Source organism: Streptomyces sp. UG1 (assembly GCF_049974585.1).
Lineage (GTDB): Bacteria > Actinomycetota > Actinomycetes > Streptomycetales > Streptomycetaceae > Streptomyces.
In genome coordinates this window covers 1-55101 of record NZ_JBNGGG010000056.1, presented here as the reverse complement: position 1 = coordinate 55101, position 55101 = coordinate 1, and the positions used below count along the sequence as shown (strand labels likewise).

Here is a 55101-nt window from a genome sequence, read left to right as displayed (position 1 = left end):
AGCATCGCCGCAGTACGCGCGTCAGTTCCCCGGGGTGTCGCGCACGCACCGCGTCGAGCGCCTCGGCGAGCGTGGCCGCGTCGTACGGCTCCTCGGCGATCCCGGCGGCGGCCTTCGCGGCGGCCCAGTAGCGCACCGTGACCTTTGCCATCTGGTTCCTCAATCGGTTGACGGCGGTGAGCATCGACCAGGCTAGCCCGCCCGGCCGGCCGCCCAGTCCCCGATCCTGGCCAGCAGCTCGTCGGCGGCCGCGTGCTCGGCGTGTCCCATGCCGGGCTCCAGCCAGAGTTCGCCGTGGTCACCGGCCGCGGCGGCCAGCATGCGGGGGTGGTCGAGGGGGAAGTAGCCGTCCAGCTCGCCGTGCACGATCAGCAGCGGGGTCGGCGCGATGTGCGCGGCCGCCTCGGCGGGGGACATCGGCACCGGGTCCCAGCCGCGGTGCTGGATCCGGGTACGGAACCCGTAGCGGCCCACCAGGCGCCCCTCGGGCCGGGTCACCAGCCAGTGCAGCCGGCGCATCCGGGGCGTGCCCCGGTAGTACCAGCGCGCGGGAGCGCTGACCGACACCACCGCGTCCGTGTGCGCCCCGTCGCGCCCGCGGCCCCCGACCTCCTCGCCGCCCACGCCCCGCGCGCCGTAGACCGCCGCGTGCCGCAACACCACCGAGCCGCCCATGGAGAAGCCGACGGTCGCCACGCGCGCGTGGCCGAGTTCGCGGGCCCAGCGCACCGCGGCGGCCAGATCGAGCACCTCACGGTCCCCGACCGTCGACCGTCCGCCCGACGCCCCGTGCCCGCGGAAGGAGAAGGTGACGACGGCGCCGTGCCGGGTGAGGGCGTCCGCCACGCGCCGCACATGCGGCTTGTCCACGTCGCCGGTGAAGCCGTGGGCGACCACGAACGCCAGGTCACCGGCGGATGGACGGGAGGCGTCGTATACGACCGCACCCGGGTCGTATACGGAATCGATCGCCACCCCGTCGTCGGTGGTCAGAATCGTCCGCAAAGGTGTACGTCTGGTCGTCTCAGAGTTCGGACGAACCGTCGATCGTGCCACATGACCTGCCGTACCAGCGCCCATGTCGGCTATTCTGCTGGACAGAGGACTCGGGCAGCGTAGCCCCCGGGTCCTTTTGTGCTTTCGGAAGCGTTGTATACGAAGCGGGAAACTCCAGGTGACCGCGGGTGTACGGGCCCCGGGATCGCAGAGCAGATGACGTACCGCCCACGTCCTCGCAGGGACCGAGGAGGAACCAGACGTATGAGTTCGCTGCTGCTCCTGACCAATGCCCTCCAGCCGTCGACGGAGGTGCTCCCGGCTCTCGGCCTGCTGCTGCACAACGTGCGCGTGGCTCCGGCGGAGGGACCGGCCCTCGTCGACACCCCGGGCGCCGATGTCATCCTCATCGACGGCCGGCGCGATCTGCCCCAGGTGCGCAGCCTGTGTCAGCTTCTGCGGTCGACCGGACCCGGCTGCCCGCTCGTCCTCGTCGTGACCGAGGGCGGCCTCGCCGCCGTCACCGCCGACTGGGGCATCGACGACGTGCTGCTGGACACCGCGGGCCCGGCCGAGGTCGAGGCGCGACTGCGGCTCGCCATGGGCCGCCAGCAGATCGTCAACGACGACTCCCCCATGGAGATCCGCAACGGCGACCTGTCGGTCGACGAGGCGACCTACTCCGCCAAGCTCAAGGGGCGGGTCCTCGACCTCACCTTCAAGGAGTTCGAGCTCCTCAAGTACCTCGCGCAGCACCCGGGCCGCGTCTTCACGCGCGCGCAGTTGTTGCAGGAGGTCTGGGGCTACGACTACTTCGGCGGCACCCGAACGGTCGACGTGCACGTACGGCGGCTGCGTGCGAAGTTGGGACCCGAGCACGAGTCGCTGATCGGGACCGTCCGGAACGTCGGTTATCGATTCGTTACGCCGGAGAAGGCGGACCGGTCCGCCGACGAGGCGAAGGCCAAGTCCGGCCAGGCAAAGCCGGAGGATACGGACGAGGTGACCGCCCCGGAGGGCGCCGAGGTCCGGGCCGAGGCATAGAAGACGCGCAGAAAGGCACGGCGGGCGCCCGCGCGGGGCGCCGCCGCCGTTGCTTTCGCACAGCGAAGCGACAGCCGGAGCACAGGGAAGCTCCTTCACGCCCTGCCCAGAGTGGGTCCATCCGCGTAGACTCCGCGCGTGGCCAAGGTGACTCGCGATGACGTCGCGCGACTGGCAGGGACATCCACTGCAGTCGTCAGTTACGTCATCAACAACGGACCCCGGCCGGTCGCCCCGGCCACGCGCGAGCGTGTTCTCGCCGCGATCAAGGAACTGGGCTACCGCCCCGACCGGGTCGCCCAGGCGATGGCGTCCCGGCGCACGGATCTCATAGGCCTGATCGTCCCGGACGCGCGCCAGCCCTTCTTCGGGGAGATGGCGCACGCGGTCGAGTGGGCCGCCGCCGAGCGCGGCAAGATGGTTCTCGTCGGCAACTCCGACTACGTCGGCGAGCGCGAGGTCCACTATCTGCGGGCGTTCCTCGGGATGCGCGTCTCGGGGCTCATCCTCGTCTCGCACGCGCTGAACGACCTGGCCGCCGCCGAGATCGAGGCCTGGGACGCCCGGGTGGTGCTGCTGCACGAGCGGCCGGAGGCCATAGACGACGTCGCCGTCGTGACGGACGACCTGGGGGGCGCCCAGCTCGTCGTACGCCACCTCCTGGAGCACGGCTACGAGTACGTCGCCTGTGTGGGCGGCATCGCGGAGACCCCGACGGTCGGCGACCCGGTCTCCGACCACGTCGAGGGCTGGCGGCGCGCGATGGCCGAGGCCGGGATCCCGACCGAGGGGCGGCTGTTCGAGGCGCCGTACAACCGCTACGACGCGTACCACGTCGCGCTCGACATCCTCTCCGGCCCGAACCGGCCGCCCGCGATCTTCTGCTCCACCGACGACCAGGCCATCGGCGTGCTGCGGGCGGCCCGCGAACTGCGGATCGATGTGCCGACGGAGCTGGCCGTCGCCGGGTTCGACGACATCAAGGAGGCGGCGCTGGCGGATCCGCCGCTGACGACGATCGCCTCCGACCGCTCGGCCATGGCCCGGGCCGCGGTGGACCTGGTGCTCGACGACGGGCTGCGGGTCGCCGGGTCGCGGCGGGAGCGGTTGAAGGTGTTTCCGTCGCGGCTGGTGGCGCGGCGGTCGTGCGGGTGCGCGTAGGCGTGGTCGCGTAGCTTCCTGGCGCTCGGTCAGTGGTGGTGGCCGTGTCGGCCGAGGGTCTGCACGGGCGTCGCGCCGGGGCGGGTCCACTGGGGTACCGGGCGGCTGGTCGGGCCCCAGGTCGCGTTGCCGTCCGCGTCCGTGCGCCAGGACCAGCAGGGGCTGCCGCCCTTGGGCCGGCCCTCGGGGTTGTCCTCCCAGGCCTCGCCGCGGCCGTGGGGCGTCATGTCGAGCAGGCCGAGGGATCCGTTGACCCGCTCGTTGCCGCGGCCCGTCGTGGCGTAGGTGAGGAAGACGCGGTCGCCGTCGCGCAGGTAGCAGGTGAGGTAGCCCATGTCGCCGCCGGCCGGGCCGTCCACGCCGCGCACCGAGTACCAGGGCTGGGTGTAGCCCATGAACTCGACGTAGGCGGCCACCTCCTCCCAGCGGCCCGTGGTCAGGACGGCGAAGGACACTCCGCGGGCGTTGAGGTAGACGGCGTCCTTCAGGTGCCAGGCGGTGGTGGTGCAGCCCTCGCACTGTCCCTGGTGCGGCGCGCCGTCGTACCACATGTGCTTGTAGACCACGAGCTCGTCGCGGCCCTGGAACAGGTCGAGGAACGGCACCGGGCCGTCGGGTCCGACGACCTCGACCGTCCCGTCGAACTCCACCATCGGCAGCCGGCGGCGGGCCGCGGCGATGGCGTCGCCCTCGCGGGTGTGCGCCTTCTCGCGGACCAGCAGCTCGTCGCGGGCGGCCTGCCAGGTGGCGAGGTCGACGACGGGCGGGCGGCCGGGCGGCGGGGTGGTCGTCATGGGGTCCTCCGTGCTGTCCGGTGTGGCTGTCTCAGAGGAGACTCGCGACGCTGCCGGAACTCATCGGCACTCATCGGCGGGCCGCTTCATGAAGCCTTTCTGAGAAGGCCGGGCGTGCCGCCAGAACCGTCCTTACATCGGGCATACGACCTTCTGCCGGGCTTCTCAGTCAGCACTCAGGAAGCTCTCATGGACGGACGACAAGCTCATTTCCATGACCGAGAGCTTCCGCCGCAGCGGCGATCACCAGGACCCGTACCAGGGCGCCCAGCAGCACGCTTCCTCGCCCGTCAACCCCGAGTGGCCGCCCCCGCCGGCGCACGAGCCCATCGCGCAGCCGCGCAGGGCCAAGCGGCCCCGAGGCCCCGTCGCGCTCCTCGCCGCGGTGGCGATCGTCGCCGCGGCGGTCGGCGGCGGCACGGCGTACGGCATCCAGGAGCTGACCGGCGACGACACCGTCGCCGCGACCAGCTCCACCAGCACCAACGTCGTCCCCTCCAGCCAGAAGGGCACGGTCTCCGGGGTCGCCAAGGCGGTCAGCCCGAGCATCGTCGAGATCAACGCCCAGTCCAACGCCGGTTCCTCCACCGGCTCCGGCGTGATCATCACCAGCGACGGCGAGATCATCACCAACAACCACGTCGTCTCCGGCGCCTCCCAGGTCAAGGTCACGACCAGCGACGGCAAGACGTACACCGCCGACGTCGTCGGCACCGACAGCGGCAAGGACCTCGCGCTGATCAAGCTCCAGAACGCCTCTGGGCTGACGGCGGCCACCCTCGGCGACTCCGACGGCGTGCAGGTCGGCGACGAGGTCGTGGCGATCGGCTCCCCCGAGGGCCTGACCGGCACGGTCACCAGCGGCATCGTGTCCGCGCTCGACCGTGACGTCACCGTCTCGACGGACGAGGGCCGGCAGCAACAGCAGCCGGGGGGCGGATGGCCGTTCGAGTTCGGCGGTCAGCAGTTCAACGGCGACACCGGGTCGTCCACGACGACGTACAAGGCGATCCAGACCGACGCCTCCCTGAACCCCGGCAACTCCGGCGGCGCGCTGATCGACATGAACGGCAACATCATCGGCATCAACTCGGCGATGTACTCGGCCGCCGGCTCGAGCTCGTCCGACGCTGGCAGCGTGGGCCTCGGCTTCGCGATCCCGATCAACACCGTCAAGTCCGACCTGGCGAAGCTGCGGTCGGGCGAGCAGAACTGAAGGAGTACGACGTGATCACGAAGGTCGAGCACACTGCCGTCGGCATCGGCGCCTCCGACGTCACCCTGGCCCTGGAGGTCGCCGGCACCCTGCACGCGCCGACGGCCCCGTCCCGGGCGCCGGAGCTGGCCACCGCCCGCCCGCGCGCCGGTCGCCGGGCCGCCGCGGCCCGCGGCCGCCGCCGTACCGTACGAGGCTGAGAACGTGCGAGGCTGAGAGCGTTCGAGCCCGCTCAGCCCTCCCCGTCCGGCCCCCTTCCCACCGCACCCGAGGATCCCGAACCCATGAGCCCCGCCGATGGCGACCGTGACCCCCAGCGCATCCTGATCGTCGACGACGAGCCGGCCGTGCGTGAAGCACTTCAGCGCAGCCTCGCCTTCGAGGGGTACGACACCGAGGTCGCGGTCGACGGCGCCGACGCCCTGGAGAAGGCGACCGCCTACCGGCCCGACCTGGTGATCCTGGACATCCAGATGCCCCGCATGGACGGCCTGACCGCCGCCCGCCGTATCCGCGGCGCGGGCGACACGACGCCGATCCTCATGCTCACCGCCCGCGACACGGTCGGCGACCGGGTGACGGGACTGGACGCGGGCGCCGACGACTACCTGGTGAAACCCTTCGAACTGGACGAGCTGTTCGCCCGGGTCCGCGCGCTGCTGCGGCGCAGCTCGTACGCGGCGGCGGCCGGTGCGGGCGCGGCGGAGGAGGACGAGGCGCTCTCCTTCGCCGACCTGCGCATGGACCTCGCGACGCGGGAGGTCACGCGGGGTGGGCGGCCGGTGGAGCTGACGCGTACGGAGTTCACGCTGCTGGAGATGTTCATGGCGCATCCGCGCCAGGTGCTGACCAGGGAGCAGATCCTGAAGGCGGTGTGGGGCTTCGACTTCGAGCCGAGCTCCAACTCCCTGGACGTGTACGTCATGTACCTGCGCCGCAAGACCGAAGCGGGCGGCGAGCCGCGGCTCGTGCACACGGTGCGGGGCGTGGGGTATGTGCTGCGGCAGGGTGGGGCGGAGTGACCAGGCTCCTACGCCGGTTCCGCGCACTGCCGATCCGGTCGCGGCTGGCGTTGCTGGTGGCGGCGGCGGTGGCGTTCGCGGTGGCGGCGGTTTCGGTGACGTGCTGGTTCATCGTGCAGGGGAAGCTGTACGAGCAGTTGGACAAGGACCTGAGCAGGGCGGCCGGGAAGCCCCAGTACACGGATGTGGTGGACGCGGTGCGGGACTGCACCCAGACCCCGCAGCCGACCACCAGCCCCTTCTACCGCAACAACTACCTCCAGGTGGTTGTTGCGAGCGGGAAGTACTGCGTCATCGGCGGCTCCGCGGGCGCGGTCAAGGTCACCCAGGCCGACAAGGACCTGGTCGAGAGCGGGGACATCAACGAGGTCCGCACCCGCAATGGCACCACCACCGACGGCGCCGCCGTGCGCGTGATGACCGTGCGCCTGTCGCTGGGCATCGCCGAGGGCGACAACCCGCCCGGCAACTCCGCCCTGATGATCGCCACCCCCCTGAAGAACACCCAGTCCACCCTCAACGAGCTGGCCCTGATCCTCCTCCTCGTCTCCGGCATCGGAGTGATCGGCGCCGGAGCCGCCGGCCTCGCGGTGGCCCGCACGGGACTCCGCCCCGTCGACAAGCTCACCGAGGCAGTCGAACACGTGGCCCGCACCGAGGACTTGACGGTCCGCATCCCCGTGGAGGACGAGAGCGAGGACGAGGTGGCCCGGCTGTCCCGCTCCTTCAACTCCATGACCTCCGCCCTGGCCAGCTCCCGCGAGCTCCAGCAACAGCTCATCGCGGACGCCGGCCACGAACTGCGCACCCCCCTCACCTCCCTCCGCACCAACATCGAACTCCTCACCCGCAGCGAGGAGACCGGCCGCCCCATCCCGGAGGCGGACCGCAAGGCACTCCTCGCCTCGGTGAAGGCGCAGATGACCGAACTGGCGGCCTTGATCGGCGACTTGCAGGAACTGTCCCGCTCGGAGGGCCAGCGCGGCGAACGCGTCCAGGTGATCTCCCTGGAGGACACGGTCGAGGCGGCCCTGCGCCGCGCCCGCCTCCGTGGCCCGGAACTGACGATCACGGCGGACCTCCAGCCCTGGTACGTCCGCGCGGAGCCGACGGCGCTGGAGCGGGCGATGGTCAACATCCTCGACAACGCGGTGAAGTTCAGCCCCGAGGGCGGCACGATCGAGGTCGCCCTGCACGAAGGCGTCCTCACGGTCCGCGACCACGGCCCCGGCATCCCCGCCGACGAACTCCCGCACGTCTTCGACCGCTTCTGGCGTTCGCCGAGCGCACGCGCGTTGCCGGGCTCCGGCCTCGGCCTTTCCATCGTCGCCCGCACCGTCGAGCAGGCCGGCGGCCAGGTCACCCTGTCCCACGCGGAGGGCGGCGGCACGGTGGCGACCGTACGGCTGCCGGGGGCGGCTACTCCTCCGCCGGAGGTGCCTTAACCGGTTCGGCCCACCTGGCCCTCGGTGCTCAGGTGGTGATGGTCAGCGCCTCGGAGCCCGTGAGCTGGTGACTGGCGTTTTCCGCGAAGACCTTGAAGTACACGGTTCTGCCGGGGGCCAGGTGGAAGGAAAGGGAGTTGCCCGAGATGACCTCGTCGGAGACGAAGCACGGCCCGGGCGGCGTGCCGCAAAGGCCGACCCGATAGTTACGGGTGACGCTGTCCGCCGAATCCCTGGGGTCCCACGTCACGGTCACGGTCTCGCCGGCCTCGTCGTAGGAGTAGGCGAGACCGGTCGGTGCGGGCGCGGCCGCCTCCGCCGTCTGCACGGCCATCGCCGGTGCGGCCACCGGCCCGAGGGCCAGCACCAGTCCGGCACCCACCGCACCCACGCGGCTCATCCGCTCATTTCCAGGCAGCTTGGCGGCGGGTCACGCCTCGTCCCAGCGGAACAGGCGAGTGGCGATCAGCGTCAGTACGGCGGCGAAGGCGAGCAGGCCGCCCATGACGGGCAGGGCCGCGGACCAGCCCTCGCCTCGGGACAGTACGTCCTGCATCGCCTCGCCGAGATGCTTCAGCGGCAGGAACTGCGACACCGTACGAAGCCACTGCGGTGCGGCGTCGAGCGGGAAGAAGGAGCCGGAGAGGAAGGCCATCGGGAGGATGATGATCTGGGCCATCCCGTTGGCGGCCTCCTCGGACTTGGCCCAGGCGCCGACGACCAGCCCGATGGACATGAAGGCCAGCGTGCCGCTCAGGATCAGCGGGAAGGTCAGCCACCAGTGGCCGGTCAGGCGCAGACCGAAGTAGGGCAGGGTGGCCACGCCGAGGAAGATCGCGGTCTGTGCGAGGGCCAGGCTCAGATTCACGCCGATACGGGCCCCGATCACCGAGCCGGCGCTGACGGGCGCCAGCCACAGTCGGCGCAGGATGCGTTTCTTGCGCCAGTTGACGAGGTTGAGCGCGGTGCCGAACACCGCGCCCATCGCGACCGCCCAGCCGAGCAGGCCGGGGGTGAGGAACTGGATCGGCTTGGTCGACTCGTCCTCGACCTGCCCGGACGTCAGCGTGTAGGCGGGCGGCTGACCGGTCGCGGCCTGGTTGGCCCGCTCGACGATCGACCCCAGGATGCCCTGTACGTTGCCCGCCCGTACCAGGTCGGCCGCCGAGAAGCGCAGTTCGACCTCTCCCCCGGTCTGGGTGACCGCGGCGTCGGCGTCGCCCTTGCGGACCTTCTCCAGCGCGTCCGCGCGGGCCGCCGCCGATCCGTCCGTCTTCTCGATCCGCAGCACGTCACGGAGCCGTGCGCGTTCCTTGTCGGGCATCTCGTCCAGCACGGCGACATCGCCGACCTGGATCACCTTCGACTCGGAGACGCCGGCGTCCTTGAGGAGGGTGCCGAGCAACACCAGGAACATCAAGGGGAAGATCAGCATGAAGAAGACCGCTGTCCGGTCGCGCAGCAGGCCCAGCGTCATCGCCTTGGTGAGACTGCGGAAGGACTGGTTCCTTGTCCTCACTCGCGGTACTCCCGTCCGGTGAGCTGGAGGAAGACGTCCTCGAGGGAGTCCACCCCCAGCTCGCCTATCAAGTCGCCGGGCGGGCCGACGCGCAGCACCCTGCCGTGGTCCATCACCGCCACCCGGTCGCACAGCGTCTCGGCCTCGTCCATGTAGTGAGTGGTCAGGACGACGGTGCGGCCCTCGGCGTTGATGTCGCGCAGGAGGTCCCACAGGTTCCGGCGCGCCTGCGGGTCGAGGCCCGTGGTCGGCTCGTCGAGGAAGACCAGCTCCGGGTCGTGGACGAGCGCGCAGGCGATGGAGAGCCGTTGCGCCTGGCCGCCGGAGAGCTTGTCGTCGCGGACGCCGGCCTTCTCCGTCAGGCCGACCTTCTCCAGCATCGCGTCGGCGTTCGCCCCCGGGACGCCGTAGAGCGAGGCGAAGGTGTGGATCTGCTCCCGTGCGGTGAGCTTCTCGAAGAAGGCGGAGGCCTGGAGTTGGACGCCGATCCGGGGCAACAGGGCCTTGTTGCGCGGCCAGGACGGCTCGCCGAGCACGGTTGCGGTGCCCTCGTCGGGCTCACGCAGCCCCTCGACGATCTCCAGGGTGGTGGTCTTGCCCGCGCCGTTCGGTCCGAGAATGCCGTAGAACTCGCCGCGCCTGACCTCGAACGAGACCCCGTCGACGGCCTGTACATCCCCGTACCGCTTGCGCAGCCCTTCGACTGTGATCGCATCGGTGGCCATGACGATCGACGCTATCCCGGAATGATCGGCTCCGGCGACCACCTCGGTCGGCCTACTCGACGGCCGTGGGGTCGAGACGCTGCGCGGGCCAGGCTTCGCGGAGCTGCAACTCCTCGACCACCGGCAGACCGTCGGTGTTCACGTGCACGGCGATCCGGCCACAGTCGATGTCCAGCAGCTTGTAGTGACCATCACCCGGATCGGCAACTGGCCCGTTTGGGTCAGCTCCGACGGCCACCAACAGGCTTGCCTTGGGCCGCCAGTGGCCCAAAGCGGCCGCTCTCCCCGGAAGCACCCAGCCAAAGCCGACAGAAGCTCACAGACAGGCCCAGCTACCTGTCGATGTCCTGTCATCCTCACTGATCCCGACCCTACCCGTCAGTTCTCTGGAATCTTCCTGGCCGTCAGACAGGCAGGTGTCTGCCAGGCGCTGTCAAGCACGGCCAGGCACCTGTGCACAGACCACAGGAGTGAGCCAACCCCCATGCGACTCATTCGCACATCGGCAACATCCGCGATATCCACGCTCAAGAAGAGCGCCCTCGGCCTCGCCTCCGCCGCCCTCGCCGTCACCGGCGTGCTGGCGGGTGCCGGTTCCGCTGAGGCGGCCGGGCCCGGTGGGGCCCAGAACGTCCGGGGCGTCGACCCCGGGAACACCGACCTGATGATCGAGCGGCTCTGCAGCCAGGAGGGGAGCCTGACGGGCGTGTACGGCGCCCTCAACGTCGACACGGGTGAGTTCAAGACCCGGGACGAGTATCTGCGGGACGTCTTCGGGCTGTGGAAGCCCGCCGGGCCGTGGGAGCTGTTCCGCGGCTGGTGCGGGTACGCCGAGGCCTCGACCTGGTCCATCAAGGGCGAGCCGGTCCGCACCTCCCGGTGGATCGGCAACCGGGGCTCGGCGGACGACAAGGAGACCTTCGTCAGCAGCTACAGCACCAAGACGTTCGCCAAGAAGAGCGTCGGGGGGACCATCAGCCTCTCCCTCGCCAAGAGCATCTTCTCCGGCAGCGTGGGCGGCAGCGCGGGTTACGAGTGGGGCTGGGAGAAGGAGTCCCGGTTCGAGACCCGTAGCGAGAAGACGATTCCGCCGTGCCGGCAGGTCGCCGTGACCTGGACGCCGTACCAGCGCGTCGTGCGCGTGAACCCGGTCTTCTACGTCGAGGACTACGAGTGGAACAAGGGCGACGGCGACGTCACCACGCACACCTGGCGCGGCCGGGACGCGAGCTGGAAGACGATCTACTCGTACGGCTACTACATCGACGGCGTCTCCGACAAGCTCCTGCCCAACGGCCAGCCGGACGGCCGGGAGGACAAGATCGAGGAGAAGCTGGACCCCAACACCTGCACCAAGTAGGGGAGTAGGGCACTCACAACCGGGTCCTTACCGCGGCAACCTTTCCGTGCGGGGCGACGACCGCTCTTCGGAGCAACCATCCCCCGCACGGAACGGATCACCGTATGAGCGAGCAGCACGGCAAGGCCCGGCATCGCAGAAGCCGCAAGGCCCTTGCGATCGGTGTCCCCCTGGCCCTCACCGCCGCCGGCACCATGGCCTACGGCAACGCGCTCGGCGTCTTCGGCCAGAACGCCGAGCCCACCGCCTCCGCCGCCGCCCCCTCCTGGGCCACCGCCACCGCCGACGGCTTCGCCTCGGTCAACTCCCTGGGGCAGAACGGCACTTACGGCGGGCGCGACGGGCGGATCGTGACCGTGAAGACGCAGGCCGATCTGGAGAAGTACGCGACGGCCGCGGAGCCGTACGTCATCGTCGTCGCCGGGACCATCAACATGAACCCGGTCGGGAAAGAGATCAAGGTCCGGTCCGACAAGACCATCGTGGGGGCCGGGACCTCCGGGCACATCGTCGGCGGCGGGTTCTTCCTCGGCCAAGGGGTCCACAACGTCATCATCCGGAATCTCACCATCCGGGACTCGTACCAGGGCGTCTGGAACGACAAGGACCACGACTTCGACGCGATCCAGATGGACGGTGCGCATCATGTCTGGATCGATCACAACGATCTGCGGCACATGGCGGACGGGCTCATCGACGTCCGTAAGGACAGCACCAACGTCACCGTCTCCTGGAACAAGCTGAGCGACAACAACAAGACCTTCGGCATCGGGTGGACGGACAACCTCGTCACCGACATCACCATCCACCACAACTGGTTCCGCGAGACCGAGCAGCGCAACCCGTCCACCGACAACGCCGCCCACGCGCACCTCTACAACAACTTCCTGGAGGACGTGGCCGGGGCGGCGATCAAGTCCTCCTACGGCAACTACTCGCGCGGCAGGACCAAGATGGTCCTGGAGAACTCCTACTTCCAGGGCATGAAGAACCCGGTCATCAAGGACAGCACCGCCACCCTGGTGCAGAGAGGCAACACCTTCGTCGGCACCAGCGGGCGCAACGAGAGCGGTGGCGGCACGGCCTTCGATCCCAAGAACTACTACGGCTACACGCTCGACAAGACGGCCGACGTGCCCTCGAAGGTCAAGTCGGGTGTGGGGCCGCGCGGTTCCATCGGTACGTCGGCCAGCGCGAGCACCAAGGCGGGCGCCGCCGCCACGACCCTCACCGTCGCCAAGGACGGCAGCGGGCAGTACTCGACCGTGCAGGCCGCCGTGAACGCCGTACCGGCCAACAACCCCTCGCGCGTCGTGATCGCCGTGAAGCCGGGCACGTACCGCGAGACGGTGAAGGTCCCCTCCAACAAGCCGCACGTCACCATCCGGGGGACCGGGGGCAGCCGTAAGGACACCGTCATCGTCTACAACAACGCGGCCGGCACACCCAAGCCCGGCGGCGGCACCTACGGCACGTCCGGCAGCGCGACCGTGGCCGCCGAGGCCGACGACTTCCAGGCCCGCAACCTGACGATCTCCAACGACTTCGACGAGAAGGCGAACCAGAACCTCAGCGGACATCAGGCGGTCGCCCTGCGCACGGCCGCCGACAAGGTGTTCCTCGACGGCGTCATCGTCGACGGCGACCAGGACACACTGCTGCTGGACACGGCTGCGAAGGACAAGCTCGGACGGGTCTACGTCACGAACTCCTATGTCATGGGCAACGTCGACTTCATCTTCGGGCGGGCTTCGGCCGTGATCGACCGGTCCGTCATCACGCTGAAGAAGCGCTGGGACGGCACGTCGGCCGGCTATGTCACCGCCCCCAGCACCGCCGCGAACCGCAAGGGCATCCTCATCGCCAACTCGGCCGTGAACGGTGACGTGTCCAACCGGAGCTTCTACCTCGGCCGCCCCTGGCACGCGGGCGGTGACGCCTCCCTCGACCCCCAGACGACGGTCCGCAACACCACCCTCAGCGCCGCCGTCAGGACCACGCCCTGGACGGACATGAGCGGGTTCTCCTGGAAGGACGACCGTTTCGCCGAGTACAGGAACAGCGGGCCGGGCGCGGGTGGCGCGAGTTCCGAGCGCCCGCACCTGACCGACGCGCAGGCCGCCGGCCAGGAGGTCGCGGACTGGCTCGGGGACTGGACGCCGACCGCGTCCTGAGGTGAGGCACGGCGGTGAGGTAGGTCAAGGCGGGCGCGGGAAAAGGCCAAGAGCAGACCAACGGACGATCATGAGTTGCCCGCGCCCGGCCATGATTCGGCAACACGTGAACGTTTACTTGAAGTTTCGAGCGTACGTTCCCTGCCGTGAAGACACTTCCTGTTCCCGCCCGCCGCGCACTCCTGCGGGCCGGGCTGACCGGGGCCGCGGCACTGGGGGCCACCACCGCCCTCGGCGCGGCACCCGCAGCCGCCACCCCCCACACCGCCCCCTCCCGGCGCCGGCCCGAGACCCCCTACGAGGCGCTGCGCGAGCTCGCCGCGGGCAACCGGCGCTGGCGCACCTTCTGCGAACGGCATCCCGACGAGTCGCCCGCCGTACGGCAGAGCCTGACGTCCGGCCAGCACCCCTTCGCCGTCGTCCTCGGCTGCATCGACTCCCGGGTGCCGCCGGAGCTGGTCTTCGACCAGGGCCTCGGCGATCTGTTCACCGTGCGCAGCGCCGGCGAGGTCCTGGACGAGGCGGTCCTCGGCAGCATCGCCTACGGCCCGCTCGAACTCGGCACTCCGCTGATCATGGTGCTCGGACACCAGTCGTGCGGTGCGGTGACCGCCGCGGTCGAGGCGGACGAGTCCGGCGAGCGGCTGCCCGCCCACATCCAGTACCTGGCCGACCAGATAGCGCCGAACATCGACCACGCCAAGGAAGGCGCCGCGCGCATCGACGCGACCATCGACGCCAACGTGCGGGCGATCCGGTCACGCCTCGCCGCGGAGCCCGACCTCGCCGCCAGGGTCGCCGACGGCAAGCTGGCGGTCGTCGGAGCCCGCTACGAGCTGACGACCCAGCGGGTGCACCGCATCTGCTGACGCTCACCGGCCCACCGTCAGCCCCGCCCCCTCCAGCCGCACCCTGATCCCGTCCTTCTCCACCCGCACGTCCCGCAGCTGTATCCGTCCGCTCGGCGGCTCCGGCAGGCGGAAGCCCAGGGACAACCGGTCGGCGAGGACGGGGCGGGTGAGGCGGGGCAGGGCGTCGAGCAGGGCGGGGTCGAAGCCGAGCCGGGCCAGCACTTGCGGGTGGTCGAGGGCCAGGTCGATGAGGTTCAGGCGCATGGCCTGGTGCACGAAGCGCGGGGTGCCGGTCAGTTCGGTGAGCTTGGACTCGTTGCGCAGGGCCTCGCGGACGAGGGAGTCGGACACCCCCAGGCGCCGTACCACCGCCGGGACGGACAGCAGCGCCTTCGCCTTGCGGGTCTCGTGCGCCAGCCGGCCCGCCGACGCCCGGCTCAGGTGCAGGCCCTCCGACGCGCGGGCACCCGGGCGGTACGTGGCCAGCTCCCCTATGTCCAGGCGCATTCCGCCGATGTGGGTGGCGATGCCGCGGTCGCCCTCGCGCACGATGCGGGCCTCGGCGCGCAGCCGCAGGTCGTGCCCGGCGACCGGCAGCGTGCCGCGCGCCCGGACCCGGTCCCGGCCCTCAGGGGTGAACGTCACCTGGGACGCGCCGAGTTCGCGGTTGAGGTCGGTGAAGGAGAGCAGGACGTCGCCCTCCAGGTCGGGAACGTCGGCGCCGCGCACGCTCGTCGGGCCGTCGGTGTCCAGCCGTACGTTGCGGGCGGTCGCGGTCACCCGGGCGAGCGAGACCCGGTCGGCGGCCACGTCGGGGACGGTCACCTTGACCGTGTCCAGCCGCTCGTCGGCGAGCTGGGTGAGGAAGGGGAAGCCGTCGATCTCCACCTCGGGAGCGGCCGCGAGGTTCAGCCGGTCCTTGAGGGTGTCCGCCGCTCGGCGCTCGGCGTAGAGCAGGGCCCAGCGGTCGGCGAGGGTGAGGAAGGCGGCGAGGACGACGAGGCCGACCACGGCCTTCATCGCGAACGGCAGACCCGCCAGACGGCCGCGCCGCTTGCGGCGGCCGCCCCGGCGGTGGTTGGGCGGGGCCCAGGGGTCGTCCTGGGCCGCCGCCTCATCGCGCGCTGCCGGTGTCTCCGGAGTCTCCTCTGTCTCCTCGGCGAGGAACTCCTCCAGCGGACCGTCGTCCAGGCTGCCGAGCTCCTCGTAGGGATTTGCGTAAGGATGCGCAGTTATGTGGTGGGGGGAACGCATCGGCCCATCCGACCATGCGCACGCCCCCCACCCGCAACCGCTACCGGAGGTTTGCGATCTAGTTCACGCCACTTCACGAACAGTTGAACCGGCGAACTACTGCACGACGGTGATCCGGTCCGCCGCCGGCGGTGCGATCGGGTTCGTCGCCGAGGAGTTGGCCGTCAGATGCTTCTCCAGCACCGCCAGGTCGTCCGCGCCGACCAGGTCGTTCGTGCCCTGCCCGAGGGTCGGGAAGCCGTCGCCGCCACCCGCGAGGAAGCTGTTCGTGGCGACGCGGTAGGTGGCCGTCGGGTCGATCGCCTCGCCGTTCAGCTTGATCGAGTCCGTCACCACCCGGTCCGCACCCGTCTTCGTCAGGTCCAGCGTGTAGGTCAGGCCCGAGGAGATCTGCAGGACCTTCGGGGAGGCCGCGTTCGCACCGCTGACCTGCTCCTTGAGCACCTGGATGAGCTGCTCGCCGGTGAAGTCCTGGAGGTTCACCGTGTTGGAGAACGGCTGCACCGTGAAGCCCTCGGCGTAGGTCACCACGCCGTCGCCCTCACTGCCCTTGGCCGCGAACGTCAGCGGCGCCCGGATGCCGCCGGGGTTCATCAGCGCCAGGTCCGTCTCCGGGTCCAGCTCCTTGCCGTACGCGAGCTGCGCGTCCGCGATCAGGTCGCCGAGCGGGGATTCCGTGCCGTCCCGGACGATGTCCGCCGAGATGTGGCCGATCGCGCGGTTGCCGATGGGCGCCGCGAGGGTGTTCCACTTGCTGATCAGCTCGGTCATGTCGGGCGCCTTGGGGACGTCCCGGGTGACCACGTGGTTCGCGGACTTCACGGCCGTACGCGCGATGTCGCCGGTGAAGCGGTCGTACGTCAGCGTCGTGTCCGTGTAGAGGCGGCCGAAGGACGCGGCCGAGGTGACCGTGCGCGGCTTGCCCGACGGATCGGGGATGGTGCACGCGTACGCGGTGTGGGTGTGACCCGTCACCAGCGCGTCGACCTGCGGCGTGATGTTCTTCGCGATGTCGACGATCGGGCCGGAGATGCCGTCGCCCGCGCCCGGGGAGTCGCAGTCGTAGTTGTACGCCGTCGAGGCCGGGAAGCCGCCCTCGTGGATGAGCGCGACGATCGACTTCACGCCCTGGCGCTGGAGCGCCTTGGCGTACTTGTTGATCGTCTCCACCTCGTCCTTGAACTTCAGGCCCTTCACGCCGTCCGCGGAGACGATGCCCGGCGTGTCCTCCAGGGTCACGCCGATGAAGCCGACCTTGACGTCCTTCTTCTTCCACACCCAGTACGGCTTGAGGATGGGCCTGTTCGTCTTCTCGTCGAGGACGTTCGCCGCGAGGTACGGGAAGTCGGCGCCGCCGAACTCCTCGTCCGTGTAGCAGCCGTCGGTCGGGTGGCAGCCGCCCTTCTGCAGGCGGGCCAGTTCCCTGGCGCCCTCGTCGAACTCGTGGTTGCCGACCGAGGTGACGTCCAGGTCGAGCTTGTTCAGCGCCTCGATGGTGGGCTCGTCGTGGAAGAGGCCCGAGATCAGCGGGGAGGCGCCGACCATGTCGCCGCCGGCCGCGGTGATGGAGTACTTGTTGCCCTCGCGAGCCTGGCGCAGATGGGTGGCGAGGTACTCCACGCCGCCCGCGTCGATGGTCTCGGTGCTGCCGTCCTCGTGGACCTCGGTGACCCGGCCGGAGGAGCCGGCCGGCGGCTCCAGGTTGCCGTGCAGGTCGTTGAAGGACAGCAGCTGGACGTCCTGGTAGCGGTTGAAGTGGTACCCGCCGCCGTGCTTCTTGGAGCTCTCCCCCGCCGACGCCGTCGCCGGGAGCGCCGCGGCCAGCGCGCCGGCGGTGGCGAGTGCGGCCGCGGACGCGACGAGTGCGTACGTACGCCGTCTGCGGTGCTGCTGGTGGTGGGATGTGGCTGACATCCGCCCCCCTATGTGTCGTGAGTGACCCTTGCGTCCTGAGTGACATGACCCCGTCGGGCGGCAGCCTAGAGTCAACGCGCGTAGCGCGACAGGGGTTCGTGGTTACACCTTGATTGCTTCTGTCGCTCGCTCCCGTGCCGGGACTTTGCCCGAACCGCCCCTTACCCTCGTACGCATGACCAGCGACGACACCGCACAGCCTCTCCCCTCCCGCTCCATCGAGACCTACTCCGCGCTCTCCCCGGAGCAGACCGAGGCCGTACTGGAACTGCTCGCGGAGGCCGCCCGCAGCGACGGGCAGCAGGCGGTGTCCGAACAGGGCCGGCTCCAGTTGCGGGGCGGCGAGCGCGAGGGCGTGTCCCATCTGCTGCTGACCGTGGCCGGTGAACTCGTCGGCTACGCCCAGCTCGAGGACACCGACCCGGTGGAGGCACCGGCCGCCGAACTGGTCGTCCACCCCTCGCACCGCGGCCACGGCCACGGCCGCGCGCTGGGCTCGGCCCTGCTCGGCGCGTCCGGCAAGCGGCTGCGGGTGTGGGCCCACGGCGGCCACTCCGCCGCCCGGCACCTCTCCCAGGTCCTCGGCCTCACCCTGTTCCGCGAACTGCGCCAGATGCGGCGCCCGCTGGCGGACCTCAGCCTGCCGGACCCGGTGCTCCCCGCGGGCGTCACGGTGCGCACCTTCGTGCCCGGCCAGGACGACGCGGCCTGGCTCGCGGTGAACGCCGCCGCCTTCGCCCACCACCCCGAGCAGGGCTCCCTGACCCAGCGCGACCTCGACGACCGCAAGGCCGAGCCGTGGTTCGACCCGGCGGGGTTCTTCCTGGCGGAGCGCGACGACGAGGTCATCGGCTTCCACTGGACGAAGGTCCACGCGAGCGAGGGCCTGGGCGAGGTGTACGTCCTCGGCGTACGCCCCGGCGCCCAGGGCGGCGGCCTGGGCAAGGCCCTGACGACGATCGGCCTGCGGCATCTGGCGGCCCAGGGGCTGCCGACGGCGATGCTCTACGTCGACGCGGACAACAAGGCGGCGGTGTCGGTGTACGAGCGGCTGGGGTTCACGACGTACGAGACGGACCTGATGTACCGCACGGAGACCTGACATAACTGCTGTTGACTCCCATAAGGGGCGGCGATCTTGACGCCGCCCCTTTCTTTCCACCACCCTTTCACTACTCAATTAGTGAAAGGGTGGTGGAACGGATGGTCGACTACCGCATCGACCGGCGCTCCGGCGTCGCCACCTACGTGCAGATCGTGCAGCAGACCAAACAGGCCCTGCGCCTGGGCCTGTTGGAGCCGGGCGACAAGCTGCCCACGGCCCGCGAGGTCGTCGAGGCGACCGCCATCAACCCCAACACCGTGCTCAAGGCCTACCGCGAACTGGAACGCGAGGGCCTGGTCGAGGCACGGCGAGGGCTCGGCACCTTCGTGCGGCGCGGGCTGAACACCGCGCCGGCCGACTCACCGCTGCGCGCAGAGCTGGACGCGTGGGCCGTACGGGCCCGCGGGGCCGGGCTGGACCGCGACGACGTGGACGCGCTCTTCACTTCCGTACTGGACACGCACTTCAAGGGGGACGAGTCATGACCGGGACCGCCATCGAGGCGGCCGCGCTGGGCAAGAGGTTCGGGCGGCGCCGCAGGACCGCGCTGGACGGCTGCACCTTCCGGCTGCCGGCCGGCACCGTGTGCGCCCTCGTCGGCCCGAACGGCGCCGGCAAGTCGACCCTGCTCTCGCTCGCCGCCGGGCTGCAGCGCCCCACCGACGGCACCATCACCGTCCTCGGCCAGGCCCCGCCGACGGCGCGCGAACGGCTCGCGTACGTCGCCCAGAACAAGCCCCTGCACCCCCAGCTCACCGTCGCCGACACCCTGCGCTTCGGGCGGGAGCTGAACCCCGGCCGCTGGGACGCGAAGACTGCCGAGCGGATCGTCGACGAGGGCGGCCTCGACCCGGGCGCCAGGATCCGCACCCTCTCCGGCGGCCAGCGCACCCGCGTCGCCCTCGCCCTCGCCCTCGGCAAGCGCCCCGAACTGCTGCTCCTGGACGAGCCGATGGCCGACCTCGACCCGCTGGCCCGGCACCAGCTCATGGCCGCGCTCATGGCCGACGCGGCCGAGCACGGCACCACGGTCGTCATGTCCTCGCACGTCGTGGCCGAGCTGGACGGCGCCTGCGACCACCTCCTGCTGCTCGGCGCCGGCCGCGTCCGCCTCTCCGGGCCACTGGACGACCTGCTCGCCGCGCACAAGCTCGTCAAGGGGCGGGCCGACGCGGCCCTGGACCCGCACACCGTGATCGAGTCCCGCACCACGGGGCGCCAACTCACCGCCCTCGTACGGCCCGAGGGCCCCCTCGGCGAGGAATGGCAGGTCACGGCCCCCACCCTGGAGGAGTTCGTCCTCGCCCACCTGCGCGCCTCCGAGGCACCGACGCTCCGCTTCGACGGCGTACAGGAGGCCGCCGTATGACCGCCGTGACGCTTCAGAGATCCACCCCGGTCACGCCCTCCGGGGGGCCGCGCGGACTGGCCTGGGTGCTGCTGCGGGTGCACCGCTGGGCGCTGTGGCTCTGGCTGCTGCTGGTGGCCGTCGGCGCGGGAGCGCTGCTGTGGGTGTACGGATGGGGCGCGGACGCCGCCTGGGACGAGTTCCGGGCGATGGGCTGCGACTCACCGGATCGGGGTCCGAGCTGCGACTACTCGGGCCTCGCCATCAGCCGCTACAACCTCGCCGGCAGTCTCGGCGACTCCCTCCTGAGCTTCGTACCGCTGCTCGCCGCCGCGTGGGCCGGCGGCGCGCTCATCGGGCGCGAACTGGAGAGCGGCACCGCCCAGTTGGCCTGGACCCAGTCCGTCTCCCCGGTCCGCTGGCTGGCCGCCAAGCTCGCCGTCCCGGCCGCCCTGCTCGTGTCGGGCACGACCGTGCTCATGCTGCTGCACCGCCTGGCGTGGTCGTCGGACAGCCAACTGCGGCAGGTGACGGCCTGGCGGGAGTGGTACGAGGACGACATCTTCCTGGCCAACGGCTCCCTCGCCCCCGCCTACGCCCTCCTCGGCCTCACGGTCGGCGCCCTCGTGGGCCTGCTCGCGCGCCGCGCCCTGCCCGCGCTCGGCCTCGCGGTCGTGGGCGTCGCGGTCCTCATGACCACGCTCACCACACTGCGCCCGCACCTGTGGCCGGTCGAGACCCTCGTCAACAAGAACGGGTACCCGCCGTACGTCGGCATGGTCACCGACGAGGGCGCCCTCACCTCGTCCGGCGCCCGGATGCCGGACCCCCTCTGTGTCGACGACACCGCCTGCCTCGCCCGGCACGACATCGCGGGCTTCTACCGCGACTACCACCCCTCCTCCCACTTCTGGCCCCTTCAGCTGGTGGAGACGGGCATCGTCCTGGCGGTGGCGGCGCTGGCGGTCCTGATCGCCTTCCGGCTGCTGAAGCGCCGTATCGCCACCGGAGCCGCCGTATGACCACCACGCTCACCGCGACGGCGGCCCGCAGCGGCCGTCGGTCACCCCGCCCACGCGGGCTGGCCTGGACCGTTCTGCGGCTGCACCGCACCGCGCTGATCTTCTGGGTCCTGGCGCTGACCGCCGCCGCGGCCGCGCTGATCTGGACGTACGTCATCGGCGGCGAGGCCCGCCGGGGCCTGAGCGCGTGCGCCGCACCGGTCGCCGCCGACGGACTGCCCTCCTGTGACTCGGTCATAGCGATCACCGCCGACGACACCTACCGCACCATCTTCTCGCTCCTCGCCGACGCGCTGTCGTACCTGATCTTCCCCGTGGCCGCCTGGGCGGGCGGCGCGCTCATCGGGCGGGAGCTGGAGAGCGGCACCGCTCGGCTCGCCTGGACCCAGTCGGTCACCCCGGTCCGCTGGCTGGCCGCCAAGCTCGCCGTCCCGGCCGCCCTGCTCACCGCCGGTACCGGCACGGTCGCGCTGCTGAAGGGGCCCATGAGGGACGGCAACCCCAGCCTGGTCGGGGACTGGTACTTCCCGGAGGTCTTCATCAGCACCGGCCCCACCGCCGTCGCCTACCCCCTGGCCGGCCTGGCCCTCGGCGCGCTCGCCGGACTGCTGCTGCGCCGGGCGCTGCCCGCGGCCGGGGCGGGCCTCGTGGCCGCCCTCGTCCTCTTCAACGTGCTGGAGCGCCGCCGCGAGGACTTCTGGCCGGCGGTCGCCCGCGTCGAAGCGGGCGAGTTCGAGCTGCCGCGCTCGGCCTGGCAGCTCGACTGGAACCAGCACTTCACCCGGGCGACCTTCCACCCTCAGTCCCACTACTGGCCGCTCCAGTACGTCGAAACCGGCATCGTGCTGGCCGTGGCCGCCGCCGCGACGCTCACCGCCTTCTGGCTCTTGCGCCGCCGCACCCCGTAGGGACAGCCGCACGTCCCTCCTACGGGGGGAGGGACGTGCGGCCTCGACACCGTCGCCCGGTCGCGTAGACGCCCGCGAGCCGCCCCCCGCTATCCCGCACGCCATGTCTCCGTAACCATTGGTTCAGACGGGCTTGCGACGCTCGGCCAATGACCGCCGCCGTGCCAGAACCTTCACCTCCCGCGCAGGGGAGCGCGGGGAACGGGGACGCACGACGCCTCCCCGCGACGCTCCCACCCGCGATTTCCGACGCGCCCGTAAACCTGGATGCGCGGAACAATGGGCATATGAGCCAGTCCACCAACGCCCAGGCCAAGGTCCAGCACGCGCAGCCCTCCGTGGGCTCCATCGCGGCACACCGCCCGCACACGGTGTCGTCGGGCATGGTCTCCGACCTGGAGCCCGACATCGACGCCGACCTCGACGCCTACGAGGAGTCACTCGTCGACGGCGTCCAGTTGCCCCAGGGCCGCTTCCTGGACCGGGAGCGCAGCTGGCTCGCGTTCAACGAGCGCGTCCTCGAACTCGCCGAGGATCCGAACACCCCGCTGCTCGAACGAGCCAACTTCCTGGCGATCTTCGCCAGCAACCTGGACGAGTTCTTCATGGTCCGGGTGGCCGGTCTGAAGCGCCGTATCGCCACCGGGGTCGCGACGCGTTCCGCCTCCGGTCTCCAGCCCCGCGAGGTGCTGGAGATGATCTGGGCCCGCTCCCGCGAGCTGATGGCCCGGCACGCCGCCTGCTACCACGAGGACGTCGCCCCCGCCCTCGCGGAGGAGGGCATCCACCTGGTCCGCTGGAACGAGCTGCAGGAGAAGGAGCAGGCCCGCCTGTTCACCCTGTTCCGGCACCAGATCTTCCCGGTGCTGACCCCGCTGGCGGTCGACCCGGCGCACCCCTTCCCCTATATCTCCGGCCTGTCCCTGAACCTGGCCGTGCGCGTGCGCAACCCCGTCACCGGCACCCCGCACTTCGCCCGCGTCAAGGTGCCGCCGCTGCTCTCCCGCTTCCTGGAGGCCTCCCCCGGCCGGTTCGTCCCGCTGGAGGACGTGATCGCCGCGCACCTGGAGGAGCTGTTCCCGGGCATGGAGGTGCTGGAGCACCACGCCTTCCGGGTCACCCGCAACGAGGACCTGGAGGTCGAGGAGGACGACGCCGAGAACCTTCTCCAGGCCCTGGAGAAGGAGCTCATGCGGCGCCGCTTCGGGCCGCCGGTGCGTCTGGAGGTCGAGGAGAACATCAACCAGGAGGTCCTGGACCTGCTGGTGCGCGAGCTGAAGATCAGCGAGGCCGAGGTCTACCCCCTCACCGGTCCCCTGGACCTCACCGGTCTCTTCCGCATCGCTTCCATCGACCGGCCCGAGCTGAAGTACCCGAAGTTCGTCGCGGGCACCCATCGCGATCTCGCCGAGGTCGAGTCGGCGTCCGCGCCGGACATCTTCGCCGCCCTGCGCACCCGGGACGTCCTGCTGCACCACCCGTACGACTCCTTCTCCACCTCCGTGCAGGCGTTCCTGGAGCAGGCGGCCGACGACCCGGACGTCCTCGCGATCAAGCAGACCCTGTACCGCACCTCCGGCGACTCCCCCATAGTCAACGCGCTCATCGACGCCGCCGAGGCCGGCAAGCAGGTCCTGGTCCTGGTCGAGATCAAGGCCCGCTTCGACGAGCACGCCAACATCAAGTGGGCGCGCAAGCTGGAGGAGGCCGGCTGCCATGTCGTCTACGGCCTCGTCGGTCTGAAGACCCACTGCAAGCTGTCGCTGGTGGTGCGCCAGGAGGGCGAGACGCTACGGCGCTACAGCCACGTCGGCACCGGCAACTACCACCCGAAGACGGCCCGCTTGTACGAGGACCTGGGCCTGCTGACGGCCGACCCGCAGGTCGGCGCGGACCTGTCCGACCTCTTCAACCGCCTCTCCGGCTACTCGCGCCGCGAGACGTACCGCCGTCTCCTGGTCGCCCCCAAGTCCCTGCGCGACGGCCTGGTCTCGCGGATCAACAAGGAGGCCCAGCACCACCGTGCCGGGCGTCCCGCCTACGTCCGCATCAAGGTCAACTCCATGGTCGACGAGGCGGTCATCGACGCCTGCTACGGCGCGTCCCAGGCGGGCGTGCCGGTCGACATCTGGGTCCGCGGCATCTGCGCGATCCGCCCGGGCGTACCCGGACTGTCGGAGAACATCCGCGTCCGCTCGGTCCTCGGCCGCTTCCTGGAGCACTCCCGGATCTTCGCCTTCGGCAACGGCGGCGAGCCCGAGGTGTGGATCGGCAGCGCCGACATGATGCACCGCAACCTCGACCGCCGTATCGAGGCCCTGGTCAGGGTCACCGACCCGGCCCACCGCGCCGCGCTGAACCGGCTCCTGGAGACCGGTATGTCCGACACCACGGCGTCCTGGCACCTGAGCCCGGACGGCGAGTGGACCCGGCACGCGGCGGACGGGGACGGCCAGCCCCTGCGCAACGTCCAGGAGATGCTCATAGACGCCCGGAGGCGCCGGCGTGGCACAGCAACACCTTGATCCGACGGACCCCACGGCCGGGGCCGTGTCAGGGGACGCCCTCGCGGGCTACCTGCGCGCCCGGGCCACGGAGTTCCTCCGCGCCCTGCGCCTGCACCGGGAGACCGGCGGCGACGCGGGTGCCCCGGCGCGAACGAGAGCGCGCACGGGGGACAACGGCTCGGAGGAGTCCGTCGACGCGGCCCGGGCGCTACGGCGCTCGGCCCGCCGTATCAGCGCCAGCCTGCACACGTTCCGCCCGCTGCTGGACACCGACTGGTCGGAGGCCATCCGCCCGGAACTGGCCTGGCTCTCCGGCACGCTGGCGATGGAGCACGCGTACGCGGCCCGCCTGGAGCGCCTGCTGCTCGCGCTGCACCGGCTGTCGGGGGCGACGGTGCTGCCCGCGCAGCCGGGCGGGGCCGGTGTGCCCGGCGGTGCGGACGTCCCGCAGAACACGGAAACCGCCGACGCCGCTCCCCCCTCCCACCCCGCGGCCACCCCGGAGCGCGGCAACCTCACCGTGGGCGCCGCCAAAGCGGGCGCCCTGCTCGAGCGCCAGCTCACCCTGGCCCGGACCCGCGCCCACTCCAGCGCCCTCCAGGCCATCGGCTCCTCCCGCTTCCACGCCGTCGCCGACAACATCGCCGTACTGGCCAGCGAGGTCCCCCTCACCCCGGCCGCGGCCACCGCCGACCTGCGCCCGCTCGCGGCCGCCGCCGAGGAGCGGCTCACCGACGCGGTGGCGGCGCTTCCGCTGCTGACCGCGGGCAGCCCGTACAACGCGGAGGCCCTGATCCACGGCCTGTCCCCGGACCCGGCCCCGCATCCGCAGGACGCGCCCTGGCACCAGGTCCGCCTGCTGCTGCGCCTGCACCGCTACGCCCTCGAGGTCCTCCACGGCGACGACTGCCCGGTGGACGTACGGCTGCTGGCGTCCGGCCGGGCCCTCAACCGGCACCGCGACGCCTCCGAGGCGGCCGCCGCCGCGGCCCAGGCGGCCCGCACCCCGCGTATCGCCCCGGCCACGGCCTACGCCCTCGGCGTACTGCACGCCGACCAGCGGCACGAGGTGGAGGCGGCGCGGTTCGCGTTCCAGCAGTCCTGGCAGATGCAGACGGTGGGCACCCCTTGAAACGATAGGCAGCCCCTGAAGGAGGCATCCCCCCGGTGACTCACTCGGAGAACCTCACCGTGCACGCGGCCGGCTGCGTCCTGTGGCGCCGCTCGCCGGTAGACGGTGAGCTGGAGATATGCCTCATCCATCGGCCGAAGTACGACGACTGGTCGCACCCCAAGGGCAAGCTGAAGCACGGCGAGGAACCCCTCGCCTGCGCGCTGCGCGAGGTCGCGGAGGAGACCGGACACCGCGCCGAGCCCGGCGCCGAGTTGCCGACGCTGCGGTACCTCGCGAACGACCGGCCCAAGGAGGTCCGCTACTGGGCGGCCGAGGCGGGACCCGGCGTCTTCGTCCCGAACTCCGAGGTGGACCGCCTGTTGTGGCTGTCCCCGGCGGGCGCCAGGAGCCGGCTGACCCAGCCGAGGGACCGCTCATTGGTGGACGCGCTGCTGGCGTCGCTCCGGCTGGCGTAGTGCGAATCAACCCCAACAAAGCCCCGGAATACACCCGTGTCCTCAACGTGAGCGTTCCGTTACCTCACCGCACCGTCCCCAGGGGTTCACCCCTCGTTCATTTATGCCCATCGGCGGCTTCACCTGTTCTGCTTAGTTTCGGCCGTGCACGATGACGGACCGCGCCCTCGGGGGACGCGTTCCTCGTCACCCAGTCTTCGCACGCCGCCGAATTCAGGACGGCGGCTCCTGGAAGGAACTCCCTCAAGTGAAGCTTCAGCGCAAGAACCGGCGTGCCCTCGCCCTCGGCGCTCTCGCCGTCTCCGGCGCCCTGGCCCTCACGGCGTGCGGCTCCGACGACACCGGCAAGAGCAACGGCGGCGACGCCTCCACTCCCGCGAACGCCGCCAAGATCGACTGCGGTGACGCCAGCGGCCAGCTCCAGGCGTCCGGCTCGTCCGCGCAGAAGAACGCGATCGACGCGTGGGTCAAGCAGTACACCGCGGCCTGCAAGAACGTGCAGCTCAACTACAACCCGACCGGTTCGGGTGCCGGCGTCACCGCCTTCCTGCAGGGCCAGACCGCGTTCGCCGGTTCGGACTCGGCCCTGGCCCCGGAGGAGATCACCGAGTCCAAGAAGACCGCCTGCACCGACGGCGGCCAGGCCATCGACCTCCCGATGGTCGTCGGCCCGATCGGCGTCGGCTACAACGTCCCGGGCGTCGACAGCCTCGTCCTGGACGCCCCGACCCTCGCCAAGATCTTCGACAGCAAGATCACCAACTGGAACGACGCGGCCATCGCGAAGCTGAACCCCGACGCGAAGCTTCCCGACCTCAAGATCCAGGCGTTCCACCGCTCGGACGAGTCCGGCACCACGGACAACTTCACCACGTACCTGCAGGCCGCCGCGCCCGACGACTGGAAGTACGAGCCCAGCAAGTCCTGGGCGGCCAAGGGCGGCCAGTCCGCCTCCGGCTCCTCCGGTGTGGCCCAGCAGGTGACCCAGACCGCCGGTGCGATCTCCTACATGGAGCTGTCGTACGTCAAGGGCGGCATGAAGGCCGTCAAGATCAAGACGGACGCTCCCGACCCGGTCGAGGCCACCGTCGAGAACGCCACCAAGTCCCTCACCGAGGCCAAGGTCGTCGGCACCGGCAAGGACCTGGCGCTGGAGCTGAACTACACGCCGAAGGCCGAGGGCGCGTACCCGATCACCCTGGTCACCTACGAGATCGTCTGCGACAAGGGCAACAAGGCGGAGACCCTGCCCGCCGTCAAGTCCTTCCTCGGCTACATCTCCTCCGAGGACGGCCAGGCGCAGCTGACCGAGGCCGGCTACGCCCCCGTCCCCGACGAGCTGATCACCCAGGTCCGCGACACCGTCAAGGGCCTGAGCTGACCTGAGTGCGGCCCGCTCCGCCCGGAGCGGGCCGCACCGTCCGGTGCACCGCCGCCAGGAGCCCCCGACCTCTCGGGCGGCTCCGCAGACCGGAGAACCCCATGGACATATCAACAGAGAACAAGCCCGCTCCCCCCACACCAGAGCCGTCCCAGACCGAGCAGAAGCGCACCTCCCGAGGCGCCACCCGCCCCGGAGACCGCGTCTTCCTCGCCCTCTCCCGCGGATCCGGCGTCTTCCTGCTGGTGGTCATGGCGGCCATCGCCGTCTTCCTCACCCTTCGCGCCGTCAACGCGATCAGCAAGGACGAGGCCAACTTCTTCACCACCTTCGAGTGGAACCCGACCGGCGACCCGCCGGTCTTCGGCATCGCGGTCCTGGCCTTCGGCACCGTCGTGTCGTCGATCATCGCCCTGGTCATCGCGGTCCCGGTCTCCATCGGCATCGCCCTGTTCATCACGCACTACGCCCCGCGCAAGCTCGGCGGCCCCATCGCGTACGTGATCGACCTGCTCGCCGCCGTACCGTCCATCGTCTACGGCCTGTGGGGCGCCCTCGTCCTCGTACCGAACCTGGACGGCCTGTACGGCTGGCTGGACGAGTACCTCGGCTGGACCGGCGTCTTCGAGTGGAGCGGTGGCGCCCCGCGCTCGCTGTTCACCGTCGGCATCCTGCTCGCGATCATGATCCTGCCGATCATCACCAACGTGAGCCGTGAGATCTTCCGCCAGGTCCCGCAGATGCACGAGGAGGCCGCCCTGGCCCTCGGCGCCACGCGCTGGGAGGTCATCCGGATGTCCGTCCTGCCCTACGGCCGCTCCGGCATCATCTCCGCCTCGATGCTGGGCCTCGGCCGCGCCCTCGGCGAGACGATGGCGGTCGCCATGGTCCTCTCGTCGACCTTCGACATCAACGCCAGCCTGCTCGACCCGGGCGGCGGCACCTTCGCCCAGAACATCGCCAGCAAGTTCAACGAGGCCACTGAGAACGGCCGTGACGCGCTGATCGCCTCCGGTCTGGTGCTCTTCGTCATCACTCTGCTGGTCAATGGCACCGCCCGACTCATCATCGAGCGGCGCAAGGAGTTCTCGGGGGCCAACGCATGAGCAACGCAACTCTCTCCGACAAGCGCCCGAGCACCCTGAAGGGCGCCACGCTGCCCAAGTGGTTCGCCTGGGCGGTCGCCGCGGGCTCGGTCGCCCTCGGCCTCGGCATCAGCGCGGCCGCCGGGCTGAACAGCAGCATCCAGTGGGCCCTGATCGCCGCGGTACTGTTCGTCCTCGGGTCGTACGGCATCTCCGCCCGCGTCGAGGGGCATCGGCAGGCCAAGGACCGTATCGCCACCAGCCTGATCTGGGTCGCGTTCCTGCTCGCCGTCATCCCGCTGGCCTCGCTCATCTACGAGACCGTCAAGCGCGGCGTCAAGGTCCTCGACGGCTACTTCCTCAGCCACTCGATGGGTGTCGTCTCCGACACCGAGGTCGGCGGCGGCATCTACCACGCCATCCTCGGCACCCTGGAACAGGTCGGCATCGCCACCGTGATCTCCGTGCCGATCGGTGTGCTGACCGCCATCTACCTGGTCGAGTACGGCCGCGGCAAGCTCGCCAAGGCGATCACGTTCTTCGTCGACGTCATGACGGGCATCCCGTCGATCGTCGCCGGTCTGTTCATCCTCAGCCTGTGGATCGTGATCCTGGACATGGGCTACTCCGGCTTCGCCGGCTCGATGGCCCTGTCCATCCTGATGCTGCCGGTCGTCGTCCGCTCCACCGAGGAGATGCTCAAGCTCGTCCCGAACGAGCTGCGCGAGGCCTCGCTGGCGCTGGGTGTGCCGAAGTGGCGGACGATTCTCAAGGTGGTTCTGCCCACCTCCCTCGGCGGCATCACCACGGGTGTGATGCTCGCGGTCGCCCGTATCACCGGTGAGACCGCGCCGCTGCTGCTGTTGGTGTGGGTGACGAACTTCATCAACGCCAACCCGTTCTCGGACCCGCAGGGGTCGCTGCCGGTGTACATCTACCTGCAGTTCCAGAACAGTGGTGGTCTGGGTCCGGCGTACGACCGTGCCTGGGCGGCAGCACTGGTGCTCATCGCCTTCATCATGATCCTCAACCTGGTGGCCCGCGGTATAGCCCGCTGGAAGGCCCCGAAGACGGGCCGCTGACGCGGCCAATCAGCGACCCGAAACCCCCTGAAAGAAGCAGTGATTCACATGGCCAAGCGCATAGATGTCAGCGGCCTGAACGCCTACTACGGCTCCTTCCTCGCCGTCGAGGACATCTCGATGACCATCGAGCCCCGCTCCGTGACGGCCTTCATCGGCCCGTCCGGCTGCGGCAAGTCCACCTTCCTGCGCACGCTCAACCGGATGCACGAGGTCACGCCGGGCGGCCGCGTCGAGGGCAAGGTCATGCTCGACGACGAGAACCTGTACGGCCCCGGCATCGACCCGGTGGCCGTCCGCCGCGAGGTCGGCATGGTCTTCCAGCGGCCGAACCCGTTCCCCACCATGTCGGTGTACGACAACGTGGCGGCCGGTCTGAAGCTGAACGGCTCCTACAAGAAGTCGCAGCTCGACGACATCGTCGAGAAGTCCCTCAAGGGCGCGAACCTCTGGAACGAGGTGAAGGACCGCCTGAACAAGCCGGGCTCGGGCCTGTCCGGTGGCCAGCAGCAGCGTCTGTGCATCGCGCGGGCGATCGCGGTGGAGCCCAAGGTGCTGCTGATGGACGAGCCGTGCTCCGCCCTGGACCCGATCTCGACCCTCGCGATCGAGGACCTGATCGGTGAGCTGAAGGAGCGCTTCACGATCGTCATCGTGACGCACAACATGCAGCAGGCGGCGCGTGTCTCCGACCGCACGGCCTTCTTCAACCTGGCGGCCGTCGGCCAGCCCGGCAAGCTGATCGAGATCGACGACACGGAGCGCATCTTCTCCAACCCGTCGGTCCAGGCCACGGAGGACTACATCTCCGGCCGCTTCGGCTGATCCCCACAAACCCCTCGCGGTGCTGCATGGCGGTGCCACCGCGAGGCAGATAAAGGGCCCGCCCCCTGGCTCCCGGGGGGCGGGCCCGTCTGTGTGTTCGATACGGCGACTTGCCATACCAGCGCCGGGCTGCGCGACCCACCCCCCGCCCAGCCCTCCCCGCGGGCACAGGGTCTCAGCCCGCCACGTGCCCGGCCGCATCGTCCCGCGCCAGGCTCCGTGCCCGTCTCGCAGGACCCCGCCAGCCGCAGCTGCAGTGGGCGGCACAGAAGGGGCCCTTCTCGACCATCGTCGTGCGGTGGTTCGAAGGGTCGCCGGGTTTGCCGGGGGAGGTCGGTCCATCTTGCTGTGCCACAGTGACAACGTTACCCAAGGCAAGTAAGTGCGACTCCTCGCCGTGCGTGACGAGGCCACCTACCCGTCGTTAACCGGAACGACAGGGGGCCCGTGACGAACGTACCGGCTGGGGGTAGGCAGGCGATGACGGAGCGGCAGCAGCACAGGCGGATGCGCGGGGCGGGCATTGCGGCCGGGGTCTTGTGCGCCTGCCTCACCGGCAGCGGGTGCGCGGAGCGAGGCGCCGCGGCCGAGGACGCACACGGCGAGGGGGCGGTCGAGGTCGTGCGGCGCGCGGCGGACACCCTCGTCGAGGCCCGCAGTTCCAAGGCCCGTACCTCCATGGAGATGGCCACCGGCGGCACCCGCGTCACCATCCGCGGCGAGGGCGTGTACAACTTCCGCAAGCAGCTCGGGCGGCTGAAGGTACTGCTGCCGCAGGACCCCGCGGGCGCCACCGCACAGCGGCCGATCGTGGAACTGCTCGCCCCAGGCGCGCTGTACATGAAGAACCGCGGCGCCGGCGTGCCGGAGGACAAGTGGGTGCGCGTGGACACGCAGACGCTGTCCGACGGGAACCTCGTCACCGGCGGCGCCACCGACCCGTTCGCCGCCGCCGAGGTGCTGCGCGGGGCGCGGAAGGCGACGTACGTGGGCGAGGAGGACGTCGCCGGTACGGCGGTGCGGCACTATCGCGGCACCGCTGACCTGGGCATCGCCGCCGAGAAGGCCTCCCGGGGGAACGCGCAGGCCCTCGCGGCGGCGGCGAAAGGGTTCGCCACGGACCAGGTCCCGTTCGACGTCTTCCTCGACGAGGACGGCCGGATCCGCAAGGTCCGACACCGCTTCAGCTTCGTCAACGGACAGCAGGAGGGCGCCGTCGCCGTGGCCTCGACGACCTCGCTGTACGACTTCGGGACCCCCGCCGACGTACGGTTGCCCGACAGCGACGACATCTACGCCGGCAAGATCGCCGAGGAGTGAGGGCCGGCGTGTGCGTGCGTGACGGGCGTCAAGAACTAGCCCGTCCGTGCCATGCGCGGTGCGTAGGCCGCTCCCTACTCTAGGAAGTCGGTAACGGCAGAGAAGAGGTGATGCACGTGGCTCCGGTCGGCGGTACGGCAGTTCAGGACCACGTGGCCCTCGCCGAGATCGAGCTGTGCGGAGAGCTGATCATCGCGGCCTCGGCCGCCCGCGAGGAACGGCTCAGTCTGGAAAGCATCGACGAGGTGCTGCGCGTCGCGGAGGAGCGGAACGCCGCCGGTGAGTGAGCGGGACGCCGCCGGTAGCGAGGCGGACCTCACGTCCGCAGGAGCCGGCCGATCGCCTTCGTGGCCTCCTCCACCTTCGCGTCGATCTCCGCACCGCCCTTGAGGGCCGCGTCGGCGACACAGTGCCGCAGGTGTTCCTCCAGGAGCTGGAGGGCGAAGGACTGCAGGGCCTTGGTCGAGGCGGACACCTGCGTGAGTATGTCGATGCAGTAGACGTCCTCGTCGACCATCCGCTGCAACCCCCGGATCTGCCCCTCGATCCTGCGCAGCCGCTTCAGATGCTCGTCCTTCTGCTTGTGGTAGCCGTGGATGCCCCGGTCGTGGTCGGTCACCACGGTCCCGGCCGCCCCCGTCCCGGTCTCCTCGGAGGGCGCCGTCGCGCCGGCCTCGGTGGTCGTCATCGCGTCCTCCAGACGTGAACCGCATAAACAGCTTCGCATACCCCTACTGGGTATATCGTACCGGACTTTGCTGGGTATAGGGCCTGTGGCCGATGCCGCGAACGGCCGCTGGACTGGACCACTGGGCAGCCCCCGTGCCGACCACTGTGCCCCATGGGCGACACTGGAGGACGGCCCATTAGCCGTGGCCGGATGATGCCCTTAGCATCAGCCTGACCGAACCGACGCTTCTTGAGGACCCTCACGTGCGCTTTCGTCTGACCCCCCGGGAGACGAGCTTCTACGACATGTTCGCCGCGTCCGCGGACAACATCGTCACGGGCTCGAAGCTCCTGATGGAACTGCTCGGGGCGGACACCGCCGGCCGGGTCGAGATCGCAGAGCGTATGCGGGCCGCGGAACACGCCGGTGACGACGCCACACATGCGATCTTCCACCAGTTGAACTCCTCGTTCATCACGCCGTTCGACCGCGAGGACATCTACTCCCTCGCATCCTCCCTCGACGACATCATGGACTTCATGGAGGAGGCCGTCGACCTGGTCGTCCTCTACAACATCGAGGAACTCCCCAAGGGCGTCGAGCAGCAGATCGAGGTGCTGGCGCGGGCGGCCGACCTGACGGCCGAGGCGATGCCGAACCTGCGCACGATGGACAACCTCACCGAGTACTGGATCGAGGTCAACCGCCTCGAGAACCAGGCCGACCAGATACACCGCAAACTCCTCGCCCACCTCTTCAACGGCAAGTACGACGCGATCGAGGTCCTCAAGCTCAAGCAGATCGTGGATGTGCTGGAGGAGGCTGCGGACGCCTTCGAGCACGTGGCGAACACGGTGGAGACCATCGCCGTCAAGGAGTCCTGAGCCCACGCCATGGACACCTTCGCGCTGGTCGTGACCATCTTGGTCGCGCTCTTCTTCACCTACACCAACGGCTTCCACGATTCGGCGAACGCCATCGCCACGTCCGTGTCGACACGGGCGCTGACCCCGCGGGCGGCGCTGCTGATGGCCGCGGTGATGAATCTGGGCGGCGCCTTCCTCGGCTCCGGTGTCGCCAAGACCGTCAGCGAGGGCCTGATCCAGACACCCGAGGGCTCGAAGGGGATGGGCATTCTCTTCGCGGCCCTCGTAGGCGCGATCACGTGGAATCTGATCACGTGGTACTTCGGCCTTCCGTCGTCCTCGTCCCACGCGCTGTTCGGCGGCATGGTGGGAGCGGCGCTGGCAGGCGGGACGACGGTCTACTGGGACGGCGTACTGGAGAAGATCGTCATCCCGATGTTCGTGTCCCCGATCGTGGGCCTGTGCGCGGGCTACCTGGTGATGACGGCGATCATGTGGATCTTCCGCCGCGCGAACCCGCACAAGGCGAAGCGAGGTTTCCGCATCGCGCAGACCGTCTCGGCCGCCGGCATGGCCCTCGGTCACGGCCTCCAGGACGCCCAGAAGACGATGGGGGTCGTGGTGATGGCCCTGGTCATCGCCGACGTCGAGGACTACGGCGATCCCATCCCCCTGTGGGTGAAGATCGCGTCCGCCGTGATGCTGTCGCTGGGCACCTACGCCGGCGGCTGGCGCATCATGCGCACCCTCGGCCGCAAGATCATCGAACTCGATCCCCCGCAGGGCTTCGCCGCCGAGACGACCGGCGCGTCGATCATGTTCACCACGGCCTTCCTCTTCAAGGCGCCGATCTCCACGACCCACGTCATCACCTCGGCCATCATGGGCGTCGGCGCCACGAAGCGCGTGAACGCCGTCCGCTGGGGCGTCGCCAAGAACATCGTCATGGGCTGGTTCATCACGATGCCGGCGGCGGCGGCGGTGGCAGCCGCGGCGTTCGGGCTAGTGCATCTGGCGTTCCTGTAGAAACCACGCGACCCAACAGGGCCCGGCACCCAGCAGGACACCCCCCTCCCGACACCGACCCGATCTTTCATACCTGCGACGCCAACTGGTGGGAGCGGGTCCACGGACGCCGGACGGACCGGATGGCGGCCCCTGCGGGAGCCCGTCCTCGAACGCCGGACGGGCTGAGATGCACCGACCGGCATCGGAAGCGACCGTAAACGTCGGCCGGTCTGAAGGACACGGCTCGACACCGGGAAGTGCCCATCCCTCAACGCCCACCCACCCACGGGGCCCGCACCCACCACCGACGACCTCTCCTCAGCGCGAGCCCACACCCCCCGGCGTCCGGCGTCCGGCCTCGAGCGTCCGAGGAACAAGCTCCCGCCATCCCCAACGCCCACCCACCCAAAGGCACCGCACCCCTGCCGACGCCACCACCCAGCACTGCCCGCACCCCCCCGCCCACCCCACATCCGAGGACACGCACCCACCATCCCCAACCCCCACCCACCCGAAGGGGCCACACCCCCTGCCGACAGCCCCTCCTCAGCGCCGGTCGGCACAATCCAGCCCGTCCGGCGTTTGAGGACAAGGCCCCTTAAGGGCCGACAGCGGGGTCTGGGGGCGCAGCCCCCAGAGAGCACCCGGGGTCGAAGGGCGGAGCCCCTGGGATGGGACGGGTAGGGGCGGCGGGGGCGAGAATCCAAGGGCCGGCAAACGGTCGGTGCCTCATGGAACCCCACCCCTGCGCACCCCGTCTCGTTCCACGTATCCCCCAGGAGGCGACATGGAACGGCGTACCTTCATCGGCGGCAGCACGGCAGCAGCCCTCACCGCCCTGACGGCAACGGCCTGCTACGGCACCGACAGCAACGGCAACGGCAACGGCACAGGTACCCGCACCGGCACCCGCACACAGACCACCACCGCCAACTGGACCGCCCTCGCCCAAGACCTAGACGGCCCCCTCATCCGCCCGGGCGACGCCGACTGGAAGTCGGCCCACCAGCTCTACAACACCCGCTTCGACGCCCTGAAGCCCGCCGCAGTCGCCTACGTCGCCCACCCCGACGACATCCGCACCACCCTCGCCTACGCCCGCGCCCACAACCTCCGCATAGCCATCCGCAACGGCGGCCACTCCTACGCCGGCTGGTCCTCTGGCAACAACCGCCTGATCATCGACGTCTCCAAGCTCAACCGCATCCGCGTCTCCGGCAACACCGCAGTCGTCGGCGCCGGCGCGAAACTCATCGACGTCTACCGAGCCCTCGCCGCCAAGGGCGTCACCATCCCCGCCGGCTCCTGCCCCACCGTCGGCATCTCCGGCCTCACCCTAGGCGGCGGCCACGGCGTCACCTCCCGCACCTACGGCCTGACCTGCGACAGCCTCACCCAGGCCACCCTGATCACCGCCGACGGCAAGCAGCTCACCGCCGACGCCACCACCAACAAGGACCTCTTCTGGGCCCTGCGCGGCGCCGGCAACGGCAACTTCGGCGTCGTCACGGAACTGCGGTTCAAGACCCACCCCGCCCCGCAGGCCGTCACGGCGTACCTGACCTGGCCCTGGTCGAAGGCGGCCGCGCTGATCAGGTCCTGGCAGGAGTGGGGCCCGACCCAGCCCGACGAGATCTGGTCGGCCCTGAGCATCTCGAACCGCGCGGGCGGCACCCCGACCATCACCGTGGCGGCGTTCTCGCTGGGCACCTACGGCGAACTCAAGAACGCCGTGGACCGCCTGGCCGACCGCCCCGGCGGCCCCGGCCCCGCGACCAGCGTCTCGATCAAGCGCCGCTCGTACGAGGAGTCGATGGAGCTGTACGCCGGCTGCTCGTCCTTCGCCACGGACGCGCAGTGCCACCTCCCCGGCTCCACCCCGGGCCGCTCCCCGCAGGGCGCGCTGGGCCGCGAGACGTACACCGCCAAGTCGGACTTCTTCGACCGTACGCTGTCATCGACGGGCATCCAGACGCTGCTGAAGCAGATGGAGTCGGTCCGCGGCGGCTCCGGCAGCATCGCCCTCACGGCCCTCGGCGGAGCCGTCAACCGCGTCTCCCCCACGGCCACGGCCTTCGTACACCGCCGCTCCCGCATCCTGGCCCAGTACCTCGCGTCCTGGCGGGCCGGCACGACGGGCTCCACGGCCCAGTCCTGGCTGACATCGGCCCACAACGCGATGCGCCCGTACGCCTCGGGCGCCGCGTACCAGAACTACACCGACCCGACCCTGCGGAACTGGCGCAAGGCGTACTACGGGGATGCGGCGACGCGCCTGTCAAAGCTGAAGAAGCAGTACGACCCGGAGGGTTTCTTCACGTACCCACAGGCGCTGTAGCCCAAGGCCACAGAGCACAAGCCACACCACACACCACGAACCACAAACCACACACCACAGAGCACCGTCCGAGCCGAGCGCAGCTAAGCCGCCAGATCCCGCTCCTCGGCCCCTGCCCCCGCCCCCGCCGCCGCACTCTCGCTGTCCGCCCGCGCCCCCGGAATCAGCGCCTCCCGCCCGCCGCGCGCCCGGGACCGCCCGCTCGCCCTGATCAGCCACCCACCCCGCGACGACCGCTCGATCGCGGACATCAGCGGCGTCAGCAGGGCCATGGCCAGCGGCGACAGCAGCAGCGCGACGGCGGTGCCCAGGGCGAAGCCGCCGACGACGTCCGTCGGATAGTGCACGCCCATGTAGACCCGGCAGAACCCTTCGAGCAGCGCCAGCCCGATGCCGGCGAGCCCGAACTTCCGGTTCGCGACGAACAGCCCGACGCCCAGGGCCATGGCGATGGTCGCGTGATCGCTGACGAAGGAGTAGTCGGTCTTGCCGGTCACCAACACCTCCAGCCCGTGGTGGGACTTGAAGGGCCGGGGCCGCTCGACGAACCCCCGTATCGGCACGTTCACCAGCACCGCGATCCCGGCGGCCAGCGGCGCCCACACCAGCGCGGCCACCGACGAGGCGGCTTCGTCCTCGCCCCGCCGTCGCACGGACCACCAGCACCACACCACCAGGAGGACCAGGGCGAGCAGCAGCCCGTACTCACCGACGTAGCCCATGACCCGGTCGAACCAGTGCGGCGCGTCCTTGGCCAGGCCATTGATGTCGTAGAGCAACTCGACGTCGGGGTTCGACCCGGATTCTGCGAGTCCAGCCATGACGCTGCGGCCCCTTCGTCGTTCCTCCGGCGCACACTTGCGTGCGCCGCTCTTCCACCCCCGTGGTTGCAGATCCGCTGACGGCTACGACACCAGGAACGCACGGCCCCTGTTGATACGTTCCACACTCCACTGAATGATCACGCAGACGTTATCGAAGAGATACCCATCGCCGCAGCTCAGGGGGTGGGTTCACGCTCCGTCTAAACCGTCGTCGGCAGCGCTTTCGCGCCATCTTCGGTCACCCGGGTGGCTCCGAAGTAGTCCGGGGTGTCGATCGGGTCGAACCGGATCACAGCGCCCGGCCGCGGTGCGTCGATCATGTATCCGCCACCGACATAAATCCCCACATGCCGGATGGCCCGGGAGTTGTTGAGGTCGTCCGAGAAGAACACCAGATCCCCCGGCAGCAGTTCGTCCCTGTCCGGATGCGGCCCCGCGTTCCACTGGTCGTTGGCCACCCGCGGCAACGAGATCCCGACACTTTCGTATGCGGCCTTCGTCAGCCCCGAGCAGTCGAACCGCCCACCGTCCGCGGCGGTTCCGTCACCGCCCCAGAGATAGGGGGTGCCGAGCTTCTTCTGCGCGTAGTAAATGGCCCCGGCGGCCTGCTTGCTGGGGTCGACCCGGCTGACGGGCGCCGCGAAGCTCTCCTGAAGCGTCGTGATCGTCTTCACGTAGTTCTGGGTCTCCTTGTACGGCGGCACACCCCGGTACTTGATGACCGCGTACGCCCCGGCGTTGTAGGAGGCGAGCATGTTCCTGGTCGAGTCGCCGGGTACGTCCTTCACGTAGGAGGCGAGCTTGCAGTCGTACGACGCGGCCGACGGAATCGCGTCCTTCGGGTCCCAGACGTCACGGTCGCCGTCGCCGTCGCCGTCGATGCCGTGTGTGGCCCAGGTCCCCGGGATGAACTGCGCGATGCCCTGCGCCGCCGCCGGGCTCTTGGCGTTCGGGTTGAAGCCGCTCTCCTGGTAGAGCTGGGCGGCGAGCAGCGCGGGGTTGATGGCGGGGCACAGATTGCCCCACTTCTGCACCAGGTCCTGATAAGCGGCGGGCACGGCCCCCTTGGCCAGCGCCTTGGAGGCGCCGCCCATCCCGCCCGCGAGGTTCCCGGCGACGAGGTAGACCCCGATGACGAGCAGCATCACGAAGCTGAGCCCCACCGCGAGAGCGGAACCCGCCACGATCCATGCCTTACGCACCGTCAACCGCCCCTCACCCCGCCGGAGTCCGACCGCGCCAGTTTAGGAGCTTCCCCTGTGGGACTCGTCGCAATCGACACTCTCACCGACGCTCTCGCGGTACAGCGCGGCCGCCTCCGCTCCGAACACCACGCTGTACGACACATCGGCCGTGGCCCCGCCGTCCTCGTGCCCACCGAGCACGCCCACGACCTGCCCGTCTCCGTCGACCCATGGACTACCGCTGGTCCCGCCGCTGAGGCCGGGGCATGAGATGCGTTGTTGCGTACGGTTGTGAAGGTGGGGCTTGTTGCTGCAACTGACGGGCACCTCGCGGGAGTTGGGATACCCGGTGACGGTCACGGCCGTGGCCCCGACCGCCGTACCGACGACGAACCGATTCCCCCCGACCCTGTCCTCGACCCCCTCCCCACCCCGGTCCCGCACCACCGCGAACGCCACGTCACTGTCCTCGTCCCGCCCCTGCGCCCACCCGTCCGGCAGAAACCACTTCCCCACCCGCCACACCCCGTAGGGGGCCACACCGTCCCGGTAGCCGGGTACGAACACGATGTGGTCCGTCCTGCCTTCCAGGCAGTGAGCGGCGGCGACGATGAGATCGTGCCGAGGGCTGTGCACGACGGACGCAGTGCAGAAGTGGCCACCGCGCAGACGATCCTGCCGACCGGCCGCGAACAGCGCACCGACCCGCGCACTCTGCGCGCCCGCCACGGCGGTGACGGTCACACCGAAGGGACCGACCCCGGCGTCGGCGGCCGCGGCGGAGGCCGAGGGGACGGTGAGGAGGACGGCGGCGGCGTACAGGGACAGGCGTGGGGCGGGCTTCATCGGCGGCGGCATCGGGACCACTGTGACCGACGAAGGTGAGAGGAGCGTCAGACGCCCGCTGTCGCATTACCTGACAGGTCATCGACACCGACCAGACCCGCCTGCCAGGCTCTTCGGCATACGGACCCCAACCGGACGTAATCGAGCGGAACGAACAGCACGAACGACACGAACTGCATGAACTGCACGAACGGAAGGACACCATGCCCGCCTACGCCATCGCCCACCTCCAGGAATCCGCCCCGCACCCGGAGATCGCCGAGTACATCGAGCGCATCACCGCCACCTTCGAGCCGTACGGCGGCCGCTTCCTCGTGCACGGGACCCCGCACGAGACCAAGGAGGGCAGTTGGCCCGGCCACGTCGTGATGATCGGCTTCCCGGGGATCGCGGAGGCGCGGGCCTGGTGGGACTCGCCCGCCTACCAGGAGATCGCGCCCCTGCGCTCCCGGCACATCGCGGGCGACATCATCCTGGTCGAGGGCGTCCCCGACGGCTACGACCCGACGGTCACCGCGAAGGCCCTGCGGGACGCGCTGCCGGCCGAGTAGCGTCCAGTCCCTCACACCGTCAGCTCGGTCCGGCTCGACGCGGACGACACCGTGTCCTGCCGGATGTACCACTCACTGCCGAGGATCCGCTCGCGGACGGCCTGCGGAAATCCGGCCAGCAGCCCCGGCGCGGCGCCCCGCTCCACCTCGGTGCGATGGGCCAGTACGGCGGCCCACTTCCGCTCCAGCCAGGGGCGCGCGTCGACGGTCGCGCTGATCCACTCGTCCGGGACCGTGTTCATGCCCTTGCCCGCACGGGCCAGTTCGCCGAGCGCGTCGAGGGCCGAGTGGGGGTGCGTGGCCAGGTAGAGGGCGCTCGGCCGCCAGGGGTCGCCGGCGTCCGGGTAGAGCCGTTCGAGCCCGGCCGCCTGGACGGCGAGCGTGGTCAGGCGGTGGGTGTGCACATGGTCGGGGTGGCCGGTGATGCCGCCGTAGGCGTCGTGGGTGACGACGACCTCCGGCCGGAACCGCCGTATGTGGGCGACCAGTCGGCCCACCGCCTCGTCAAGCGGCGCGTCGCACAGCCGCCGGCTGCCCGGCGCGGAGTGCGGCACGCCGCCGTCGGCATAGCCCAGCATCCGTGGTCGCCCGGCACCCAGGATCCGCAGCGCCTCGGCGAGTTCGGCACCGCGCGGTGTGTCCGGGGTCCAGGTCGCGGTCACGACACCGGTACGCGCCCCCGCGTCCGCGTGCCGGGCGAGGACACCGCCCGAGAACAGGGACTCGTCGTCCGGGTGCGCGAACACCCCGAGCAGGCTCGGCATCGCCATCGCTCCCACCTCCAGGTCGGGCCTACCCCTGAGTGCGGAGTCTCAGGCCCAAGGTCATCGGCGGGACACTCGCACTCGCCGCCTGCGCACCGGCCGGCGTCGCGTCCGGCTTCGCTCCGCCGTGTCGGGCGGCGTCCTGCTGCCGCATCCCGGGCCGGAGGGCCTGGTGTGGGTGGAGGAGTGGACGGGGGACGGCGGTGTCGCGTCCGACGGCGCGTGGGAGAAGCTGCCGACCGTGCTCACGGTGGCGTGCGAAGGGACGGCGGTGTACGGGTGACGATGTCGCAGGAGTCGGAGGTCGCCGCGTTCACCATCGACTGCCCGGCCGGGGAGACCGGAGTGGGCTCGGTGACCATGGCCCCCGGCGTGGTCCGCCCCGGATCCTTCGTGATCGGCGTCGACACCTCGGCGGACACCATCCGGTGGGCTCTGACGGTGACTCAGCCGGAGTCGCAGGCCGGCCGGGTGGGCAGGCCGGGCAGGTTCATGGGCCCGACAGGGCTCACGAGCCCCAGAGGGCCGACGGCGTAGCGCGTACTAACGCTCGGCCGCCACCCGGCCCCGCCCCCGGTCCCGCTCCCGCTCCCCAGCCCCGCTCCCCGCCACCCCCAGCGTCCAGCTCACCCCAGTCAGCTCCTCCGACACCGTCCACAACCGCCGCGCCATACCCGCGTCACTGGCCGCCGCACTGCGCCCGACGAGCGTCGGCCCGCCCCGCAGCTCACCCAGCCCGTCCGGCCCGACGTAGCTCGCGCCGGGAAGGTCCTGCGTGGCGGCGTACAGCGTCGGCAGCGCGCCCGCCCGGTCGTCCTGGGCGAAGAAGCGGTTGCCGATCTTCATCAGCCCCCGCATCACCGGGCTCCCCGCGTGGCTCTGGAGGTTGGTGGCCGCATAGCCCGGGTGGGCGGCGAGGGCGCGCACCGGGGAACCGGCCTCCGTCAGCCGCCGCTGGAGTTCCAGCGTGAACAGCAGGTTCGCCAGCTTCGACTGGGCGTACGCGCGGTTCGGGTCGTAGCCCGACGCGAAGTCGAGGTCCTCGAAGCGGATCCGCGCGCCGAACCAGCGGTGCGCGCCGGACGACAGCGTCACCACCCGGTCCGTGACGTACGGCAGCAGCAGGTTGGTCAGCGCGAAGTGTCCGAGGTGATTCGTGCCGAACTGCATCTCGAAGCCGTCCGCCGTGCGCTGCCGCGGCACCATCATCACGCCGGCGTTGTTGACCAGCAGATCCAGCGGCCGCCCCTGCCAGCCCTCCGCGAACTCCCGTACGGACGCAAGATCCGCCAGGTCCAGCCGCCGCACCTCGGTGCTGCCGTTCACCGTCGCCGCCGCGGCCCGGCCGCGCTCGAGGTCCCGTACGGCGAACACGACGTGCGCACCCGCGCCGGCCAGCGCATCGGCGGCGGTACGGCCGATGCCGCTGTTGGCCCCGGTGACGACGGCTGTACGTCCGGTGAGATCGGGAAGGCGGGCCGCGTCCCACGCCTTGGCCCTGCTCTTGCTCCTGCTCTTGCTTTCCGCATTCTCAGTCATACAACCGAATGTAGGCGCCGCCAACAATGCTGTCAATGACAACAATGGTGACGGCGCCAACAAAGTAGCCGAAGGCAACATCGAGCTACGATGGTCCACATGCCCGAGACTCGCCCCTACCATCACGGAGACCTGCGCGCCGCCCTGCTCGCGGCAGCGGAACGCACCCTGCGTGAAAAGGGCGTCGCCTCCCTCTCGCTGCGTGAACTGGCCCGCGAGGTCGGCGTCAGCCACGCCGCCCCGGGCCGGCACTTCAAGGACAAGCAGGCCCTGCTCAACGCCCTGGCCCTGGCCGGCTACGAGCGACTCGGCCAGGCCCTGAGCGCCTCCGAGGACCCCGCACTCCCGCTGGAACCCCGGCTCACCGCACTCGCCCGCGCCTACCTGGGCTTCGCCATCGACAACGCCGAGCTCCTGGAGCTCATGTACGCCCGCAAGCACGACCCGGACGCCTCGGAACAGATGGCCGCCGCCGTCGAGCGCACGGTCGGCAGCCTCGAACGCGTCCTCGCGGACGCCCAGAAACGCGGCGAGATCATCGAGGGCGACCCCGAGGAACTCAACCTCGTCACAGGCGCCGCCCTGCACGGCGTGGCCGCCTTCATCGCAGGCGGCTGGCTGACACCGGAGGCGGCCCTGACGGGCGTGGAGAACCTGGTCCACCACTTGCTGCACGGCCTCAAGCCCCGCTGACGATCACCCGGGCGGAACCGCCGCCCGTACCCTCCTGCCGAAAAGGCCAGGCCAGTCACGCGTTGCCGACGCCGGTCTGGGGCCAGGCCCTGAGTGCCGCCGCACGCCCCGCAGCCCGCCCTCTCCGGCGACGAGACCCCTCAGCTCAGCCCGAAGGCCCCCCGCAGCACACCGACCGCCTGCCCGATGGCAGCCCCCGCGGCGTGCGTCTCCCGCAGGGCGTTGAGCATCACGAAGTCATGGATGATGCCCTGATACCGCACCGCGGTCACCGGCACGCCGGCCTCCCGCAGCTTGTTCGCGTACGCCTCCCCCTCGTCCCGCAGCACATCCGCCTCGGCGGTGACGACGAGCGCCGGCGGCAGCCCGGCGAGCTGCTCCACGGTCGCCCGCAGCGGTGAGGCGGTGACCTGGGCCCGCTCGGCCGCGTCGGTCGTGTACTGGTCCCAGAACCACTGCATGGCGTCCCGGCGCAGGAAGTACCCCTCGGCGAACTGCCGGTAGGACCCGGTGTCGAACGACGCGTCGGTGACGGGGTAGAAGAGCATTTGCTGCACCAGCGGAACATCACCGCGCTCCTTGGCCAGCAGCGTCAGCGCGGCACTCATGTTGCCGCCCACCGAGTCACCGGCCACGGCGATCCGCCCGGCGTCCAGGCCGTTGGCCGCGCCCTCGCGGACGACCCACTGGGCCACGGCGTAGCTCTGCTCGACGGCGACCGGGTAGCGCGCCTCGGGCGAGAGGTCGTACTCGGGGAAGACGACCGCGGCACCCACGCCCACGGCCAGTTCGCGCACCAGCCGGTCATGGGTGTGCGCGTTGCCGAAGACCCAGCCCGCGCCGTGGATGTAGATGATCACCGGGAGCGTCCCGGTGGCCCCGGCCGGCCGTACGACACGGGCCCTGACCTCGCCGGTCGGCCCGCCGGTCACGGTGACCCACTCCTCGTCGACGTCCGGCTTGGCGATCTCCCCGGACTGCACCTCGTCGACGGTCTTACGGCCCTCGGCCGGACCCAGGTCGAACAGGTACGGCGGGTTCGCGGTGGCCTCGACGAAGGCCTGGGCGGCGGGCTCCAGGACGGGGCGGGCGGGGGTGGTGGGCGCGGTGTCGGTCATGGCGATCTCCTCGGATCGGGGTGCCGCGCGCCCCACGCATGCGGGCAGGTCCACCCGGCCTGGTACGGCCGGGTCCGGCGGCACACAATGAAAGTAGCGCGCTATTTAGTCGTGCGCAACTTATTAGTGCTCGATGAGTTGGCCCTCGATAAGATCGAGCAAACCCACGAAGAGCAACCAAGAGCGACCACGAGCGACCAAGCGCAGCCAAGAGCGACGAAGAGCCAGGAGCGAGCCCATGACCCCATCGTCCGAACCGGCCACCGAATCGGCCACCCGGGAAGGCTCCCTCCTCCTGGACGACCAGCTCTGCTTCGCGCTCTACGCCGCCTCCCGCGCCGTGACAGCGCGCTACCGCCCCCTCCTCGACACACTGGGCCTGACCTACCCCCAGTACCTGGTCATGCTCGTCCTCTGGGAACAGGACTCCATCTCCGTACGCGACCTGGGCACCGCCCTCCAACTGGAGTCCAGCACCCTGTCCCCGCTGCTCAAGCGCCTCGAAGCCGGCGGCCTGCTGCGCCGCGAGCGCCGGCGCGACGACGAACGCTCCGTCGCCATCCGCCTCACCGAGGCCGGCGCCGAACTCCGCGACCGCGCGGCCACCGTCCCCCTCGCCATAGGCGAGGCGATGGGCCTGACCCCCCGACAGGACGCCCAGGCCAAACAGCTCCTGCGCCTACTGACGACGAACGTCACAGAGGCCCACCCCCGCTGACAGCCCGTCACGCCCCACGACCCCGGCTGCGACCCACCGGCACCCGGCCAACCACCCCGGGATAGCCTTCACCCGCAGAACACCGGCACGACCACTCACCCGACCAGCCGTCAGAAACGGCACCCGAGGGTGAAGAGGGCTAACGACGCGACCACACGACAGGTTCCGCCCAGGCCTCGTTGCCCGGGGTGACCTGCCGTGATACACAGAGTGACCGTACGAGCTATTCGTACGAATCCCGCCCATCAATGACGCCAAGTCGACATACGGCGGCGACAATGTCGGCGAGAATCAACGACAATGAGGCCTGACCTCTGCGCACCGCAGGGGATGCGGAACTACCCACCAGGGGCGGTGACTTACATGCTCTTTGCGGCCGATAAGGGCGACATCAACACCATCATCGGCGGGATCGCTCCGGACTGGGGCCCCTTCGGCAGCCTGGGCAACGAGGCCAAGGTGATGATCGAGGTCGTGATGGCCGTGGCCATCCTGATCTGTCTCGGCATCGCCATCTGGGGTGCGGCCAAACAGCGCATCGGCGCGACGGCGTTGCGCGACACCTTCAGCGCCGAGCAGGGCAAAGGTCTCATCATCGCCGGCCTGACGGGCGTCTTCATCATCGGCTCGCTGGGCACGCTGTTCACCATCGTGTACGGCATGGCCGTCTAGCCCCGAGACCTCTCACCCCCTACCCCTACCCCCTGCCCCCTCCGTCCGCTCCGGGCACGCCCGGCCCTCCTACTCCTCCCCCACCCACCCGTCGTGCTCACCGGCTGAGGTTGCGTCTCCCTGATGTCGAGTCACCACACCGCGCCCATGCGGGAACCAGCACGGCTACGGTCGTACTCCAACGTGTTTCCGTCCGACGTCGAGGGGGCGTACGCGGCATGAGTCTCGGAGACGAGCGGGATCCCTCCGGCGGCTACGGAGGCACCGGGCAGACCCGCACCCGGCTGCCCGACACCAGCGGCGACGTGTACGGCGGCGCGCGCCGCCCCGGCCGCTCGTCGTCCCGGAGCCTGGTCACCGTCGTCGGCGTGGTGGTCCTCCTCATCACCGCGATCGCCTTCGCGAACCGTGGAGGCGACGGCTCCGGTTCCGCGGGCGGGGATGAAAACGAGCCGAAATCCTCGACGACGGCGGCGAGCGGGACCCGACCGGTGGACGGCAAGGCGGCGGGGATTCCCGGGGGGTTCGCTCGGGATGAGCAGGGGGCGCAGAGCGCGGCGGCCAACTTCTCCGTGGCGCTGGGGTCGGCGGACATGTTCAACACGGCCAGACGGCACGAGATCGTCAGCACGGTCTATGCCCCCGATGTAGCCGCCAAGCGGCAGGCGGACCTGGACAGCGCGTACGCCAGCGAGAAGTTCCTCGCGAACATCGGTCTCGACAAGAACGGTGCCGCGCCGTCGGGCCAGACCTTCGTCTCCCGAGTCATCCCGGTGGGCACCAAGACCACGTCGTTCAGCGCGAGCACCGCCACCGTGGAGGTCTGGTACACGTCGCTCTTCGGCCTGTCCGGTGAAGGTTCGACCAACCCGGTGTCCGAGAGCTGGTACACCACGACCTACGAGCTGAAATGGGTCGGCAATGACTGGAAGGTCACCGACTTCCAGCAGAAGGACGGTCCAGTGCCGGTCGGGCGAGACCAGCGGGCCTCCTCGGCCGACGACATGACGAAGGCCGTTGAGGAGTACGGAGGGTTCACGTATGCGCGCTAACCGCCGCTTCCTCAAGGTCGCCGGGGCCCTCACGGCCGTCCAGGCGACCGCCGTTCTGCTGGCCACCCGCGCTGTCGCCGCACCCACCCCTTCGCCCACCCCCTCGGGGAGCAGCGACCCCTGCGACCTGATTCGCGGCCCCGCCAAGGACTACTGCGAAAAAGACAACGGCGGCTCCGGCAACCGCTCCGGCGGCCCCTCCCTCACCGACCCCACCTCCACCCTCGACCCCCTCTCCTCCCTCGCCAAGGGCTGTGCGGACGCCGCCTCCTGGACCGTCGACAAGCTCAGCGAGGCCGTGAAGGAAACCGCGAGCGTCGACTTCACGAACCTCACGTTCCTGAAGCACTACGCCGTCGTCTTCGCGGCCTCGACGATCCTCACGCTCCTCCTCTGGCTGCTCGCGGTCGCCAAGCGAGCCGTCCGCGGCGTGCCGTTCACCACCGCCCTGTCGGAAGCCATCGGGTTCCTCTGGCTCACGGTGCTGGCCTCGGCCTTCACCCCGCTCATCCTCTACACCATCGTCTCGGCCACCGACGCCGTCAGCGACGTCCTCGCGAAGACCACCGGCAACCAGACGGACACCTTCTTCGGCACCTTCTCCGAGGCCCTCAACAAGGGCAACGACATCGGCGGCGGCCCGATCATGCTGATCATCGTGTCGCTGATCAGCATCCTCGCCGCGGGCGTCCTCTACCTCGAGCTGTACCTGCGCGCCGTACTGCTGTACGTCGGCGCCCTGCTCGGCGTCGTCGTCTACGCGGGCCTCGTGGACAAGAACCTGTGGGGCCACGTCCGCCGCTGGGCCGGCATCATGATCGCGGTCATCCTGGTCAAGCCGGTCATCGTCATCGTCCTCGGCCTCGCCGGCGCCCTCGCCACCGAAGAGGGCCCGGACTCCCTCGCCGCCGTGGTCTCCGGCCTCGCCATCATCCTGCTCGCCATCTTCGCGAGCGCGATGATCTACCGCTTCGTCCCCGGCTTCGGCGACGAGATCGCGAACACCCGCAACAACCGCATCATGCGCGGCGCCGAGAGCAAGGCCGCCGCCGTCATCAGCTCCCCGGCGACCCTCGTGGCCCAGGGCATCAAGACCCACAGCTCCCGCGCGGACAGCAACAGCGGCGGCGGCCAGTCGAACACCCCCCGCCCCACGAACCCCGCCTCCGGCGGCGTCGCCGCACACAGCGCGCGCCCCGCCGGCGGAGGCGGCGGATCCGCCCCCTCCACCGCACCCGCGCCCCGCTCGGGCAGCCCCGTGAACACCCCCCACGCCAGCAATACCCGCAACAGCAGCAGCAATCGTTCAGGAGGTGACGGGCGTTGACGACTCAGTCCCATGTGTCCCATCCGGTCACGCCCCGCCGTACATATCTGATCGGCCGCGCCCGGCCGAACGCGATCGTCGGCCGCAACCGCGAGACCGGCGAGATCGCGCTGATCATCGCGGGCGCGTTCCTCGGCATGATGTGCGGACTCCTCGTCCCCGTCCTGTCCCTGCGCATCGTGCTGCTCATGGGCTTCCCGATGCTCGCGCTGGCCGCGGTCTACGTGCCGTACAAGCAGCGGACCATCTACAAGTGGTTCGAGATCAACCGCAGCTACAAGCGCACCCTGCGCCAGGGCACCGCCTACCGCTCCGCCGCCATGGAGGCCGGCACCGGGCTCGACGGCCGCGAGGTCGAGGTGGGCCCGCCGCCGGGCATCGGCCGTATCTCCTGGCTGGCCGCCCCGTTCGGCCCGGACGAGATCGCCGTACTGCTGCACGCCGACCGCCGCACCGTCACCGCCGCCATCGAGATCGAGGGCCCGGGCGTGGGCCTGCGCGACTCCGAGGACCAGGAAGCCCTCGTCGACCGCTTCGGCACCCTGCTGAAGCATGTCGCCAACGGCGACGGCTTCGTGACCCGCCTTCAGATGCTCGCGCGCACCCTCCCCGCCGACCCGGACGCCCACGCCAAGGACGTCGCCGTACGCGGCGACGACCGCTCCCCCGCCTGGCTGCAGCAGTCGTACGACCAACTCCAGTCCATGGTGTCGACGAGCAGCGAGCAGCACCGCGCCTACCTCGTCGCCTGTATGCACTACACCCGCGAACTGGCCGCCGAGGCCATCGCGATGGCCCGCGCCGCCCGCCCGCACGGCGGCGGCAAGGTCGACCGGGACGCGGGCCTCGCGGTCGTCATGGCGCGCGAGCTGACTGACATCTGCTCGCGCCTGCAGGAGGCCGACATCCGCGTACGGCAGCCGCTCGGCCAGGGCCGGCTGTCGTCGCTCATCCACTCCATGTACGACCCCGACCACCCGATCGACCACATCCAGGCGATGACGAAGCGCAACGCCTGGCCGGCCGAGCTCGACGCCATGGAACCGACGTTCCTGCAGGCGAAGACCCGGGAGTCCACCACCCGCGCCCCCTGGTGCCACGCCACCGCCTGGGTCAAGGAGTGGCCGATGACCCCGGTGGGTGTGAATTTCCTGGCGCCCCTCCTCGTCCACACCCCGGACGTCATCCGCACGGTCGCCGTCACGATGGACCTCGAACCCACCGAGGTCGCCATCGAGCGCATGCTCACCGAGAAGACCAACGACGAGGCCGAGGCCAGCCGCGCCGCCAAGATGAACCGCACCGTCGACCCCCGCGACGTCGCCGCCCACAACCGCCTCGACCAGCGAGGAGAAGACCTCGCGAGCGGCGCGGCCGGCGTCAACCTGGTCGGCTACATCACCGTCTCCTCCCGCTCCCCCGAGTCGCTGGCGCGCGACAAGCGGACCATCCGGGCGTCCGCCGGAAAGTCGTATCTGAAGCTGGAGTGGTGCGACCGCGAGCACCACCGGGCATTCGTGAACACACTCCCCTTCGCCACCGGCATTCGGAGGTAGGACCTGATGCGGGACCCGCTGTCCGTCCTCACCGAGGCCTTCACGTCCTTCCTCTTCGGGAAGGTCGAGACGACCCGGCTGCCGGTGCGCACGTCCACGGGCCAGGCCCAGGCGGTCTACCTCCCCACCGCCGCCCCCGGCCTCGGCGACTCGGGCGTCATCATCGGCCGCGAGGTGTACTCCGGAAAGGGCTACATCTACGACCCCTTCCAGCTCTACGGCCAGCAGCTCCCCGCCCCCCACTGGCTGGTCCTCGGCGAGTCCGGCAACGGCAAGTCGGCCCTGGAGAAGACGTACGTCCTACGGCAACTGCGCTTCCGCGACCGCCAGGTCGTCGTCCTGGACGCCCAGGGCGAGGACGGCGTCGGCGAGTGGAACCTCATCGCGCAGGAGCTGGGCATAACTCCCATCCGGCTGGACCCGATGGCCGCCCTGGACCACGGCATCCGCCTCAACCCCCTCGACCCGTCGATCACCACGACGGGCCAGCTCGCGCTGCTCCGCACGATCATCGAGGTCGCGATGGGGCACGGCCTGGACGAGCGCTCCGGCTTCGCGCTCAAGGTCGCGCACGCCTACGTCAACGAGACGATCGTCGAACGCCAGCCGGTGCTCAGCGACATCGTCGAGCAGCTACGGCACCCCGAGCCGGAGTCGGCCGAGGCGATGAACGTCGCCATAGACGACGTACGGGCGTGGGGGCTCGATGTCGCCCTGGTGCTGGACCGTCTGGTCGACGGTGACCTCAGGGGCATGTTCGACGGCCCCACGACGGTCGGCATCGACCTTGACGCGCCCCTCATTGTGTTCGATTTGTCCCACATCGACCGCAACTCGATCGCCATGCCGATCCTGATGGCGATCGTCGGCGTATGGCTGGAACACACCTGGATCCGCCCCGACCGGAAGAAGCGCATCTTCCTGGTCGAGGAGGCCTGGCACATCATCAACAGCCCCTTCGTGGCCCAGCTCTTCCAGCGCCTGCTGAAGTTCGGCCGCCGGCTCGGCCTGTCCTTCGTCGCCGTCGTCCACCACCTCTCGGACGTCGTCGACGGCGCGGCGGCGAAGGAAGCGGCCGCGATCCTGAAGATGGCTTCCACCAGGACGATCTACGCCCAGAAGGCCGACGAGGCGAGGGCGACGGGCCGGGTGCTGGGCCTCCCGCGCTGGGCGGTGGAGATCATCCCCAGCCTCACCCCGGGCATCGCGGTGTGGGACGTCAACGGCAATGTCCAGGTCGTCAAACACCTGGTCACCGAGACCGAACGCCCCCTCGTCTTCACCGACCGCGCGATGACCGAAGCGGCCACCGACCTCACCGACGACGCCCTGCGCGCCGCCGAGCTGGAGGCCGAGGAGCGGGCGGCGGCCTTCGTGGAGCAACACCTGGGCGACTCCGAATCGACGGTGGCGTAGGGGGCAGCGTGAGACCGGACCACGGCCGGGAATACCGGGGCCACCGGGAAGAGGGCCGAAGCGGCAGAGACGGCCAGGGCGGCGTCCCCGACGGCCTGCTGATCGGCATACTCGCCTTCCTCCTCGGCATGACCCTGCTGGTCTGGACGGCGACGGGCCTGGCGGCGTGGTTCGCCCACGGCACCTGGCCGACCGGAGTCACCTTCACCCGCACCCCCCTGGCGATGCGCTCCCTGATCGCCGAGCCCCACGACATCCCGGGAGCCTGGCCGGACACACCGGCCGGGCAGCTTTCGGGTTACGGCCTGTTCTGGGGCCTGTTCATCGGCCAGTTGATGGTGCTGGTGGTGCTGACCGTGTTCGTCATGGGGACGGTGGCACGGTGGCGTGCGGTCCGGGCGGCGCGGCGCACGGGAGCGAGGGCAGTCGAGAAGGCTCCCCCGCCCGCGGCCCCGGAGCCGCCCCAGCACGAGGTACCGGCACCCCGGACCGAGGCCGAGCCGACGAGGACGTGGCAACCCCCCACGACGGCGACGGAGCACATCGAAGAGCCGCCACCCGTCCCCGTGCCTGCGCCTGTGCCCGTGCCTGCCGCGGCGCACCCCACCCCACCGTTCGCCGAACCGTTGGCCGGCCGGGAGAAGATCCTCGTGGCCCCGAAGGAAACCCGCCACCAGACCGCGACCCAGGCCGTGCGCGACGCCGAGGGCCCCGCCCTCGTGGTCACCTCCAACCCCGCCCTCTGGGAGGACACCAAAGACGCCCGCGGAAAACTGGGCCCGGTCCTCCTCTACGACCCCACCCACCTCTGCGACACCCCGGCCCGCCTCCACTGGTCCCCCACCACGGCCTGCGAGGACAAGCAGACAGCGGCCGCGCGAGCCACCGCGCTCCTCGCCCCGGTCCGCCCCACCTCCCGCCTCGACCAAGCGGTCAGCGACACCGCCGAGACGCTGCTGCGCAGTTGCCTGCACGCCGCCGCCATCGACGGCCGCACCATCCGCCACGTCCACCGCTGGTCCCAGGGCACCCAGATCCAGGACGCCGTACGCATCCTCCGTACGAACCCGAAGGCCGCCCCGGGCTCGGCCGGCGAACTCGAGGCCGCCCTCACGGCCCACCCCGAACGCCGCGACATGGCCCAGGAGTTGACCACCAGAGCGCTCTCCGCCCTCTCCACGGTCAACATCCGCGAGGCCTGCACTCCAAACCGAACTGATGCCCTCACCTTGGATTCCTTCGTCCACGAAGGGGGCACGCTTTATGTGGTGGGTGAATCCATCGAGGACCCCCGAGCCAACCCGGGCGCCATGCCACTGTTGACGGCCCTCGCCGCAAGCGTGGTCGAGCGCGGCCGGCGCATGGCCGAACGGTCATCCTCCGGTCGCCTCGACCCACCAATGACGTTCGTCCTCGACGACGTCGCCGCCGTGGCTCCGCTTCCCCGGTTGCCGGAGCTGCTGGCCACCGGAGCGGACCGGGGCATGCCGACCCTGGCCCTGCTCCGGTCCCGCGAACAGGCCCGCTCCCGCTGGCCGCACGACGAACTGCCCGTCTGACGCCCGGTCAGGGCCGCTCGAGGACGAACTCCAGCTCCTTCTCCTCCGGCTTCCCGGACAACGGCACGACCAGCCCACTCGGCACGAACCCGGCCCGCCGGTAGAACCGCTGGGCCCGCCCGTTCTCCTCGTGCACGATCAGCCGCACCCGCTCGGCACCCCGCGCCCAGGCCCACTCCAGCCCGGCGTCGAACAGCACGTCGGTCAGCCCACTGCCCCGCTCCTCGGGCCGCACGAACACGCCGACGACATGCCCCTGCTTCCGCTCCACCGGAAACCCGGCCCAGTCGGTCGCCCCCGGCTCCTCGACCAGCACCGTCAACGTCCCGACCCAGCCCCCGTCCGGCCCCTCGGCCACGATCTGCTGCGCCCCGTCGGCCCCCTCACAGGCCCGGGCGGCCCGCTCCTGCCAGAAGGAGTCCGGCCGGGCGAGAGCCTCCTCGTACGTCTCCAGAAAGGCGAGCGGCGCGAGGGGATCCCGCAGCGCGGCAAGCCGCAACTCCTTCGCGGCGGCCCACTCGTCGGCACGTATCGACCGGATGACGTAGGCCCCGGGGCTCATGGTCCACATGACGGCAACGGTAGTACCCGGGTACGACATCCCTCACCCGGAATACTGCCCAGGGCTCTGGGACAGCCCGCCAAGATCACGCACGATGGACGATGTGACGGAAGAGCGAGCGACGCAGGACCCTGCGGCCGAAGGGCGGGCGGCGGAACCCCTCACCCAGCACATCCAGCGCATCAGCCGGCGCATCCGGGCCTTCGACCACCGCCACCCGCTCGTATGGGACCTGCACCTCACCGGCTTCTGGGTGACGGCCGCTCTGATCGACTACTACGGCGGCGGCTGGCTCAACGTGGCCCGGGACCGCGACAACCCGGGTTGGCTGGTCCTCGCCCTCAGCCTGGGCCTCTCCATCCCCCTCCTGGGCCGACGAGCCCACCCTCGCGCCATCCTCCTCGCGCTGGCCCCCCTCGCTCTGGTCAACGCCTGGACCGGCATCGCCCTCCAGGCGGTGATGCTCCAGCTCCTGGTCGTCTTCCACATCGCCCTGCGCCGCCCCGCACGCAACCTGTGGTGGGCCACGGCCGTGATCACGGCCCCCGTCGCGGTGATGGCCGCCCGCCATCCACAGGGAGGCCCCGACCAGGACATCGCCCCCGTGCTGATGTCGATCGCGGTGGCCGCGGCCATCGGCATCACCGTCCGCACCCGCCGCGACTACACCGAGGCCCTCGAGGACCGCGCCCGCCGCCTGGAGATCGAACGCGACCAGCAGGCCCAGCTCGCCGCCGCGGCCGAACGCGCCCGCATCGCCCGCGAGATGCACGACATCATCGGCCACAACCTCTCCGTCATCACCGGCCTGGCCGACGGCGGCAAGTACGCGGCCGCCAAATCCCCCGAACGCGCCACCCAGGCCCTGAACGCCATCGCCACCACCAGCCGCCAGGCCCTGGGCGAACTACGCCGCCTGCTCGACGTCCTGCGCGAGGACGAACAAACCCGAGCCCCCAACCCGGAACTCACCCCCCAACCCACCCTCACCGACCTGACCCAACTCATCGAAGGCGTACGCGCCGCAGGCCTCCCGGTCCACACCACCATCCACGGCAGCCCGACGCCCCTCTCCCCAGGCCGCCAGCTCACCGTCTACCGCGTCATCCAGGAGTCCCTCACCAACACCCTCAAGCACGCCGGCCCCGGCACACGCGCGCACATAGAGCTGTTGTACGAGGAGAAGGGCGCCGTCACCGCGACCGTGACCGACACCGGCAACGCCGACCCTGACCGCACAGCCCGCACACCTCGTGGCAGAGGCCGTCGCGGCCTGCCCGGAATGCAGGAGCGAACCGCCCTGTACGGCGGCACACTTGAGGCCGGCCCTCGCCCGCACCCCGAGCAAGGCTGGCGCGTCCACCTTCACCTCCCGGAGGAATCCCCGCAGTGACCACCGTTCTCATCGCCGACGACCAGCCCCTCCAGCGCCTCGGCTTCCGGATGCTGCTGGAGAGCCAGGACGACATGTCCGTACTGGGCGAGGCGGCCAACGGCAGCGAGGCGGTCCGCATGACCGCGGAACTGCACCCCGACGTGGTCCTGATGGACGTCCGCATGCCCGGCCTCGACGGCATCGAGGCCACCCGCCGCATCACCGCCGCCGGCGACCGCACCCGGGTGCTGATCCTCACCACCTTCGACCTGGACGAGTACGCCTACGCCGGCCTCCGCGCAGGCGCCTCCGGCTTCCTGGTCAAGGACGCACAACCGGAGGAACTCCTCTCCGGCGTCCGAGCCGTAGCCACCGGGGACGCCGTGGTGGCCCCCAGCCTGACCCGCCGCCTACTCGACGCGTACGTCCACCATCTACCGCCCAAAAGCCCCACGGACGACCAGCAGCCCAGCGCCCTGGATCCCAGGCTCTCCCCTCTCACCGACCGCGAACGCGAGATCCTCACCGTCGTGGGCAGAGGCTGGACGAACACTGAGATAGCCACCCGCCTCCACCTGGCCGAGTCCACGGTGAAAACCCACGTCGGCCGCATCCTCGCCAAGACGGGCTCGCGGGACCGAATTCAGGCGGTGATCCTGGCCTACGACACGGGCCTCGTAAATCCGTCCTGAAACGCGAAAAGGCCCACGCCATACGGCGTGGGCCTCTCCTCAAAAATTGTTCGGCGGCGTCCTACTCTCCCACAGGGTCCCCCCTGCAGTACCATCGGCGCTGTAAGGCTTAGCTTCCGGGTT

General features: G+C 70.3%; 58 protein-coding genes and 1 rRNA gene (1 of these 59 only partly in view). 39 read left to right on the top strand and 20 right to left on the bottom strand.

Features of this window, described 5'->3' with window-relative positions:
* Together ACP4J3_RS44300 and ACP4J3_RS44295 are read right to left on the bottom strand one after the other, a co-directional pair.
* Positions 1 to 151 carry the 5' portion of a MoaD/ThiS family protein gene (locus ACP4J3_RS44300; RefSeq protein WP_426542804.1) on the bottom strand. It extends 104 nt beyond the left edge of the window, so 151 of the gene's 255 nt are visible here — the first part of the coding sequence; the start codon lies at positions 149 to 151; its stop codon lies off the left edge, out of view.
* A 41-nt stretch (positions 152 to 192) separates the two neighbouring features.
* Positions 193 to 1080, bottom strand: coding sequence for an alpha/beta hydrolase (locus tag ACP4J3_RS44295; protein WP_426542802.1), 888 nt, complete (start codon positions 1078 to 1080; stop codon positions 193 to 195).
* A 180-nt stretch (positions 1081 to 1260) separates the two neighbouring features.
* Between ACP4J3_RS44295 and ACP4J3_RS44290 the strand changes: the two genes are divergently transcribed.
* Together ACP4J3_RS44290 and ACP4J3_RS44285 are read left to right on the top strand one after the other, a co-directional pair.
* Positions 1261 to 2040 carry a winged helix-turn-helix transcriptional regulator gene (locus tag ACP4J3_RS44290; RefSeq protein ID WP_426542800.1) on the top strand — a complete coding sequence of 260 codons (780 nt, stop codon included), beginning with the start codon at positions 1261 to 1263 and terminating at the stop codon, positions 2038 to 2040.
* 138 nt (positions 2041 to 2178) lie between these two features.
* Positions 2179 to 3201, top strand: coding sequence for a LacI family DNA-binding transcriptional regulator (locus tag ACP4J3_RS44285; protein ID WP_426542798.1), 1023 nt, complete (start codon positions 2179 to 2181; stop codon positions 3199 to 3201).
* A gap of 29 nt (positions 3202 to 3230) precedes the next feature.
* On the opposite strand, the gene ACP4J3_RS44280 is transcribed toward ACP4J3_RS44285, so the two are convergent.
* Entirely contained in the window at positions 3231 to 3995 is a 765-nt protein-coding gene (locus tag ACP4J3_RS44280; protein ID WP_426542796.1) for a DUF899 family protein, read from the bottom strand.
* A gap of 214 nt (positions 3996 to 4209) precedes the next feature.
* Here ACP4J3_RS44280 and ACP4J3_RS44275 point away from each other — a divergent pair, with 214 nt between their 5' ends.
* The 4 genes from ACP4J3_RS44275 (at position 4210) to ACP4J3_RS44260 (ending at position 7678) form a co-directional block, all read left to right on the top strand.
* Positions 4210 to 5211, top strand: a complete 1002-nt coding sequence (locus ACP4J3_RS44275; RefSeq protein ID WP_426542794.1) for a S1C family serine protease — start codon at positions 4210 to 4212, stop codon at positions 5209 to 5211.
* 11 nt (positions 5212 to 5222) lie between these two features.
* Positions 5223 to 5411, top strand: a complete 189-nt coding sequence (locus ACP4J3_RS44270) for a hypothetical protein (RefSeq protein ID WP_426542792.1) — start codon at positions 5223 to 5225, stop codon at positions 5409 to 5411.
* An 84-nt stretch (positions 5412 to 5495) separates the two neighbouring features.
* Positions 5496 to 6233 carry a response regulator transcription factor gene (locus ACP4J3_RS44265; RefSeq protein ID WP_426542790.1) on the top strand — a complete coding sequence of 246 codons (738 nt, stop codon included), beginning with the start codon at positions 5496 to 5498 and terminating at the stop codon, positions 6231 to 6233.
* Positions 6230 to 7678 (top strand): HAMP domain-containing sensor histidine kinase, encoded by a 1449-nt coding sequence (locus ACP4J3_RS44260; protein WP_426542788.1) that lies wholly within the window; start codon positions 6230 to 6232, stop codon positions 7676 to 7678. The genes ACP4J3_RS44265 and ACP4J3_RS44260 overlap by 4 nt, the downstream gene beginning before the upstream one ends.
* 28 nt (positions 7679 to 7706) lie before the next feature.
* Here ACP4J3_RS44260 and ACP4J3_RS44255 read toward each other — a convergent pair whose 3' ends face one another.
* The 4 genes from ACP4J3_RS44255 to ACP4J3_RS44240 are packed head-to-tail and all read right to left on the bottom strand — an operon-like array spanning position 7707 to position 10160.
* Entirely contained in the window at positions 7707 to 8078 is a 372-nt protein-coding gene (locus ACP4J3_RS44255; protein WP_426542786.1) for a fibronectin type III domain-containing protein, read from the bottom strand.
* 30 nt (positions 8079 to 8108) lie between these two features.
* Complete coding sequence (locus ACP4J3_RS44250; protein ID WP_426542784.1) at positions 8109 to 9197, bottom strand: ABC transporter permease; 1089 nt, start codon at positions 9195 to 9197, stop codon at positions 8109 to 8111.
* Positions 9194 to 9922, bottom strand: a complete 729-nt coding sequence (locus tag ACP4J3_RS44245; protein ID WP_426542782.1) for an ABC transporter ATP-binding protein — start codon at positions 9920 to 9922, stop codon at positions 9194 to 9196. The genes ACP4J3_RS44250 and ACP4J3_RS44245 overlap by 4 nt, the downstream gene beginning before the upstream one ends.
* Before the next feature lie 52 nt (positions 9923 to 9974).
* Entirely contained in the window at positions 9975 to 10160 is a 186-nt protein-coding gene (locus ACP4J3_RS44240; RefSeq protein ID WP_426542780.1) for a hypothetical protein, read from the bottom strand.
* 246 nt (positions 10161 to 10406) lie between these two features.
* Between ACP4J3_RS44240 and ACP4J3_RS44235 the strand changes: the two genes are divergently transcribed.
* The 3 genes from ACP4J3_RS44235 (at position 10407) to ACP4J3_RS44225 (ending at position 14325) form a co-directional block, all read left to right on the top strand.
* On the top strand, positions 10407 to 11282 hold the full coding sequence (locus tag ACP4J3_RS44235) for a hypothetical protein (RefSeq protein ID WP_426542778.1): 876 nt from the start codon (positions 10407 to 10409) through the stop codon (positions 11280 to 11282).
* Positions 11283 to 11386: 104 nt separating this feature from the next.
* On the top strand, positions 11387 to 13456 hold the full coding sequence (locus ACP4J3_RS44230; RefSeq protein WP_426542776.1) for a pectinesterase family protein: 2070 nt from the start codon (positions 11387 to 11389) through the stop codon (positions 13454 to 13456).
* A gap of 146 nt (positions 13457 to 13602) precedes the next feature.
* A complete protein-coding gene (locus tag ACP4J3_RS44225; protein ID WP_426542774.1) occupies positions 13603 to 14325 on the top strand; it encodes a carbonic anhydrase in 723 nt (240 codons plus the stop codon).
* Positions 14326 to 14328: 3 nt separating this feature from the next.
* On the opposite strand, the gene ACP4J3_RS44220 is transcribed toward ACP4J3_RS44225, so the two are convergent.
* Together ACP4J3_RS44220 and ACP4J3_RS44215 are read right to left on the bottom strand one after the other, a co-directional pair.
* Positions 14329 to 15561, bottom strand: a complete 1233-nt coding sequence (locus ACP4J3_RS44220; protein WP_426542772.1) for a DUF2993 domain-containing protein — start codon at positions 15559 to 15561, stop codon at positions 14329 to 14331.
* Between the two features lie 96 nt (positions 15562 to 15657).
* On the bottom strand, positions 15658 to 17475 hold the full coding sequence (locus ACP4J3_RS44215) for a bifunctional metallophosphatase/5'-nucleotidase (RefSeq protein WP_426542770.1): 1818 nt from the start codon (positions 17473 to 17475) through the stop codon (positions 15658 to 15660).
* Positions 17476 to 17650: 175 nt separating this feature from the next.
* Here ACP4J3_RS44215 and mshD point away from each other — a divergent pair, with 175 nt between their 5' ends.
* From mshD to pstB, 12 genes are all read left to right on the top strand, one after another.
* On the top strand, positions 17651 to 18577 hold the full coding sequence (gene mshD, locus ACP4J3_RS44210) for a mycothiol synthase (protein WP_426542768.1): 927 nt from the start codon (positions 17651 to 17653) through the stop codon (positions 18575 to 18577).
* A 101-nt stretch (positions 18578 to 18678) separates the two neighbouring features.
* A complete protein-coding gene (locus ACP4J3_RS44205) occupies positions 18679 to 19065 on the top strand; it encodes a GntR family transcriptional regulator (RefSeq protein WP_194044378.1) in 387 nt (128 codons plus the stop codon).
* Complete coding sequence (locus tag ACP4J3_RS44200) at positions 19062 to 19949, top strand: ABC transporter ATP-binding protein (RefSeq protein ID WP_426542765.1); 888 nt, start codon at positions 19062 to 19064, stop codon at positions 19947 to 19949. Before ACP4J3_RS44205 ends, ACP4J3_RS44200 begins: the two co-directional genes overlap by 4 nt.
* On the top strand, positions 19946 to 20950 hold the full coding sequence (locus ACP4J3_RS44195; RefSeq protein ID WP_426542763.1) for an ABC transporter permease: 1005 nt from the start codon (positions 19946 to 19948) through the stop codon (positions 20948 to 20950). The genes ACP4J3_RS44200 and ACP4J3_RS44195 overlap by 4 nt, the downstream gene beginning before the upstream one ends.
* Complete coding sequence (locus ACP4J3_RS44190) at positions 20947 to 21858, top strand: hypothetical protein (protein WP_426542761.1); 912 nt, start codon at positions 20947 to 20949, stop codon at positions 21856 to 21858. Before ACP4J3_RS44195 ends, ACP4J3_RS44190 begins: the two co-directional genes overlap by 4 nt.
* 149 nt (positions 21859 to 22007) lie before the next feature.
* Positions 22008 to 24383, top strand: coding sequence for an RNA degradosome polyphosphate kinase (locus ACP4J3_RS44185; RefSeq protein ID WP_426542759.1), 2376 nt, complete (start codon positions 22008 to 22010; stop codon positions 24381 to 24383).
* Complete coding sequence (locus ACP4J3_RS44180) at positions 24364 to 25497, top strand: CHAD domain-containing protein (RefSeq protein ID WP_426542757.1); 1134 nt, start codon at positions 24364 to 24366, stop codon at positions 25495 to 25497. The genes ACP4J3_RS44185 and ACP4J3_RS44180 overlap by 20 nt, the downstream gene beginning before the upstream one ends.
* A 35-nt stretch (positions 25498 to 25532) precedes the next feature.
* Complete coding sequence (locus ACP4J3_RS44175; RefSeq protein ID WP_426542755.1) at positions 25533 to 25955, top strand: NUDIX hydrolase; 423 nt, start codon at positions 25533 to 25535, stop codon at positions 25953 to 25955.
* A 247-nt stretch (positions 25956 to 26202) separates the two neighbouring features.
* Entirely contained in the window at positions 26203 to 27336 is a 1134-nt protein-coding gene (pstS, locus tag ACP4J3_RS44170; protein WP_426542753.1) for a phosphate ABC transporter substrate-binding protein PstS, read from the top strand.
* Positions 27337 to 27437: 101 nt separating this feature from the next.
* Positions 27438 to 28442 (top strand): phosphate ABC transporter permease subunit PstC, encoded by a 1005-nt coding sequence (gene pstC, locus ACP4J3_RS44165; RefSeq protein WP_426542751.1) that lies wholly within the window; start codon positions 27438 to 27440, stop codon positions 28440 to 28442.
* The gene (gene pstA / locus ACP4J3_RS44160; protein ID WP_426542749.1) at positions 28439 to 29503 is read left to right on the top strand and encodes a phosphate ABC transporter permease PstA; all 1065 of its coding nucleotides are present in this window, start codon (positions 28439 to 28441) and stop codon (positions 29501 to 29503) included. Before pstC ends, pstA begins: the two co-directional genes overlap by 4 nt.
* 48 nt (positions 29504 to 29551) lie before the next feature.
* Entirely contained in the window at positions 29552 to 30328 is a 777-nt protein-coding gene (gene pstB, locus ACP4J3_RS44155) for a phosphate ABC transporter ATP-binding protein PstB (RefSeq protein ID WP_426542747.1), read from the top strand.
* A gap of 175 nt (positions 30329 to 30503) precedes the next feature.
* Here pstB and ACP4J3_RS44150 read toward each other — a convergent pair whose 3' ends face one another.
* Positions 30504 to 30683, bottom strand: coding sequence for a hypothetical protein (locus ACP4J3_RS44150; protein ID WP_426542745.1), 180 nt, complete (start codon positions 30681 to 30683; stop codon positions 30504 to 30506).
* Between the two features lie 125 nt (positions 30684 to 30808).
* Here ACP4J3_RS44150 and ACP4J3_RS44145 point away from each other — a divergent pair, with 125 nt between their 5' ends.
* Both ACP4J3_RS44145 and ACP4J3_RS44140 read left to right on the top strand, forming a co-directional pair.
* Complete coding sequence (locus ACP4J3_RS44145; protein ID WP_426542743.1) at positions 30809 to 31648, top strand: hypothetical protein; 840 nt, start codon at positions 30809 to 30811, stop codon at positions 31646 to 31648.
* A gap of 110 nt (positions 31649 to 31758) precedes the next feature.
* A complete protein-coding gene (locus ACP4J3_RS44140; RefSeq protein ID WP_426542741.1) occupies positions 31759 to 31935 on the top strand; it encodes a hypothetical protein in 177 nt (58 codons plus the stop codon).
* Between the two features lie 29 nt (positions 31936 to 31964).
* On the opposite strand, the gene ACP4J3_RS44135 is transcribed toward ACP4J3_RS44140, so the two are convergent.
* On the bottom strand, positions 31965 to 32336 hold the full coding sequence (locus tag ACP4J3_RS44135) for a metal-sensitive transcriptional regulator (protein WP_426542739.1): 372 nt from the start codon (positions 32334 to 32336) through the stop codon (positions 31965 to 31967).
* 245 nt (positions 32337 to 32581) lie between these two features.
* Between ACP4J3_RS44135 and ACP4J3_RS44130 the strand changes: the two genes are divergently transcribed.
* The 3 genes from ACP4J3_RS44130 to ACP4J3_RS44120 all read left to right on the top strand — a co-directional run bounded on the left by ACP4J3_RS44130 (position 32582) and on the right by ACP4J3_RS44120 (position 36530).
* Entirely contained in the window at positions 32582 to 33202 is a 621-nt protein-coding gene (locus ACP4J3_RS44130; RefSeq protein WP_426542737.1) for a DUF47 domain-containing protein, read from the top strand.
* 9 nt (positions 33203 to 33211) lie between these two features.
* Positions 33212 to 34210 carry an anion permease gene (locus tag ACP4J3_RS44125; RefSeq protein ID WP_426542735.1) on the top strand — a complete coding sequence of 333 codons (999 nt, stop codon included), beginning with the start codon at positions 33212 to 33214 and terminating at the stop codon, positions 34208 to 34210.
* 769 nt (positions 34211 to 34979) lie between these two features.
* Positions 34980 to 36530, top strand: coding sequence for an FAD-binding oxidoreductase (locus ACP4J3_RS44120; RefSeq protein ID WP_426542733.1), 1551 nt, complete (start codon positions 34980 to 34982; stop codon positions 36528 to 36530).
* 83 nt (positions 36531 to 36613) lie between these two features.
* Here the strand turns inward: ACP4J3_RS44120 and ACP4J3_RS44115 are convergent, their stop codons facing one another.
* The 4 genes from ACP4J3_RS44115 to ACP4J3_RS44100 form a co-directional block, all read right to left on the bottom strand.
* Complete coding sequence (locus ACP4J3_RS44115; protein WP_426542731.1) at positions 36614 to 37351, bottom strand: phosphatase PAP2 family protein; 738 nt, start codon at positions 37349 to 37351, stop codon at positions 36614 to 36616.
* 203 nt (positions 37352 to 37554) lie between these two features.
* Positions 37555 to 38562: an NlpC/P60 family protein gene (locus tag ACP4J3_RS44110; RefSeq protein WP_426542729.1), complete on the bottom strand. Its 1008-nt coding sequence runs from the start codon at positions 38560 to 38562 to the stop codon at positions 37555 to 37557.
* 36 nt (positions 38563 to 38598) lie between these two features.
* Positions 38599 to 39396: a trypsin-like serine peptidase gene (locus ACP4J3_RS44105; protein ID WP_426542727.1), complete on the bottom strand. Its 798-nt coding sequence runs from the start codon at positions 39394 to 39396 to the stop codon at positions 38599 to 38601.
* A 35-nt stretch (positions 39397 to 39431) separates the two neighbouring features.
* Positions 39432 to 39572: a hypothetical protein gene (locus ACP4J3_RS44100; RefSeq protein ID WP_426542725.1), complete on the bottom strand. Its 141-nt coding sequence runs from the start codon at positions 39570 to 39572 to the stop codon at positions 39432 to 39434.
* A 15-nt stretch (positions 39573 to 39587) separates the two neighbouring features.
* On the opposite strand from ACP4J3_RS44100, the gene ACP4J3_RS44095 reads away from it, so the two are divergent.
* Positions 39588 to 39935 carry a DUF1330 domain-containing protein gene (locus tag ACP4J3_RS44095; protein ID WP_426542723.1) on the top strand — a complete coding sequence of 116 codons (348 nt, stop codon included), beginning with the start codon at positions 39588 to 39590 and terminating at the stop codon, positions 39933 to 39935.
* Positions 39936 to 39946: 11 nt separating this feature from the next.
* Here ACP4J3_RS44095 and ACP4J3_RS44090 read toward each other — a convergent pair whose 3' ends face one another.
* A complete protein-coding gene (locus ACP4J3_RS44090) occupies positions 39947 to 40705 on the bottom strand; it encodes a PIG-L deacetylase family protein (protein ID WP_426542721.1) in 759 nt (252 codons plus the stop codon).
* 121 nt (positions 40706 to 40826) lie between these two features.
* Here ACP4J3_RS44090 and ACP4J3_RS44085 point away from each other — a divergent pair, with 121 nt between their 5' ends.
* Both ACP4J3_RS44085 and ACP4J3_RS44080 read left to right on the top strand, forming a co-directional pair.
* Positions 40827 to 40982: a hypothetical protein gene (locus ACP4J3_RS44085; protein WP_426542719.1), complete on the top strand. Its 156-nt coding sequence runs from the start codon at positions 40827 to 40829 to the stop codon at positions 40980 to 40982.
* Positions 40979 to 41236 carry a hypothetical protein gene (locus tag ACP4J3_RS44080; RefSeq protein WP_426542717.1) on the top strand — a complete coding sequence of 86 codons (258 nt, stop codon included), beginning with the start codon at positions 40979 to 40981 and terminating at the stop codon, positions 41234 to 41236. Before ACP4J3_RS44085 ends, ACP4J3_RS44080 begins: the two co-directional genes overlap by 4 nt.
* A gap of 6 nt (positions 41237 to 41242) precedes the next feature.
* On the opposite strand, the gene ACP4J3_RS44075 is transcribed toward ACP4J3_RS44080, so the two are convergent.
* The gene (locus tag ACP4J3_RS44075; RefSeq protein WP_426542715.1) at positions 41243 to 42238 is read right to left on the bottom strand and encodes an oxidoreductase; all 996 of its coding nucleotides are present in this window, start codon (positions 42236 to 42238) and stop codon (positions 41243 to 41245) included.
* 90 nt (positions 42239 to 42328) lie between these two features.
* On the opposite strand from ACP4J3_RS44075, the gene ACP4J3_RS44070 reads away from it, so the two are divergent.
* A complete protein-coding gene (locus ACP4J3_RS44070; protein ID WP_426542713.1) occupies positions 42329 to 42931 on the top strand; it encodes a TetR/AcrR family transcriptional regulator in 603 nt (200 codons plus the stop codon).
* Positions 42932 to 43071: 140 nt separating this feature from the next.
* Here the strand turns inward: ACP4J3_RS44070 and ACP4J3_RS44065 are convergent, their stop codons facing one another.
* Positions 43072 to 44049 (bottom strand): alpha/beta hydrolase, encoded by a 978-nt coding sequence (locus tag ACP4J3_RS44065; RefSeq protein ID WP_426542711.1) that lies wholly within the window; start codon positions 44047 to 44049, stop codon positions 43072 to 43074.
* 238 nt (positions 44050 to 44287) lie between these two features.
* Between ACP4J3_RS44065 and ACP4J3_RS44060 the strand changes: the two genes are divergently transcribed.
* From ACP4J3_RS44060 to ACP4J3_RS44030, 7 genes are all read left to right on the top strand, one after another.
* Entirely contained in the window at positions 44288 to 44767 is a 480-nt protein-coding gene (locus ACP4J3_RS44060) for a MarR family winged helix-turn-helix transcriptional regulator (protein ID WP_426542709.1), read from the top strand.
* Between the two features lie 363 nt (positions 44768 to 45130).
* Positions 45131 to 45439 carry a hypothetical protein gene (locus tag ACP4J3_RS44055; protein ID WP_004000049.1) on the top strand — a complete coding sequence of 103 codons (309 nt, stop codon included), beginning with the start codon at positions 45131 to 45133 and terminating at the stop codon, positions 45437 to 45439.
* 218 nt (positions 45440 to 45657) lie between these two features.
* Entirely contained in the window at positions 45658 to 46491 is an 834-nt protein-coding gene (locus tag ACP4J3_RS44050; protein ID WP_426542707.1) for a hypothetical protein, read from the top strand.
* On the top strand, positions 46481 to 47818 hold the full coding sequence (locus tag ACP4J3_RS44045) for a hypothetical protein (RefSeq protein ID WP_426542705.1): 1338 nt from the start codon (positions 46481 to 46483) through the stop codon (positions 47816 to 47818). The genes ACP4J3_RS44050 and ACP4J3_RS44045 overlap by 11 nt, the downstream gene beginning before the upstream one ends.
* Entirely contained in the window at positions 47815 to 49374 is a 1560-nt protein-coding gene (locus ACP4J3_RS44040; RefSeq protein WP_426542703.1) for an SCO6880 family protein, read from the top strand. Before ACP4J3_RS44045 ends, ACP4J3_RS44040 begins: the two co-directional genes overlap by 4 nt.
* A 6-nt stretch (positions 49375 to 49380) precedes the next feature.
* Positions 49381 to 50790: an ATP-binding protein gene (locus ACP4J3_RS44035; RefSeq protein WP_426542701.1), complete on the top strand. Its 1410-nt coding sequence runs from the start codon at positions 49381 to 49383 to the stop codon at positions 50788 to 50790.
* 8 nt (positions 50791 to 50798) lie between these two features.
* Positions 50799 to 52349: a type IV secretory system conjugative DNA transfer family protein gene (locus ACP4J3_RS44030; protein WP_426542699.1), complete on the top strand. Its 1551-nt coding sequence runs from the start codon at positions 50799 to 50801 to the stop codon at positions 52347 to 52349.
* 7 nt (positions 52350 to 52356) lie between these two features.
* Here ACP4J3_RS44030 and ACP4J3_RS44025 read toward each other — a convergent pair whose 3' ends face one another.
* Positions 52357 to 52920: a GNAT family N-acetyltransferase gene (locus ACP4J3_RS44025; protein WP_426542697.1), complete on the bottom strand. Its 564-nt coding sequence runs from the start codon at positions 52918 to 52920 to the stop codon at positions 52357 to 52359.
* A gap of 85 nt (positions 52921 to 53005) precedes the next feature.
* Between ACP4J3_RS44025 and ACP4J3_RS44020 the strand changes: the two genes are divergently transcribed.
* A complete protein-coding gene (locus tag ACP4J3_RS44020) occupies positions 53006 to 54304 on the top strand; it encodes a sensor histidine kinase (protein ID WP_426542695.1) in 1299 nt (432 codons plus the stop codon).
* Complete coding sequence (locus ACP4J3_RS44015) at positions 54301 to 54978, top strand: response regulator (protein WP_426542693.1); 678 nt, start codon at positions 54301 to 54303, stop codon at positions 54976 to 54978. The genes ACP4J3_RS44020 and ACP4J3_RS44015 overlap by 4 nt, the downstream gene beginning before the upstream one ends.
* A gap of 48 nt (positions 54979 to 55026) precedes the next feature.
* Here ACP4J3_RS44015 and rrf read toward each other — a convergent pair.
* Positions 55027 to 55101, bottom strand: a 5S ribosomal RNA gene (rrf, locus tag ACP4J3_RS44010); the annotation flags it as partial.

What these genes read in the sequence shown, in the direction of transcription:
- ACP4J3_RS44295 (WP_426542802.1), bottom strand. Translation starts at nt 1,080, where the DNA reads ATGGGCGCTGGTACGGCAGGTCATGTGGCACGATCGACGGTTCGTCCG.
- ACP4J3_RS44290 (WP_426542800.1), top strand. Translation starts at nt 1,261, where the DNA reads ATGAGTTCGCTGCTGCTCCTGACCAATGCCCTCCAGCCGTCGACGGAG.
- ACP4J3_RS44280 (WP_426542796.1), bottom strand. Translation starts at nt 3,995, where the DNA reads ATGACGACCACCCCGCCGCCCGGCCGCCCGCCCGTCGTCGACCTCGCC.
- ACP4J3_RS44275 (WP_426542794.1), top strand. Translation starts at nt 4,210, where the DNA reads ATGACCGAGAGCTTCCGCCGCAGCGGCGATCACCAGGACCCGTACCAG.
- ACP4J3_RS44265 (WP_426542790.1), top strand. Translation starts at nt 5,496, where the DNA reads ATGAGCCCCGCCGATGGCGACCGTGACCCCCAGCGCATCCTGATCGTC.
- ACP4J3_RS44255 (WP_426542786.1), bottom strand. Translation starts at nt 8,078, where the DNA reads ATGAGCCGCGTGGGTGCGGTGGGTGCCGGACTGGTGCTGGCCCTCGGG.
- ACP4J3_RS44245 (WP_426542782.1), bottom strand. Translation starts at nt 9,922, where the DNA reads ATGGCCACCGATGCGATCACAGTCGAAGGGCTGCGCAAGCGGTACGGG.
- ACP4J3_RS44235 (WP_426542778.1), top strand. Translation starts at nt 10,407, where the DNA reads ATGCGACTCATTCGCACATCGGCAACATCCGCGATATCCACGCTCAAG.
- ACP4J3_RS44230 (WP_426542776.1), top strand. Translation starts at nt 11,387, where the DNA reads ATGAGCGAGCAGCACGGCAAGGCCCGGCATCGCAGAAGCCGCAAGGCC.
- ACP4J3_RS44220 (WP_426542772.1), bottom strand. Translation starts at nt 15,561, where the DNA reads ATGCGTTCCCCCCACCACATAACTGCGCATCCTTACGCAAATCCCTAC.
- ACP4J3_RS44215 (WP_426542770.1), bottom strand. Translation starts at nt 17,475, where the DNA reads ATGTCAGCCACATCCCACCACCAGCAGCACCGCAGACGGCGTACGTAC.
- mshD (WP_426542768.1), top strand. Translation starts at nt 17,651, where the DNA reads ATGACCAGCGACGACACCGCACAGCCTCTCCCCTCCCGCTCCATCGAG.
- ACP4J3_RS44205 (WP_194044378.1), top strand. Translation starts at nt 18,679, where the DNA reads ATGGTCGACTACCGCATCGACCGGCGCTCCGGCGTCGCCACCTACGTG.
- ACP4J3_RS44200 (WP_426542765.1), top strand. Translation starts at nt 19,062, where the DNA reads ATGACCGGGACCGCCATCGAGGCGGCCGCGCTGGGCAAGAGGTTCGGG.
- ACP4J3_RS44195 (WP_426542763.1), top strand. Translation starts at nt 19,946, where the DNA reads ATGACCGCCGTGACGCTTCAGAGATCCACCCCGGTCACGCCCTCCGGG.
- ACP4J3_RS44190 (WP_426542761.1), top strand. Translation starts at nt 20,947, where the DNA reads ATGACCACCACGCTCACCGCGACGGCGGCCCGCAGCGGCCGTCGGTCA.
- ACP4J3_RS44185 (WP_426542759.1), top strand. Translation starts at nt 22,008, where the DNA reads ATGACCGCCGCCGTGCCAGAACCTTCACCTCCCGCGCAGGGGAGCGCG.
- pstC (WP_426542751.1), top strand. Translation starts at nt 27,438, where the DNA reads ATGGACATATCAACAGAGAACAAGCCCGCTCCCCCCACACCAGAGCCG.
- pstA (WP_426542749.1), top strand. Translation starts at nt 28,439, where the DNA reads ATGAGCAACGCAACTCTCTCCGACAAGCGCCCGAGCACCCTGAAGGGC.
- pstB (WP_426542747.1), top strand. Translation starts at nt 29,552, where the DNA reads ATGGCCAAGCGCATAGATGTCAGCGGCCTGAACGCCTACTACGGCTCC.
- ACP4J3_RS44145 (WP_426542743.1), top strand. Translation starts at nt 30,809, where the DNA reads ATGACGGAGCGGCAGCAGCACAGGCGGATGCGCGGGGCGGGCATTGCG.
- ACP4J3_RS44140 (WP_426542741.1), top strand. Translation starts at nt 31,759, where the DNA reads ATGCACGTGGCTCCGGTCGGCGGTACGGCAGTTCAGGACCACGTGGCC.
- ACP4J3_RS44135 (WP_426542739.1), bottom strand. Translation starts at nt 32,336, where the DNA reads ATGACGACCACCGAGGCCGGCGCGACGGCGCCCTCCGAGGAGACCGGG.
- ACP4J3_RS44125 (WP_426542735.1), top strand. Translation starts at nt 33,212, where the DNA reads ATGGACACCTTCGCGCTGGTCGTGACCATCTTGGTCGCGCTCTTCTTC.
- ACP4J3_RS44120 (WP_426542733.1), top strand. Translation starts at nt 34,980, where the DNA reads ATGGAACGGCGTACCTTCATCGGCGGCAGCACGGCAGCAGCCCTCACC.
- ACP4J3_RS44115 (WP_426542731.1), bottom strand. Translation starts at nt 37,351, where the DNA reads ATGGCTGGACTCGCAGAATCCGGGTCGAACCCCGACGTCGAGTTGCTC.
- ACP4J3_RS44105 (WP_426542727.1), bottom strand. Translation starts at nt 39,396, where the DNA reads ATGCCGCCGCCGATGAAGCCCGCCCCACGCCTGTCCCTGTACGCCGCC.
- ACP4J3_RS44095 (WP_426542723.1), top strand. Translation starts at nt 39,588, where the DNA reads ATGCCCGCCTACGCCATCGCCCACCTCCAGGAATCCGCCCCGCACCCG.
- ACP4J3_RS44090 (WP_426542721.1), bottom strand. Translation starts at nt 40,705, where the DNA reads ATGGCGATGCCGAGCCTGCTCGGGGTGTTCGCGCACCCGGACGACGAG.
- ACP4J3_RS44075 (WP_426542715.1), bottom strand. Translation starts at nt 42,238, where the DNA reads ATGACTGAGAATGCGGAAAGCAAGAGCAGGAGCAAGAGCAGGGCCAAG.
- ACP4J3_RS44070 (WP_426542713.1), top strand. Translation starts at nt 42,329, where the DNA reads ATGGTCCACATGCCCGAGACTCGCCCCTACCATCACGGAGACCTGCGC.
- ACP4J3_RS44065 (WP_426542711.1), bottom strand. Translation starts at nt 44,049, where the DNA reads ATGACCGACACCGCGCCCACCACCCCCGCCCGCCCCGTCCTGGAGCCC.
- ACP4J3_RS44060 (WP_426542709.1), top strand. Translation starts at nt 44,288, where the DNA reads ATGACCCCATCGTCCGAACCGGCCACCGAATCGGCCACCCGGGAAGGC.
- ACP4J3_RS44055 (WP_004000049.1), top strand. Translation starts at nt 45,131, where the DNA reads ATGCTCTTTGCGGCCGATAAGGGCGACATCAACACCATCATCGGCGGG.
- ACP4J3_RS44050 (WP_426542707.1), top strand. Translation starts at nt 45,658, where the DNA reads ATGAGTCTCGGAGACGAGCGGGATCCCTCCGGCGGCTACGGAGGCACC.
- ACP4J3_RS44045 (WP_426542705.1), top strand. Translation starts at nt 46,481, where the DNA reads ATGCGCGCTAACCGCCGCTTCCTCAAGGTCGCCGGGGCCCTCACGGCC.
- ACP4J3_RS44035 (WP_426542701.1), top strand. Translation starts at nt 49,381, where the DNA reads ATGCGGGACCCGCTGTCCGTCCTCACCGAGGCCTTCACGTCCTTCCTC.
- ACP4J3_RS44025 (WP_426542697.1), bottom strand. Translation starts at nt 52,920, where the DNA reads ATGTGGACCATGAGCCCCGGGGCCTACGTCATCCGGTCGATACGTGCC.
- ACP4J3_RS44020 (WP_426542695.1), top strand. Translation starts at nt 53,006, where the DNA reads ATGGACGATGTGACGGAAGAGCGAGCGACGCAGGACCCTGCGGCCGAA.